The 57,671-nt window shown below is 44.1% G+C and carries 43 protein-coding genes (2 of these 43 only partly in view); 27 read left to right on the forward strand and 16 right to left on the reverse strand.

Going from position 1 to position 57,671, the window contains the following annotated elements; all coding sequences use genetic code 11:
• Nucleotides 1–157, reverse strand: partial view of a RagB/SusD family nutrient uptake outer membrane protein gene (locus BLU80_RS01910; protein WP_091392572.1) — the start only. It extends 1,697 nt beyond the left edge of the window; only the first 157 of its 1,854 coding nucleotides appear in the window; it begins with the start codon at nucleotides 155–157; the stop codon falls past the left edge of the window.
• Between the two features lie 36 nt (nucleotides 158–193).
• Entirely contained in the window at nucleotides 194–3,304 is a 3,111-nt protein-coding gene (locus BLU80_RS01915; protein WP_091392574.1) for a SusC/RagA family TonB-linked outer membrane protein, read from the reverse strand.
• Between the two features lie 417 nt (nucleotides 3,305–3,721).
• Between BLU80_RS01915 and BLU80_RS01920 the strand changes: the two genes are divergently transcribed.
• The 3 genes from BLU80_RS01920 (at nucleotide 3,722) to BLU80_RS01930 (ending at nucleotide 6,056) form a co-directional block, all read left to right on the forward strand.
• On the forward strand, nucleotides 3,722–4,471 hold the full coding sequence (locus tag BLU80_RS01920; protein ID WP_091392794.1) for a PPK2 family polyphosphate kinase: 750 nt from the start codon (nucleotides 3,722–3,724) through the stop codon (nucleotides 4,469–4,471).
• Between the two features lie 89 nt (nucleotides 4,472–4,560).
• Nucleotides 4,561–4,992: a large conductance mechanosensitive channel protein MscL gene (mscL, locus tag BLU80_RS01925; protein WP_091392576.1), complete on the forward strand. Its 432-nt coding sequence runs from the start codon at nucleotides 4,561–4,563 to the stop codon at nucleotides 4,990–4,992.
• A gap of 155 nt (nucleotides 4,993–5,147) precedes the next feature.
• A complete protein-coding gene (locus BLU80_RS01930; protein ID WP_091392579.1) occupies nucleotides 5,148–6,056 on the forward strand; it encodes a segregation and condensation protein A in 909 nt (302 codons plus the stop codon).
• A gap of 27 nt (nucleotides 6,057–6,083) precedes the next feature.
• Here the strand turns inward: BLU80_RS01930 and BLU80_RS01935 are convergent, their stop codons facing one another.
• Nucleotides 6,084–6,752 carry a peptidylprolyl isomerase gene (locus BLU80_RS01935; RefSeq protein ID WP_091392581.1) on the reverse strand — a complete coding sequence of 223 codons (669 nt, stop codon included), beginning with the start codon at nucleotides 6,750–6,752 and terminating at the stop codon, nucleotides 6,084–6,086.
• 182 nt (nucleotides 6,753–6,934) lie between these two features.
• On the opposite strand from BLU80_RS01935, the gene BLU80_RS01940 reads away from it, so the two are divergent.
• Nucleotides 6,935–7,777, forward strand: a complete 843-nt coding sequence (locus BLU80_RS01940) for a hypothetical protein (protein WP_091392583.1) — start codon at nucleotides 6,935–6,937, stop codon at nucleotides 7,775–7,777.
• 111 nt (nucleotides 7,778–7,888) lie between these two features.
• On the opposite strand, the gene BLU80_RS01945 is transcribed toward BLU80_RS01940, so the two are convergent.
• The 4 genes from BLU80_RS01945 to BLU80_RS01960 all read right to left on the reverse strand — a co-directional run bounded on the left by BLU80_RS01945 (nucleotide 7,889) and on the right by BLU80_RS01960 (nucleotide 15,730).
• Nucleotides 7,889–9,349, reverse strand: a complete 1,461-nt coding sequence (locus BLU80_RS01945; RefSeq protein WP_091392585.1) for an efflux transporter outer membrane subunit — start codon at nucleotides 9,347–9,349, stop codon at nucleotides 7,889–7,891.
• The gene (locus BLU80_RS01950; protein ID WP_091392587.1) at nucleotides 9,339–12,530 is read right to left on the reverse strand and encodes an efflux RND transporter permease subunit; all 3,192 of its coding nucleotides are present in this window, start codon (nucleotides 12,528–12,530) and stop codon (nucleotides 9,339–9,341) included. Before BLU80_RS01950 ends, BLU80_RS01945 begins: the two co-directional genes overlap by 11 nt.
• Nucleotides 12,531–12,624: 94 nt before the next feature.
• Nucleotides 12,625–13,914 carry an efflux RND transporter periplasmic adaptor subunit gene (locus tag BLU80_RS01955; RefSeq protein WP_211481714.1) on the reverse strand — a complete coding sequence of 430 codons (1,290 nt, stop codon included), beginning with the start codon at nucleotides 13,912–13,914 and terminating at the stop codon, nucleotides 12,625–12,627.
• Nucleotides 13,915–14,149: 235 nt separating this feature from the next.
• Nucleotides 14,150–15,730: a DUF4836 family protein gene (locus BLU80_RS01960; RefSeq protein ID WP_091392590.1), complete on the reverse strand. Its 1,581-nt coding sequence runs from the start codon at nucleotides 15,728–15,730 to the stop codon at nucleotides 14,150–14,152.
• A gap of 253 nt (nucleotides 15,731–15,983) precedes the next feature.
• Between BLU80_RS01960 and lpxA the strand changes: the two genes are divergently transcribed.
• On the forward strand, nucleotides 15,984–16,781 hold the full coding sequence (gene lpxA, locus BLU80_RS01965; RefSeq protein WP_091392593.1) for an acyl-ACP--UDP-N-acetylglucosamine O-acyltransferase: 798 nt from the start codon (nucleotides 15,984–15,986) through the stop codon (nucleotides 16,779–16,781).
• Nucleotides 16,782–16,786: 5 nt separating this feature from the next.
• Entirely contained in the window at nucleotides 16,787–17,458 is a 672-nt protein-coding gene (locus BLU80_RS01970; protein ID WP_091392596.1) for an ABC transporter ATP-binding protein, read from the forward strand.
• 65 nt (nucleotides 17,459–17,523) lie between these two features.
• Here the strand turns inward: BLU80_RS01970 and BLU80_RS01975 are convergent, their stop codons facing one another.
• The 5 genes from BLU80_RS01975 to BLU80_RS01995 form a co-directional block, all read right to left on the reverse strand.
• Complete coding sequence (locus tag BLU80_RS01975) at nucleotides 17,524–20,385, reverse strand: porin family protein (protein WP_091392598.1); 2,862 nt, start codon at nucleotides 20,383–20,385, stop codon at nucleotides 17,524–17,526.
• 8 nt (nucleotides 20,386–20,393) lie between these two features.
• Nucleotides 20,394–21,593 (reverse strand): 6-bladed beta-propeller, encoded by a 1,200-nt coding sequence (locus BLU80_RS01980; RefSeq protein ID WP_170831108.1) that lies wholly within the window; start codon nucleotides 21,591–21,593, stop codon nucleotides 20,394–20,396.
• 423 nt (nucleotides 21,594–22,016) lie between these two features.
• Entirely contained in the window at nucleotides 22,017–22,499 is a 483-nt protein-coding gene (locus tag BLU80_RS01985; protein ID WP_091392601.1) for a GAF domain-containing protein, read from the reverse strand.
• Between the two features lie 139 nt (nucleotides 22,500–22,638).
• Nucleotides 22,639–23,364 carry a LytR/AlgR family response regulator transcription factor gene (locus BLU80_RS01990; RefSeq protein WP_091392603.1) on the reverse strand — a complete coding sequence of 242 codons (726 nt, stop codon included), beginning with the start codon at nucleotides 23,362–23,364 and terminating at the stop codon, nucleotides 22,639–22,641.
• Nucleotides 23,365–23,382: 18 nt separating this feature from the next.
• Nucleotides 23,383–24,450, reverse strand: a complete 1,068-nt coding sequence (locus BLU80_RS01995) for a sensor histidine kinase (protein ID WP_170831109.1) — start codon at nucleotides 24,448–24,450, stop codon at nucleotides 23,383–23,385.
• A 312-nt stretch (nucleotides 24,451–24,762) separates the two neighbouring features.
• Here BLU80_RS01995 and dxs point away from each other — a divergent pair, with 312 nt between their 5' ends.
• The 3 genes from dxs to serS all read left to right on the forward strand — a co-directional run bounded on the left by dxs (nucleotide 24,763) and on the right by serS (nucleotide 29,965).
• Complete coding sequence (gene dxs, locus BLU80_RS02000) at nucleotides 24,763–26,760, forward strand: 1-deoxy-D-xylulose-5-phosphate synthase (protein WP_091392608.1); 1,998 nt, start codon at nucleotides 24,763–24,765, stop codon at nucleotides 26,758–26,760.
• Nucleotides 26,761–26,925: 165 nt separating this feature from the next.
• On the forward strand, nucleotides 26,926–28,452 hold the full coding sequence (locus BLU80_RS02005; RefSeq protein ID WP_244518669.1) for an ATP-binding protein: 1,527 nt from the start codon (nucleotides 26,926–26,928) through the stop codon (nucleotides 28,450–28,452).
• A gap of 238 nt (nucleotides 28,453–28,690) precedes the next feature.
• Nucleotides 28,691–29,965, forward strand: a complete 1,275-nt coding sequence (gene serS, locus BLU80_RS02015) for a serine--tRNA ligase (protein ID WP_091392612.1) — start codon at nucleotides 28,691–28,693, stop codon at nucleotides 29,963–29,965.
• A gap of 20 nt (nucleotides 29,966–29,985) precedes the next feature.
• On the opposite strand, the gene BLU80_RS02020 is transcribed toward serS, so the two are convergent.
• Nucleotides 29,986–31,257 (reverse strand): exo-beta-N-acetylmuramidase NamZ family protein, encoded by a 1,272-nt coding sequence (locus BLU80_RS02020; RefSeq protein ID WP_091392614.1) that lies wholly within the window; start codon nucleotides 31,255–31,257, stop codon nucleotides 29,986–29,988.
• A 183-nt stretch (nucleotides 31,258–31,440) separates the two neighbouring features.
• On the opposite strand from BLU80_RS02020, the gene BLU80_RS02025 reads away from it, so the two are divergent.
• The 4 genes from BLU80_RS02025 (at nucleotide 31,441) to typA (ending at nucleotide 37,021) form a co-directional block, all read left to right on the forward strand.
• Complete coding sequence (locus BLU80_RS02025; RefSeq protein WP_091392617.1) at nucleotides 31,441–31,788, forward strand: hypothetical protein; 348 nt, start codon at nucleotides 31,441–31,443, stop codon at nucleotides 31,786–31,788.
• A 163-nt stretch (nucleotides 31,789–31,951) separates the two neighbouring features.
• On the forward strand, nucleotides 31,952–33,217 hold the full coding sequence (locus BLU80_RS02030; protein ID WP_091392619.1) for an ABC transporter permease: 1,266 nt from the start codon (nucleotides 31,952–31,954) through the stop codon (nucleotides 33,215–33,217).
• 180 nt (nucleotides 33,218–33,397) lie between these two features.
• Entirely contained in the window at nucleotides 33,398–34,966 is a 1,569-nt protein-coding gene (rny, locus tag BLU80_RS02035) for a ribonuclease Y (RefSeq protein ID WP_091392621.1), read from the forward strand.
• 252 nt (nucleotides 34,967–35,218) lie between these two features.
• Nucleotides 35,219–37,021, forward strand: a complete 1,803-nt coding sequence (gene typA, locus BLU80_RS02040; RefSeq protein WP_091392623.1) for a translational GTPase TypA — start codon at nucleotides 35,219–35,221, stop codon at nucleotides 37,019–37,021.
• A gap of 214 nt (nucleotides 37,022–37,235) precedes the next feature.
• Here typA and BLU80_RS02045 read toward each other — a convergent pair whose 3' ends face one another.
• Nucleotides 37,236–37,781: a DUF4251 domain-containing protein gene (locus tag BLU80_RS02045; protein WP_091392625.1), complete on the reverse strand. Its 546-nt coding sequence runs from the start codon at nucleotides 37,779–37,781 to the stop codon at nucleotides 37,236–37,238.
• A 172-nt stretch (nucleotides 37,782–37,953) separates the two neighbouring features.
• Nucleotides 37,954–38,802: a transketolase gene (locus BLU80_RS02050; RefSeq protein WP_091392627.1), complete on the reverse strand. Its 849-nt coding sequence runs from the start codon at nucleotides 38,800–38,802 to the stop codon at nucleotides 37,954–37,956.
• 328 nt (nucleotides 38,803–39,130) lie between these two features.
• Here BLU80_RS02050 and frr point away from each other — a divergent pair, with 328 nt between their 5' ends.
• From frr to BLU80_RS02065, 3 genes are read left to right on the forward strand one after another with little or no spacing between them, the layout of a single operon-like run.
• Nucleotides 39,131–39,694, forward strand: a complete 564-nt coding sequence (gene frr / locus BLU80_RS02055; RefSeq protein ID WP_091392629.1) for a ribosome recycling factor — start codon at nucleotides 39,131–39,133, stop codon at nucleotides 39,692–39,694.
• Nucleotides 39,695–39,731: 37 nt separating this feature from the next.
• On the forward strand, nucleotides 39,732–40,760 hold the full coding sequence (gene pheS, locus BLU80_RS02060) for a phenylalanine--tRNA ligase subunit alpha (protein WP_091392631.1): 1,029 nt from the start codon (nucleotides 39,732–39,734) through the stop codon (nucleotides 40,758–40,760).
• Nucleotides 40,761–40,811: 51 nt separating this feature from the next.
• The gene (locus tag BLU80_RS02065; RefSeq protein WP_091392633.1) at nucleotides 40,812–42,008 is read left to right on the forward strand and encodes a phosphoglycerate kinase; all 1,197 of its coding nucleotides are present in this window, start codon (nucleotides 40,812–40,814) and stop codon (nucleotides 42,006–42,008) included.
• A 134-nt stretch (nucleotides 42,009–42,142) separates the two neighbouring features.
• Here the strand turns inward: BLU80_RS02065 and BLU80_RS02070 are convergent, their stop codons facing one another.
• Entirely contained in the window at nucleotides 42,143–42,991 is an 849-nt protein-coding gene (locus tag BLU80_RS02070; protein WP_091392637.1) for a HEPN domain-containing protein, read from the reverse strand.
• A gap of 595 nt (nucleotides 42,992–43,586) precedes the next feature.
• Here BLU80_RS02070 and BLU80_RS02080 point away from each other — a divergent pair.
• The 11 genes from BLU80_RS02080 to BLU80_RS02130 all read left to right on the forward strand — a co-directional run.
• The gene (locus BLU80_RS02080; protein ID WP_091392641.1) at nucleotides 43,587–44,150 is read left to right on the forward strand and encodes a YeeE/YedE family protein; all 564 of its coding nucleotides are present in this window, start codon (nucleotides 43,587–43,589) and stop codon (nucleotides 44,148–44,150) included.
• 11 nt (nucleotides 44,151–44,161) lie between these two features.
• The gene (locus tag BLU80_RS02085; protein ID WP_091392644.1) at nucleotides 44,162–44,656 is read left to right on the forward strand and encodes a YeeE/YedE family protein; all 495 of its coding nucleotides are present in this window, start codon (nucleotides 44,162–44,164) and stop codon (nucleotides 44,654–44,656) included.
• A gap of 586 nt (nucleotides 44,657–45,242) precedes the next feature.
• Complete coding sequence (locus BLU80_RS02090; protein ID WP_091392647.1) at nucleotides 45,243–45,800, forward strand: RNA polymerase sigma-70 factor; 558 nt, start codon at nucleotides 45,243–45,245, stop codon at nucleotides 45,798–45,800.
• 192 nt (nucleotides 45,801–45,992) lie between these two features.
• Nucleotides 45,993–47,066, forward strand: a complete 1,074-nt coding sequence (locus BLU80_RS02095; protein WP_170831110.1) for a FecR family protein — start codon at nucleotides 45,993–45,995, stop codon at nucleotides 47,064–47,066.
• A 295-nt stretch (nucleotides 47,067–47,361) separates the two neighbouring features.
• Nucleotides 47,362–50,757, forward strand: a complete 3,396-nt coding sequence (locus tag BLU80_RS02100; RefSeq protein WP_170831111.1) for a SusC/RagA family TonB-linked outer membrane protein — start codon at nucleotides 47,362–47,364, stop codon at nucleotides 50,755–50,757.
• 10 nt (nucleotides 50,758–50,767) lie between these two features.
• Nucleotides 50,768–52,225, forward strand: a complete 1,458-nt coding sequence (locus BLU80_RS02105) for a RagB/SusD family nutrient uptake outer membrane protein (protein WP_170831112.1) — start codon at nucleotides 50,768–50,770, stop codon at nucleotides 52,223–52,225.
• Between the two features lie 27 nt (nucleotides 52,226–52,252).
• The gene (locus BLU80_RS02110; RefSeq protein ID WP_091392656.1) at nucleotides 52,253–53,026 is read left to right on the forward strand and encodes a DUF4843 domain-containing protein; all 774 of its coding nucleotides are present in this window, start codon (nucleotides 52,253–52,255) and stop codon (nucleotides 53,024–53,026) included.
• A gap of 18 nt (nucleotides 53,027–53,044) precedes the next feature.
• Nucleotides 53,045–54,562 (forward strand): PKD-like family lipoprotein, encoded by a 1,518-nt coding sequence (locus tag BLU80_RS02115; protein WP_091392659.1) that lies wholly within the window; start codon nucleotides 53,045–53,047, stop codon nucleotides 54,560–54,562.
• 16 nt (nucleotides 54,563–54,578) lie between these two features.
• Complete coding sequence (locus tag BLU80_RS02120) at nucleotides 54,579–55,742, forward strand: thioredoxin family protein (RefSeq protein ID WP_091392662.1); 1,164 nt, start codon at nucleotides 54,579–54,581, stop codon at nucleotides 55,740–55,742.
• A gap of 33 nt (nucleotides 55,743–55,775) precedes the next feature.
• Nucleotides 55,776–57,167: a TlpA family protein disulfide reductase gene (locus BLU80_RS02125; RefSeq protein WP_211481715.1), complete on the forward strand. Its 1,392-nt coding sequence runs from the start codon at nucleotides 55,776–55,778 to the stop codon at nucleotides 57,165–57,167.
• Between the two features lie 214 nt (nucleotides 57,168–57,381).
• On the forward strand, nucleotides 57,382–57,671 hold the beginning of the coding sequence (locus BLU80_RS02130) for a retropepsin-like aspartic protease (protein WP_091392666.1). It continues 1,282 nt past the right edge of the window; 290 of the gene's 1,572 nt are visible here — the first part of the coding sequence; it begins with the start codon at nucleotides 57,382–57,384; its stop codon lies beyond the right edge, outside the window.

The raw sequence follows: 57,671 nt of genomic DNA on the forward strand, positions 1-57,671 counted from the left end.
CCTGCGCCAGGTATCTTTTGGTATTGGTCAGGTTGGCGAATATGGAATCATCAGATAAGGTGATATCCGGTACCTGATCTAAAAACTTATTGCAGGAGGACATTACTGATGCCCCGACTAATACAATAAAACTGATTAATAATATTTTAATTTTCATAATTCATTTTTTTAATAGATGTTCAAAAGGTTCCTCTTAATCGAAATTCACCTTAAATCCAATGGCCATATTTCTGGTATTTGGATATGTGTTACCGTTGCCGGTATTCATTTCCGGATCCCATAATTTGAATGGGCTCCAATAACATAAATTGACTGCGTCAAAATAAATGGTCGCATTTTTGAACCCGGTATTTTTGAAAATCTTATTAGGTAAGTTGTAACCGATATTCAGTGTTTTAAAACGGATAAAAGAGATATCCTTAATCCACCAGGTGCTCGTTACATTATTATTCGCGTTGGGAACCGTGCCATAGGCCAGTCTTGGATAAAAAGGATTCGTTGCATGATTATCCTCTGTCCATCTGTCAACGGCATTTGCAAAAATATTATTATCATCAGAACCGGAGAACGGACTTCTGGCATTACCCGTTAATTCCCGGTCTGCTCCCTGTACGCCTTCAAAAAATGCACTCACGTACCAATTTCCATATTGGATATTGGTTGCTAAACCAAAGGTAAGAGGAGCCACATCTCCATGGCCGATATAAGTTTTATCATAAACGTTGATAAGACCGTCACCATTTAAATCTTTATACATGATATCACCTACTCTGGGGATGCCGCCTACGCCGGACTGATCAGCGTGATTGGCGATGTCGGCCTCACTCTGAAATAATCCTTCAGCAATATAACCGTAGTTGGTAAGGATTTTCTGCCCACGTGGATCCATATAAGGTTCTTCGTAAGGCGCGGCGCTGTTTTCCAGGAGTTTATCCTTGTTGTAGGTGAAGGTGCCTCTGAAGGATATAGACAATTTATCCGTTAATGGGATGGGTAATAATTCTACAGTGGCATCAAATCCTCTGTTTATAGTCGTTCCATAGTTGCCATCAGGTTGGTATTGCAAACCCGCAAATGCTGGGAAATTGGCTCTGGTAAGGAATATGCCGGTTCTGTATTTTTGGAACCAGTCTACTATAAAAGTCAGTTTATTATTCAAAACATTAAATTCAAGTCCGACATCCTGGTCATGCGATTTGGCCCATTTAACATTGGCGCCATAGTGAAGAATGTTGATACCGGAATAATTTACACTTGAACCAACTCTTCCGAAATTGGTCCCTTTGGCGCCGTCGGTGATGGTTGTGATATAATCAAATCTTGAACCTCCGATGGCCCCGGAGAACCCGTTGGAGTATCTGATTTTGAAAAAGTTAAACACATTGGAGAGCGGTTTCCACCACTTTTCATTGGACAAAACCCAGCCAACACCTAAGGAAGGGAAGAACCCGTATCTGTTTTCAGGAGAGAAAACCTGTGAGCCGGTGTAACCTGCATCAAATTCTGCAAAATATTTGTCCAGATAAGAGTAGGTTGCCCTGGCAGCGTAGTTTTGTTGTCTGGTAGGAATAGCGTCCTGGTAGCTGTCCGCCGTAGGATTGGGCTGGCTAAGCTGACTATAAACAACCATTGCCTGTACATGGTGGTCACCAAAATTTCTTGCCCAATTGACCTGACCTTGCAGGGAAAACTGCCTGTCCTGAGAATAGTCTTTATCGTAGCTCAAAACGTCTACCCCTGAAATGACTTGTTCCAGATTTAAAGAGCCGTCATCATTATAAGGATCTGATTGGTTTAAATAATAAACGCTTCTTTGACGCTTTCTGTATTGGTTATTATTGCTGTATGTGTCAAATGAGTATAAAACATTTGCACTAAGTCCTTTCGTTATGAAGTCGAAATCTTGTTTTACCTGTGCCGTGGTCGCAATTTTTGACTGGAAGGCCTCTTTGTATCCGGTTTGGGTGATGTCTGCCCATGGGTTTGGAGAAGGCGTAGACCCTTCCGCAATGCCTGATACCAGGTTTCCGGGATACATAACAGGGTAGCGGACCGGGCTTACGCTCATCGCATTACTAAATGCAGAGGTGGCTCCGGAACCGGGCTCATTTAATTGAGATATGTAGCCGTTAATACCTAATGAAAATTTAGTTGTTTTTGTCCACTTCATATCAACGTTAGAAACAAAGTTGTACCGCTGATATTTTGTGCCGGCATCATAATTTTGAAGACCATCTGTTTTTAATAAAGAAGATTCTTCATAATAAGCCAAAGATGTATAAAATTGTACATTATCCGATCCTCCCCGTGCACTGAAATTAAAGCGACGGTTGTGCGATAAATTATTGAACAGGGTTTTCATCCAGTCAACATTCGGGTATACATAGTGATTGGCATTCGGATCAAGAGTGCTGTCTATATAGTCCTGTGAATAGGCCGGCGTAAATCCAGAAGCCACCATAGCCTCATTTCTCAGGTTCATATAGGTTTCAGCATCCGCCATTTCAGGGACTTTGGTAAATGCAGTTACACCTTCAAGATAATTGGCCATCAAATTAACCTTACTGGCACTACCTCTTTTTGTATTAATGATAATAACTCCATTGGCACCCAGGGCACCATATACAGCTGTTGCTGTAGCGTCCTTTAAGATGGTGAAATCTTCTACATCTTCAGGATCAAGATCATTGGTATTACGACCCTGAACGCCGTCAATGATAACCAGTGGACCGCTGCCGCTGGAACCAAAGGTGGAAATACCTCTGATCCAGATATCAGCCGAATTGCTTCCTGGCAGTCCTGAACGCTGCACGCCAACAAGTCCAGATATACGACCTGCCAGCATGGTGTTCAGGTTTGCAACAGGTTGTTTTAATTCCTCTACCTTTACTGTTGCCTGTGCACCAACCAGGCTTATTTTTTTCTGACGACCATAGCCGACGACAGCTACGTCATTTAAGCCGCCGCTGATAGGTTCCAAGACGATGTTGACAATAATCCTGTCACTAAATTGCCAGCGGTAATCCTGATAGCCAATGTAGGAGGCAATCAGGGAATCGCCTTTGCTGGCCTCGATTTTATAATTACCATCCGCGTCCGAAATAACGGTTTTTCCCGAGGTAATATCTCTCACGGTAACCCCTTCCAGGTTCGTACCCAGATTATCCTTAATGTTACCGGTAAGGTTGATTGTTTCCTGTTGTGTCGTTTCATTCTGCGCCTGGAGGCCGGTCGCAGTCAGGAAAAATCCAAAACTTAATAGCAGCGTTATTCTCCATCTGCATTTTAGCTTTTTTAATTCCATTTCATACAGTTTAAAAATTTGAGTTTAGTGTTTGTGAACGTTTATAATCCATACGCATAAGCAATTAGTCGGATGACAACTTTCACAATTGTTTAATAAAATTATCTGAATACACAACCGTTTGCGGTTAATGAATAACCAACATATTGTTAACATAAGTCAAATGATAAAAATGGCCATGTAATTTTATATTCCTATTGAATTGTAAATCAATTTTGCAATCGATTTAAATTAATGGGTGATTATAAATATTGATAATAAAAATTGTTTAATATTTTCTTAATAAAATCAACCACAATTGTCTCCTTTTTAAAATAAATGGCAGAATTTTTGAATTTATTTATTTAATTTTAGGACAGGCGGCCAGATAATCGGTCTTCCATGGCGCTGATTCTTTCACATTTTTATTTACCCACAATGGCAAAACTCAGACTGGACAAGATATCCGCAGATCCTCCAAAAGATGCTGACAAAGATTCTTTTAAGAAAAAGACAAAGGAATATCAAAAGGCAATTGATGAGTGGCAGAATAAGTTGTACGCGGCGCATAATGATGCTATTTTGATTGTTTTCCAAGGGATGGATGCCTCCGGCAAGGATGGCGCCGTGCGCAGTGTTTTTAGTGAAGTAAATCCGCAAGGCATCAGTGTCCATTCATTTAAAGTGCCTACCAAAGAAGAACTGGATCATGATTTTTTATGGCGTATTCATAAGCAGACCCCCGAAAAAGGAATGATTAAAATCTTTAACCGTTCTCATTATGAGGACATTCTGGTTACAAGAGTGCATAAGACCATTAATGACAAAACGGCTAAGGAGCGCATGAAATCCATTAATGAATTTGAGCAGCTACTCACTAAAAATCACACCCATATCTTAAAATTCTATTTACACATCACGCCGGAAGTGCAGTCAGAAAGGCTGGCCGAGAGAATGCAGATCAAAAGGAAAATGTGGAAATACAATCCGGGAGACGCCGTCGAGGCTAAAAGCTGGATAGAATACCAGAAATGTTATGAAGATTGTTTTGAGCATTGTAATGAAGTACCCTGGATTATTGTTCCGGCCAATAAAAACTGGTATAAAGAATACATAGTTGCCAAGGCGGTACATGATCTGATCCGGAAAATAAACCCTAAATATCCCGGGTTAGAACAGACTTCCTAAGTGTTTCGTATATGTAAGTTATTGAAAATTTTTGTTCTATATTTGACTGCCTTTAATAATCTATTTTAAAACGACTAAAATTTAAAATCATGGGATTTGTAAAAGACTTTAAAGAATTTGCTATAAAAGGTAATGCGGTTGATCTGGCTGTCGGTGTGATCATAGGTGGTGCTTTTGGCAAAATTGTCACCAGTATAATTGATGACCTGGTGATGCCTGTGGTCGCCAAAATAGTGGGTCAGCCCGATTTCAGCAATTTATGGATTGACCTCAATCATAAAGCGGCTTCCGGTCTGGCATTAGCAGACGCCAAAAAAGTTGAGGGTGCTGCTATTTTCGCCTACGGTAACTTTATTACCGTGGCTATCAACTTCTTACTGTTGGCCCTGGTCATCTTTATGATGGTTAAGGCGATGATGAGACTGAAAAGGAAAGAAGAAGAAGCTCCTGCTGCAGCACCGGAACCAACAAAAGAAGAGATATTGCTACAAGAAATCAGAGACGCTATCCGCGCCAAATAAGCTTCGGAGAATTTTTATGGATTCCCTCGGGGGATTTTCTTAATTTTACCTGCCTGCCTGGCGCATGATTTTAACTAGTTTGTTGAAAATCAGATGCCAGGCAGGAGGTTTTTTGTATTTCAATTGATTATTATCGTTATAAATTAGGGTGTATTTTGAAACCATCAATCTATCAGATTAAATTACCGCAATTCGAAGGGCCTTTTGACCTTTTGCTGTTCTTCATTGAAAGAGATGAGCTGGATATCTATAATATACCGATCACACAGATAACCAAGGACTTCTTGGATTATCTGCATCAGCAGCGCAGTTTAAATATAGAACTCAGCAGTGAGTTTATATTGTTTATCTCGACGCTGATGCGCATTAAAGCTAAAATGCTGCTCCCCAGAAAAGAGCTGGATGATAAGGGTAATGAGATTGATCCGCGTCAGGAACTGGTAGATAAAATCCTGGAATACAAACGTTTTAAAGAGGCTGCCATTGAACTGGCGGAAAAAGAAACACTTCGCCAGCTGATGCAAAAAAGAGGTAACCTGATGGCTGAACTCAGCAAAATCGGGGAAGATGCAGCAGAGGGCACTGAGATACAGACAATTAACCTCTTTAAAATTATGAAGACCTTTGAAAAGGTCATGCAGCGGGTGATGGATCGCAATAATAAGCCGGTGCATACGGTAGTACATTATAACTGGACCATGGAAGGCAGCAGGGAGTATATCCTGACGACTGTTAAAAAATCACATTCCATGTCCTTTGAGTCCATTTTCAATGTCTGCGAAGACAGAATCCACGCGCTGTTTCTTTTCCTTTCCCTGCTGGAGCTCTCCCAGATGCGCTTTATGACCTTGCAGGTGGGAGAGGGGAAAAACAATTTTATCGTGGAATGGAATGATAACAGAGATGAAGAACTTGCGGCGAATCCCATCCCTGAAAACACGCTTTCTGAAGATCCTGCCCCTGCAGCAGAAGGGCAGAGCGCAGAAGAAAAACTAATCGGAAATCAAGCGCTGGACCAGGCCGAGGGGTTATTTCCCGATCAGCCCAGTCCGTCTGCTAATTAATCATTCTTTCCATCGCATCTGGCTTTTTTACAGCCAGAATCCCAGTATTTTTTTCCGGATTCTGATCTTTTTGATACGCTCGTCTTTAAGCGGACGGTCATTTTTATCCCGTTTGGCATTGACTATTTTATCTGCGACCTCCATGCCCTTTAGAACCTGTCCGTAAACCGTATAGTTCTGGTCCAGGTGCGGTGCACCTCCGACAGATTTATAGATTTTCCTGTGATCTGCAGCGATAGTATGCCCCGATCTTTTTTCGGCTTTATCTAACTGCTCATCAGAGAATTTTTTTCCGGTTACAATATAAAACTGACAACCGGAGGATGCCTTGGCGGGATTATCCTCTCTGGCGGCCGCCAGCGCACCACGCCTGTGAAAATACTCAGGCCTGAACTCAGCGGGTACGGTATAGCCCACATCTCCGTCTCCCAGCATAACACCAGGCTTGGCGTTTTTAGAATCAGGATCACCGCCCTGAATCATAAAGCCAGGGATCACCCGGTGAAATAAAACGCCGTCATAAAAATGCTTACGAGCAAGCTTTATAAAATTATCACGGTGCTTAGGCGTCCCGTCAAAAAGTTCCAGGGTAATCTTGCCGGAGTCCGTCCGCATGACCGCCCGGTATTTCTGGCTTTTGACTGCACAAAGGATGAGCAGCAGGCTAAAGGAGGTAAGTAGTATTTTTCTTATCATATCGGGATCAGGAATGTTTAGTTATTGTTATTGTACGACCCTGCTGCTAAGATAACTAAAAACCCGGTCTCATAGTTATTTACGGTTGGCTCCGCCCAAATCCCTGAAATAAAAATATTGTTCGTAAATTGTATAAGATACGTGCGTAGTAGCCCTATTGAATGACCCTGAAAAATTGATCCATGAAATATCCTCCGCTTATAATCGTCTTATTGTTGCTGTTTGCCTGCAGGGGACTATCCGGCTGCGGGCAGGTAAAAGAGAATCAGGTTTTTGATCTGGCCGCTGCCGGTTTTCAGGAAAAAATCGACAGCTTGTATCATGATAAAACCCTGAACCGTACAGAGGTGGATTATACCCTGGATAGTCTGCCTTTTAAGAGGCTGCCTGACTCCGTTTTCCGCTATAAGATCAGCAGTCTGCTATCAGAAAGCATGGGCTTCAGATTACCACAAAATGACTTTGGTTATCTATATAAAAGCAAAGAGATCGACAGCCTGGTAAGGTTTGATCAGCTGTATTTTAATTCGCTCCGCACACTAACGGACAAAAATAAAAAACCGGTAGCCTATTATGCCACCTCAAGATATGATCAGGCGGCGACCAGAAAGGCAGCCCTTGAGGTCTTTCAGAAAAAATACGGGGCACCCGCCTATGCTTTTTTTATCGATCACGGCTTTGACGTATGTTCCTATGAATGGATCCTGAAAGACAGAACCATACAGGTGGAAACGGCCTACGGGGTAGAGGCGGTATTTGGCAGCGGCAACCATGGCGGCACTTCAAAATATTATACGCTTGACTTAGTCGTGATGGATAATGGACAAAAGGAGAATATATATAAGGCACATATAATGGAGCTGCCGGACAAAATAAAATACGATGGCAAACTGCACAGCTATACAGATCTGCAACCGGAAAAAATCTTTACAGTATCCGATGAGTTTCTTTTGAATTCAACGAAGGAGGCTTACCTCAAAGATGACACCGGACAATATGATATCAGCCGGGAAAAGCCGGAGTAGTAGGTGCTGCCGGTGGGATAAGGTCATCCATAAAAAAAGTCCGGAGCTGTAAAGCATCCGGGCTTTTTTAGTCGGAAAATATTTTGGTCACAAAAAAATTATGGCCGGCTTTTATTTCCAGCCACCGCCCAGTGCACGGTAGAGTTGTATGCGGGCACTCATTAACTCAGCTTTTAAGGAAGCCAGGTTAAGCTCGCTATCCAGTTCATTACTTTGTGCCGTAATGACTTCCAGATAAGTCGCTTCCCCTGCTGTAAATAAAAGCGCCGCACTATGAACCGCTTTTTGAGAAACGGCCACCTGCTCTTTGGCGATGGTCAGCTGTTCGGAGAGTTGCCTTACCGCCACCAGGGCATTTCTGACCTCGGTAATACCGCCATACACTGCTTTTTGAAAGGCAATCTCAGATTGATCCCTTTCCAGTTTGGAAACTTCGTATTCGGTTTTTAGTTTACGCTTATGAAAAACAGGCTGCGTGATGCCGCCAAAAAAGTCTCCCAGCAAGGAACCCGGAATATTAAACCAGTTTTTAGGCAGCATGGCATCCATACCGCCTTCAAAAGTGATGGACAAATTAGGGAGCCTGCTGGCCTGAGCCACCCCTACGGCAGCGTTGGCGGCCATCAGGTCGTATTCGGCCGCTAAGACATCCGGTCTATTCTGCACATAATATAAAGGGATTTCCTTATACAGAGAGTCAGCCGGGATCTCGGACAGTGCACTACGTTTACCTACATTTAAACTGATATTGCCCGTCAGCATTTTTAAGGCATTTTCCTGGACAGCGATTTCTTTTTTCAGGTCCGGGATCAGCGCCTGTGCCTTCAATACCTGATTTTTGGTTTGTTGGACCGCAAGAGCCGTTACCTCTGCTGCCTGATACTGCAATTCAACCATTTTTAAGGTATTACTGCGTAAATGATAGTTACGGGTCGCGACCTGCAGCTGCTCGTCCAGCATAATCAGGTTATAGTAAGCGTCGGCTACATCAGCCACCAGGGCGGTCTGAACCGCCTTTTTAGCCTCAAATGTTTCCAGATAATGGCTTTTAGCCTGTTCCTTTTCTCTTTTAATCTTACCCCAGATATCAATTTCCCAATCCACAGCTACCGTATTGGCAAAGTGAGACTGATACAGATATAAGTCCTTGGGCGCGGTTTTACCCCTTTTATCATACCATCCGGAAGAGGGGCTGGAATAATAATCATGACTTCGGTATTCACGGGTCACATTCAGTAAGTTCAGATCTATATCCGGTGCATATAAAGATTTAGACTGTTTATAGAGCTGATCGGTAATCTGAATATTTTTAATCGCATCCTTTAAATCCAGATTATAGGTAAGGGCGCTATCCAGTAGATTCAACAGGGTCGAGTCCTTAAAATAATCTTTCCAGGAAGGAATGGCATCCATAGAGCTGGTGACCAGAGAGTCCGGCAATTTATAGGCACTCGGCATGTTAAAGTCCGGTCGTTTATAATCCTCTGTGACTTTACAGGCCTGCAAAAAAAGCGCTGCAGCCATTAAAATCAAGGATGTTCCAATGATATTTTTTCTTGTATTAATCTTCACTTTTCTGAAATTTTAATTTTAGTTTCTCATCTAAAGTTCTGAAGATGATGAATAATACCGGAATAATAAAGATCCCAAGCAGTACCCCCATAATCATCCCGCCGGCGGCACCATAACTGATGGAATGGTTACCCTGGGCAGACGGCCCCTGGGTCCACATTAATGGAACAAGTCCCGCTACGAATGCCAAAGAGGTCATTAAGATAGGGCGAAGCCTCAAAGTAGCCCCCTGGATAGCGGCGTCAAAGATGCTGAGCCCGGCTTTTCTTCGCTGCATGGAGTACTCCACCATCAGGATGGCGTTTTTAGCGAGCAGGCCTATCAGCATGATCAGCCCTAACTGAACATATATATTATTTTGCAGGCCGACCAGTTTAACGGCCCCGTATACACCCACCAGTCCTACAGGGATGGATAACAGTATCGCAAAAGGCATGATATAGCTTTCATATTGACCGGAGAGCAGGAAGTAGACAAATAATACACTGAGTAGCAAAATAAAGGCCGTCTGTCCGGAGGACGATTTTTCATCCAGACTCATGCCGGTCCACTCCAACTGGTAATTGCCCGGGAGATTATTCTTAGCCACCTGTTCAACGGCCTTCATCGCATCCCCGGTACTGTATCCTTTGGCCGGGGTGGCATTAATAGAAATACTATTATAGAGATTATAGCGGTTGACGACCTCCGGACCTACATTTTTTTCCAGGGTAATCAGGGTGTTGGCCGGTACCATTTGTCCCTTATCATTTTTAATATAGATAGATTTAAAAGATTCCGGTGTTTTTCTATATTGATAATCCGATTGGACATATACGCGGTACTGTCTGCCGAAGCTGGTAAAGTCACTGGCCTGGGCCCTGCCAAAATAATCACGAATCGTGGTCATCATTTCCTGTACACTGACGCCCATGGCCTTGGCCTTCACGTAATTGATGTCCATTACATATTGCGGGAAATTTGCCTGGAAAGGTGTGCTGGCAGAAAGGATTTCCGGACGTTTTTCCAGAGCCGTAATAAAGGAATCGGACACATGACCAAATTGCTGGAAGCTGCCCCCTAGTTTATCTTCTAATACCAGCTGCAGACCAGCCACATCCCCGAATCCCTGTACGGTAGGTCTGGGGAATACAGAAAAGGACGCTTCATTGATGGTAGACAAATCCTTACGGATGGTATCCATAAATTCCTCAATACCTGTTATGCCCCTACGCTCCTTATGGGGATACATGTTCAGGTATCCGACAGCATAGGCACTACTGGTGGCCCCATCAATGGCATTATAGCCGGAGATGCTGGTCATGGTTTTAATCTCCTTGTGTCTTTTCAGTATTTTTTCTGCTTTATTCAGTACTTCCGTTGTACGGGCAAGCGTAGCGCCCGGCGGCATTTTGATGGTATAGGTAATAAAACCGTCATCCTCATTAGGGATAAAGGCGGTAGGCGTTGTACGCATCAGTAAGAAACCCAGTAGTACCACCAGAATCAGGGCTGCCATTGCAAAAGCTTTTTTGCTGATCAGCCATTTAACGGCCCCGATGTATTTCTGGGTCAGTTTCTGGAGTCCTTCATTAAAATAATCAAAGAACCTGAATACAAATGCCTTTGTCTTAGTCTTACGGTCTTTTTGCCCCACTTCATCTTTAGAGAGTCCGGCCAGTTGTTTGCGGTGCTCGTGATTGGGCTTTTTAAGAATCAGGGCAGAAAGCGCTGGACTCAAAGTAAGGGCACAGAGCGCCGAGAGTAAAATCGCCGTGGCCATGGTATAGGCAAATTGGCGATAAAATAATCCCGTAGGCCCTTCCATAAACCCAATGGGTAAAAACACCGCTGCCATCACCATGGTAATCGACAAGATCGCCGGTGTGATTTCCTTCATGGTGGCGAGTGTCGCATTTTTGGCGCTGAGATTCGTGAGTTCCATTTTCTGGTGGATGGCCTCCACCACCACAATGGCATCATCCACCACAATCCCAATGGCCAGTACCAGGGCGAACATGGTCAGGATATTAATGGAGAACCCATATACCGACAAGAAGAACATGGTGCCGATTAAGGATACCGGGATGGCAATGGCCGGGATAAGGGTGGAGCGCAGGTCCTGCAGGAAGATAAATACGATGATAAATACCAGGATAAAGGCTTCCAAAATAGTATGAAGTACCTGGTTTACGGATTCATCTACCTGATCGCGCACGCTATAGGTAATATCATAATGGATGCCTGAAGGAAAATCCTTGGATATTTTTTCCAGGATTTTACGCACCTGCATGTCGATTTCCCGGGCATTGGAGCCGCTGGTCTGGGTGATATTCAAGGTCAGCCCCGGATGTCCGTCTACGGAGTTATCCGCCCCTTCATTGGAGGCGCCCAGTTCCACTCTTGCAATATCTTTTAAGTACAGGATGGTGCCATCCTCATTGGTTCGGATAACCAGGTTTTTAAAATCCTTGGGGTTGCTAAAACGCCCCTTATGTTTTAATATCGTTTCAAAGGTCTCATTGGAGGTTTCCCCGAACTTACCGGAGGCGATCTCAAAGTTCTGATCCTTGATGGCCTTGATAACATCCTGGGGTACCAGGTTATAGGCCGCCAGCTTATCAGGAATCAGCCAGACGCGCATGGAATAGTCACGGGCGCCGACTCTGGAGACTTCTGCCACCCCGTCCACGCGCAATAATTCCCTGTTGATATTGATCTGAGAGAATGCCTGCAGGAAGGTCTCATCATAGGCTCCCTGCGGATCGGTACTGTAGAGGTTGATGGTCATAATGACCCCGCTTTGCCGGGGCATGACGGTGATACCGGATTCGTTTACTTCGGAAGGGATACGGCTGGCCGCCTTCGAAATACGTGTCTGGACATTTACGGAGGCCTGGTCCGGATTGGTACCGGCCTTAAAGAATACGTTGATACTCCCTGAGCCGGAGTTGCTGGCGGAGCTCTTGATATAAGTCATTCCTTCCACGCCATTGATCGCCTCTTCGATGGGCAGTATGGCACTCTCGGCGACGGTCTCTGCGTTGGCGCCGGGATAGGATAGAGAAACAACAACACTGGGAGGGGCAATTTCAGGGAACCGGGTCACTGGCAGCTGTTTAATGCCTACAAGTCCTAACAGGACTAGCAGCAATGAGACAACTGTCGCCAGTATGGGCCGGTGTATAAAGGTTTTCAGCATAACAGGTTAAAATATTTATATTAGCCTTTGTGTAGTAAGAAGCGGAACTTAGTCCTGCGGCCGGATCATGTTACATGTTCTGACCGCCAGCCCGCTAATCACTGTCACGGCTGCTTTGTGGAATGATTAAAGAAGAGCCGCCGGCCGGCTGATTTGTACCTGCAGCAGGCGTACCGTTTGTTGTACCGGCCTCAGGCGCCTGGGGGAATACCGGATTTATTTTCATCCCTTCGGAAATCTTGTCAAACCCTTCCGTAATAATGACGTCCCCTTTTTGGAGGCCGGAGGATATCATATACTGATTACCGGCAGAGCCGCTGATGGTAATCAGCTGGCGCACTGTTTTGCCGGAGGTGTCCAGCTTCATGACAAAAGTCTTATCCTGCAGGGTAAGGGTTGCTTCCTGCGGAATCAAGACTTCACTGCGTTTGGTTTCTGTCATGTTTAATGTTCCGGTATTACCGGCCCTTAAAATATTTTCCTCGTTGGGGAAAGTAGCTCTTAAAGATATAGCGCCCGTATTACGATTCACCTGACCGGCTACGGCGTCCACCACGCCTTCGTGGGGATAGGAAGTCCCGTCAGCCAGCGTCAGGGTAACGGTCGGTTTAAAGGAAGAAAGATGACTGGTATCCTTGCCGGTCAGCTGCTTTTGGGCCTCTTCCTTTTTGGCTTTGGAAAAATGCAGGAAGTCAGATTCACTCATGGAAAAATACACATATACTTCATGTACATCTGTCAGCACGGTGATGGGTTCCTTATCCTTACTGCTGACCAGGTTCCCGATTCTTTTAGGGATACGGCCGATATAGCCGCTGACGGGTGCTTTAATCGTTGTAAAGTTCATATTGATTTTGGCACTGGCTACTGCCGCCTGTGCCTGGGCTAAAGAAGCCTTGGCAATATCATAATCGGATTCCGTCTTTTTAAGACGGACCGGAGAAATTACTTCGTTTTTTACCAGCGGGCGAATCCGTTCCAGCTCGATGCGTGCATTTTCCAGTTTGGCTTTCTCTACGTTTTCATTCGCCTCTGCATTGTTCAGCAGTTCCTGATAGGACTGAGGGTTTACTTTAAAAAGATCCTGGCCTTTTTGTACAAAATCACCTTCGTCCACATAGATCTGATCCAGCAGGCCTTCAACCTGCGGACGAATCTCTACGTTTACCTTTCCTTCTATGGTTCCCAGAAATTCTTTGGTGATATAGGCCGTACCTGTATCCACCCGGTATACGGGCAGACTGATTTCCTGGACCGCATCCTTGTCAGATTTTGAATCAAAAATACCACAGCTGCTCATCAGTAGTCCTGCACATAAACAGGCGGTTAGTATTCCTTTACTCGCTCCCTTTTTCAGGGAAACATGTCTTTTCTTTTTTTGCATCAGGTTAATCTCGCTATTTTTTTTCAAGAAGTAGGAATGGCATAAAATCAAAAGCTAGGCCAAAAGGCTGAACAGGCCCCGTTTTCGTGTGTTTTTACTCAAAAAACAGCCATTTTATCGATTTTCTAGCCTCTGTTTAACGAAAAAGGGCCGATTTTTAATAAATCGGCCCTTTTGTTAACTTAAAGTTTGAATATAGAAAATCAACTTGTATTGTATTGTTTAAAATACGTATCTATTCTCCATCCTGCAAATCTTTGGGGATCGCAGGCAGCGCACTGACTGAATCTGTAACTACGACTGATTCCCTTGCCTTATTATATTTATCCAATTGCTGAAATATGCCAATTAGTACAGGCAGGCTGTTTTCTGATTTATTTTTTAAATTCAGCGTCAGGTTCGCGGTTGCATGATTGCCTTTCATATTAGAGGCCGTAAAACTGAAATCTTCCAGCGTTTGTGCAGCCAGCTGAATGCCTGTGGAGTCTCCGGTATGTTGAGTGGTGTCCATCTGGGCGAAAATGGTGCTCAGGTCGGCATACATCACACAGGTATTACCGGAAAAATCAAGGTCTTTCGGATAGACCATCTGACCACTGCCTGAAATATAAGCCTCACTGGTGGCTTTATCCGTGCTGATAACAAGGGCTTTATTATCTGAATGGAAAGACCAGGCCTGCTCCGGACTCGTTCCTTTGGGCAACCACTGACCGCCCTGATTATATACAATTTCCATTTTGGCCAGCGCGCCCATTACTTTATCAAAGCTGGCCTTATCGCCGATGGGTACGGAGAGAATCATTTTAGGGGCTGATTTATCTACCTCACTGCCATTTACGGATCCGACCGCTATAGCGACATCACCGGAAAAAGCCTTGGCAACATCATCCAGGGTAATACCCAGGTTTTTCATATATCCTTCGATCATAGAGGTAACCCCTGCGTAATCCAGGAAGCTGAAAATCTGCTTCAGGTTCAGCGATATCTGGAATAAGCCCAGTGGTTTGCCCGGGAAATGAGCCAGGACGGCTTTATTGAGGTCTTTGGTCGGATTCTTTTTAATGAGATCCGTAACGGTGCTGTTATAATACCCGTCGCCATTCATGACAATGCGACCTTTCTCAAAATTAATGGTAGCGCCACCGTAGTTGTCTTTCAGCAGGTCGGAAATTTTGGTCATGGACAGCATCGGAATGCCGGTAGCGCCGTCTTTGCTGCCGGTATAAATATTGATATCTCCTTTTTGGCTGAGTTGTTTAGAGGCGTTTTTATCCTCAGACAATGATTCGTCTTTTTTTAAGGCAAACAGGGCGGGAGCCTGCGTCGCGATATTCTTACCGCCGTATAAGACGACCATCTTATCATTCCAGATATAACAACTATTATCATTAAGGTTTAAAAGACTGAATCCCTCTTTTTTCTCAATGCTTTTACCGGGATAAAGGACCGGGATTTGTTTTTCAAAGCCGGATTTGTCGCTGAGCTCCGCAATAGCGGCGAAAACGATATCCTGACCGCTCATGACGGTGGATTTATACTGGATAAAACTTAAAACGGGATTTTTTAAATTGATATATTGCAGTAGCGAAAAAGCGCTGTCCTGCGTTTTAAGACTATTCATCAAAGAGTCAACATTAAAGTTGCCGTCTTTGAGTTTATCATGCATTTGCATGATATTGAAAGACATGACAATATTGGCGTCTTTAGGAACATATTTGAGTCCCGGGTTAGAGGTAGAACTACAGGCGCTGAATATCAATGAGATAAATAGGATGAGCAGCGTACCTTGTACTGGTTGGGCTATTTTTTTCATCATGAATTGGGAATTTTTAAAAAGACTTAACAGCTTTGGGTGAAGTTTTTGATTCTTTGAGCATTCTAATCCATACAAATGTAAAAAGATGTATTGAATAAAAGCCACTTAGGTGGCTTAAAATTGCAATTTCGTCAAAATTTATGGCATATTCGTATATTATATTATTATTTTATCAATAAGTATAATCTATTTCTCTATTTTTGTGCCGGCAAAAAATCAAACGTTTGATTATACCGGGTTTTAAATTTATTCAATGATCCAACCGCATACCTATATTCACTCAGGCGCAAAACTGGCCCCGAATGTAAAAGTTGACCCATTTTCCGTAATCCATCCTGATGTAGTGATTGGTGAAGGAACCTGGATTGGCAGTAATGTGACTATTATGGATGGCGCCCGTATCGGCAAGAACTGCCGTATCTTTCCGGGGGCTATCATCTCTGCTATTCCCCAGGATTTAAAATTCGAGGGAGAGGCCACGACGGTTGAGATTGGCGATAATACCACCATCAGAGAGTTCGTGAGCATCAACCGGGGTACGGTTGACCGCTATAAAACCGTTATCGGAAGTAATTGTCTGATAATGGCCTATAGTCATATCGCCCATGACTGCATTATTGGAGATCATTGCATTTTAAGTAACAATACCCAGATGGCCGGTCACGTCGTGATGGGCGACTGGGCGATTATAGCCGGTATGTCCGCCGTGCATCAGTTTTCAAAGATCGGCGCCCACGCCTATATCGGCGGCGGCAGCCTGGTCAGTAAAGACGTTCCGCCTTATATCAAGGCGATTCGTCAGCCATTATCCTATGGCGGCGTAAACAGCGTCGGCCTTAAAAGAAGAGGTTATAACCTGAACCAGATCAATGAGATTTTAGATATCTACCGGGTTATTTATAATCAGGGACTCAATACAACACAAGCACTTGAATATATTGAACAAGAGTTCAGAGCCAGTGATGAAAGGGACGAAATCATTTCCTTTATCCGTGAAAGTGAACGAGGAATCGTTAAACGTGGCAATAAAGGTGGTGCCATAGGGGAGTAAACCTTATGAGAATTACCCTTGATAATGCCGGTAAGCGTTTTAACCGTGACTGGATTTTCCGGGCACTTGATTACCAGTTTGTTTCAGGGAAAGCCTATGCGATTACGGGTAATAATGGCAGCGGCAAAAGCACTCTTTTACAGGCCATTGCCGGTGCCAGTGAACTTAGTGAAGGTCATATGCAGTGGCAGGCAGAGCGTCCGGATAAGAAAGCGTCTGTGGACAACGGCCCGTCTGGGGCCTTACCCCATGAAAAAATTCACCGGCAATTAAGTATCGTAGCACCCTATCTGGAACTCATTGAAGAGATGACCGCCCGTGAGTTCATGGATTTTCATAAAAGCTTCAAACCTTTAATTTCCGGTTATAGCACCCCTCAGGTGCTGGAAGCTGTACAATTAAAAACGGCCGCCTCCAAACAAATCCGATATTTTTCCAGCGGGATGAAGCAGCGCATGAAACTGGCGCAGGGCTTTTTTACCGATGTACCCGTTATTTTACTGGATGAGCCCTGCTCTAATATGGATCAGGTAGGTTTTGAACTCTATCAGGACCTCATCAGCCGCTTTAGCCGGGACCGCCTGGTCATTGTCAGCAGTAATGACAAGGAGGAATACGGTTTTTGTACCGGTATCATTGATATCAGAGATTATAAGCCGGCAACGGGGGTAAAATAACGCTGCCCGAAAAACAATTGCTTTTTTACGGTGTTCCGTGACCGTAGGCTATTATAATGACCTCCTTAAAGCCGGATATTATTTCTTCTGCCTTCTTTTCCGCCGAATTTTCTGGGATAATAAGAAAAGGTCAGCATAAAATACTGCTGCAGTCCATTGGTGACGGTCGTCCCGATGCTATTGTTATTCAGGAAATTGACAATGTTTTTGTTCTCGTGGAGGAGGTCAAAAGCGGTAAATTTAAGTTCCGCCATTTCATTCATAAACCGGAAGGTAGAGGTCGCATTCCAGATGGAGGCCGTGGAGCTGTTGGTCTGAGCCTGATTGGACTGATAGTCAAAATTCGAGGAAAGAGACCATTTTTTGGTAATGGAATAGGTCGCGTTAACAGAGGTCGTATAGTTTCTGATGGTGGGAGAAATGCCATAGGCACCCGCCTGACTGTTTTTATTGCTGCTGATGGTCTCGCCAAGGGTGGTATTGAATTTTTCAAGGATGATAAAAGACGCCGAAAACGCATTTTTCCAGTTGGTATTGCGGGAGGTGGACTGAATACCGTTAATAAAGCCCGGAAGGGTACTTATATTGTAGGAGGGCGAATATTTAAACTGCAACTGATATTTTTCACCCATTTTGCTGGAAAAGCGGGTATTTGCCCCAATGCCAAGATTACGGCGCCCGTCACCATTGAGTAAATACCGGATACTTTTGCCGGCGGCGTCATAGACAACGCTGTCAATAATGCCATTATGGCTACTGCTGTAGTCCAGGTTTACAGAGAGGCCATAGCTGCTTTTGCTGGAATTTTTGGACCGGTTGATATTCATCTGGTAATGACCGTCCAGGTTTCTGCCGACCTTTAAATAAGGGTTGCCGACAGTCACGTTATACCGGTTGGTCGTATCTACGATCGGTACCAGTTGATCAATATCCGGTGTACTGGGGTAATAACTGCCATAAAAATACCCCTGCACTTCATAATGATCTTGTTTGGACTTATAAAAATTCATGTTCAGGGAGGGTTGCCAGAAATGGTAATTTTTATCAATGTTCCGGTATAAAATAGAAGAACTGTTTTTCTGGCTGAGCCACTGATGATCCAGGGAGGCCATGACGATAAAATAAAAATATTGCCCCTGTTTGCTCTTATTGATGGTCTTGGACATATTAAGTCCCGGCGAATAGGAAAAAACGGACAGCGTATTATTATTGGTCAGGTAGTCATTGGTTATATATTTATGGCTGACGGTATCCAGGTCCTGAACCCTGCTGTTCATGGTATTTCTTGAAAAGCCGACGCCATTATTTAATCCAATCTGAATATTGTAAAAGTTATAGATACCCATCAAAAGCTGCCTTAAAGAGTTGTAGCGGAGATTGGCATTTACATTAAAATTGTCCGAGTTGGTATTATAATTTCTGATCAGCGTATTGGAGGAAATGGTATCTACAAAAGAGTTAAAGATATTTTCCGTATGATTAAAGGAATTGTTTGAACCATAATTGGAGTTTAAATATAAGTTATAACTGTTGAGTGAATTATCCTGATTAAGCCAGCCATTGCTGGTGGTCATCATATTTAAGGAGACATTATTGCCATTACTGCTGGAGTAATTTTTTACCTGATTGGCACTTATCGCGCTGTCATTTCTAAAGACATTATTGCTGGACGTACTATTATTTTCCTGCGAAGTATGATTGAATTTAGAGCTGATATTTATAAAATTCTGATACTTGTTACGCCTGTCGTACAGGATGTTCGCATCATGTGAGTTCATGGAATTATGGCTGGTGGAGTTCGCATTGCTGGTCTGGCTGTAACTAAGCAGATTATCTGTTTGCTGCGTGGAGCTGGTATTATCCAGGTCGGTATGCTTAAAGGTGTAATCGCCGGTTAGTCTGCTATAAAACTGCCCGTTATTGGCTTCATTGAAGCTATGCTGCCATTTGGCGCTGCCCCAGATATTTTTCTTTATGCCGTTTAGATTAGGATCTCCGTAACCGAAGTACATAAAGCTCTGCTTAAAGGTGTTTTGTAAAAAAGCGTCGTTGCCGATCCCGCTGGTTTTATTGGTGTTATCCAGGCCAAAAGCGATGCCTGCCTGGTTCTTGGGGTTATACACCTGCAGGACTCCGGATCCGTCATAGCGCTGGTCCGTGCCATAGCCTGCATTTACTTTACCGAACATGCCTTTTTTCTTATCTTCTTTTAACTGGACATTCATGCTGTATAAAGAATCCTTTTTGTCATTATCTACACCTTCTATTTTGGTAAGATCCTTTTGCTGGTACAACTGGATTTTCTTAATCGCGTTTTTAGGCAGATTCTGCGTGGCAATCTTTGTGTCTCCGCCAAAAAATGGCTTTCCGTCCACCAGTAGCTTTTCGATTTTTTTACCATTCATCGTGATGGTTCCGTCAGACCACACCACCATACCCGGGACCCGGAGCAGCATATCTTCCACAACCGCATTGGAGTCCAGTTTAAACGCATCCGGATTGATTTCCAGTGTATCGTTATTCATCTTGATCGGCACCACAGACTTTACCACTACATCCTCCAGGCTGCCTGCGGCAAGCTGATGGATATTTATCTTACCCAGGTCCAGCTGGCTGCCCATGGAGTCCAGTCGGATGGAATCAGAAAGCGGGTTGTAACCGGTATAGGTAACCACGTAATACATGGGCAGTTTTATGGGAAGATCCCCGGATGCAAAAGCACCGGCATAGTCGGTAATGGCAAATCCCTTGATGGTAGAATCCGCTTTATTATAAAAAACAATGGAAGCGCCGTTTAACGGGACATCATTGATGGAATCATAAATAATCCCTTTTACGGTGGCGCCTTTTGCTTTGTCCTGTTTAGATTGAGCGAAGGTGCTGAAGGCGACTAGCGTGAAAAATAGACCGAGTAGAATTGCCCGCATGAGTAGGATTATTTTAACTGGATTTTTAAGATGATATCATTGTCGTCTTTGGTCATAACGGATAAATAGTCTTTAAAGTCCTTGGAAATCGTTTTATCCTTCAGCAGCGACTCTTTTAATTTGATGATGGTCGGAATGTCGATGATAGAATATACATAGCGCTGATCCTGACCAAAAATTCTGGGCAGAATACGGGGCGGTAAGTTATAGATACTACTGTCCGTCGTTACTTTGTTGATGTCATATAAAATATTTTTTGTCAACATAAAATGTCGGTTCCGGTTAGCGAGGGTATTGGCATTAAAAAAGAGATAATTGCCATGCTCGATCAGGCCGTAATAATCTGAAAAGGCCTGCTCGTTTTTATCTTTGTATTTTTGATAATCAATATTGTTTCTAAAGCTGAGCTGGTTAAAATCCTGCGGCATAACACTGGACATCGGGAACACAAACTGATATTTTTCTGTAATCGTATCCGGCGTCAGTTCATAAATGGCGGGACTGAAATCCAGCTGGAATAACAGATTCTTGTTATCCAGGGAGGCATTATCCGATAGTTGCAACCTGTATCTGTAATAATCAGACCACAGACCCGGAAGATTGAAAAACGGGAAGTATTGGTGCTTTATCCGGTTATGGCTGTCATACTGTACCAGGCGGTACAGGACGCTGTCTTTTGAGTGTTTGTCATTGCCGTAATTGCGGTAAATAAATCCGTCGTCATAGTAAAAGAGGTCATTGTTTAAGGCAATGGATGGGACAGGGGCAGACTGGCGGCGATAATGATCTCCCAGAAAGAGCCACTGCAGGCTGACGAATCTGGAGATATCGCGTCCCTGCCATTTATGGACCAGCTCTGTATTTTTCTTATCCGTAATGGTATAATGCTTATTAAGGCTCTTTATTAAAAGCGCGTTTTTAGAAGGCACATATTGAATATTATCAATGACGTATCTTTTTTTGTCATTTTTAAAGGCATACAGGAATTTACCGGAGCTTTTATCAAACAGATAAAGGATATGATTCTGATTGTCCCTTATCACAATAGCGTCACCGGCCATCATAAACTGGGATGCCGTGAGGTATTTACTCTGCTTTGTGGTCTGCAGGGGCAAAAAATCTATTTTTTCAATAAACCTGGAAGCTTTAAAACCGGTTATGCTTTCCGGGTCAGCGTATACTTTGATGCTGTCTTGTGCTAAACTCATCTTTGCCGCTCCAAGACAAAGTGAGAAAATAAAAGTAAGTAAAGCGTATCTGCGTTTTAGTTTTACCATTTTGAATAGCGGTCAGTGTTTTATTTGACGATACTCCAGGGGTCGTCAAAAGATAATTATTTCCCTTGTCAGATTTTCTTTTGAGCTGTTTAGTATGATGTAAATAAACCCTTGATTATTACGACAATGATAACAAATATAGGGTATTGTCATTAATTATTGAAAAAAGCAGGGAGACTATTTTTATTGCCGGCCGCTGGGGCTACCCTTGAAAACAAATCAAAGACTGTACAGCAGGGGTAGACTTTTGCTTTAGGTTAAGTTGTTTTTGGATAAGCAGAAGTATTGAAAACAGCAGACGGCTGATCCGTCGTCTGCACCAAAGTATGCAGCAAGACGTGTTTTGCAAAAAAACTAAGCGAGCGTCTTTTCCAGCTCATGAATCATTTGCTCCAGATATTTCTGATCCAGCTCGTCAAAATGACCCAGGAGTTCACTGTCTATGTCCAGTACAGCGATTACAGCTCCATTACGGCGAACCGGTAGTACGATTTCTGACTGACTGCGGCTGCTACAGGCAATATGTCCCGGGAACTGATTGACATCCTGGACGATCAGCGTTTTATCCTCAGCCCAGCTGCCCCCGCATACGCCGCGTCCTTTTTTGATACGAGTGCAGGCAATCGGCCCCTGAAAAGGCCCCAGCACCAGCTCATCATTTTTTACCAGATAAAAGCCAACCCACCACCAGTTAAACTGTTCTTTCAGGGCGCTGGAGATATTGGCCATATTGGCGATAAGATCCGTCTCTCCCGTAATGATGGCTGATATCTGTGGCAGCAGGCTTTCGTATTGTTGCTGTCGGGTGCCTTCTATAATGACGATACTCTCTGACATGTATTTATTGTTATAAAATCTCAAGGTCGTTGGATAAACAGATTGCCCGTTTTTTTAATGGGTTAATCTGTTTAGCGTGCTTAGCGTAAAAGGACAACACGAACCGTCCCTAACGGCAAAATTAACCATTCCGGCGGCACTACAGGCTCATCATTTCCTTAAATTTTGCCGACTGCCGGCGGCTGACCTCTATTTTCTCCCCGTTTTTAAGTTCCAGCAGCAGACCGCCGTTAAAATAAGGCTCTATTTTGGAGATCCATTTAAGGTTGACGATATGCTTGCGGTTGACCCGGAAAAAATGATGTTCATCCAGTCTTTCCTCCAGGGCGTTCAGCGATTTTAATATAAGGGGTTTATAGTTGTCAAAATAGACTTTTGCATAGTTGCCGGCGCTCTCAAAGAGCCGGACATCGGAGAGTTTGACAAACCAACATTTATCCCCGTCCTTGACAAAGAACTGTTCGTTCTCTGTGAGCACCGTTTTGTTTTCTTTTTGTTGTACCTGTGACTGGAACTGTGCGGAAAGTTTCTGGATGGCTTCCGCCAGTCTTTTGCTGTCAACGGGTTTTAGCAGGTAGTCCAGCGCATTGACTTCAAAAGCTTTTAAGGCATATTCATCAAAAGCGGTAGTGAAGATGACCTTGGGGGCACTGACCAGTTCAGAAAGCAGTTCAAAGCCATTTTGCCCCGGCATCTGGATATCCAAAAAGATCAGATCCGGGTTGTGCTCATGAATTTTCTCGATGGCTTCTTTACTGTTCTGCGCCTCATCCAGTATCTCTATTTCAGGATAAGCCTGGAGCAGTTTTTTAAGTTCCGCCCTGGCCGGTCTTTCGTCGTCAATGATAATAGCTTTAATCAACATTACTGTGCATTTATAGGGTTAGAGTTGTAGCTGAGCGGTCAGTGGAATTTCTTGTTCGATGGCCGGGATTTTTACATCTACAATGACACTGTCATGACCTGACTCTTGGATAGAAAAACTGGCCTGTTCCCCAAATAACAGCTGTAACCTGTTACGGGTGCTTTTTAGGCCAAAGCTGTCATGTTTAATCTCTTTTAAAAGATGGCCGGTGTTTTCAATACGCAGATGCAGCATATGATCCTCCAGAAAAGCGGTAATCTTTATCAGGCCCCCTTCAATCTGATGGCTGATGCCATGTTTGATGGAATTCTCTACCAGTGTCTGCAGCATCATGGGAGGCACCTGGAATCTGTAGGCTTCCGGGCTGACCGACCACTGCACTTCCAGTCTTTCCTCAAAGCGGATCTTTTCCAGCTCCAGATAAGACTGTACGATTTCTATTTCTGAATCCAGCCGGGTGGTGCTGATATTCTCCGCATGCATGCTGCTGCGCAGCAGCTTGCTGAGCTCCGTAATGGCATACCTGGCCTGCCCCGGGTTTTCATCCACCAGATACCGGATGCTGTTTAAGGCATTAAAGATAAAGTGGGGGTTGATATGTGCTTTAATGGTTTTCAGTTCCAGTTCTTTGACCACGGATTCCAGCCGGGCCTTATCCAAAATCTCCTTATTGCTTTTAACAACATAGTGATAGGCAAAATACAGCAGGTTCCAGATAAAAATAATGGCAAAATTACCCACCCAGGCGACAAAGAGTAAGGCCTCTTTATGCACCTCTTTAGTCGGAGACTTTAAAAGGACCTCAATGGCCTGATTGCAGATAGAGACGACCAGAGACACGACAATAGCCGAGAGAAAAATAAAAAGGATCTGCCCGGTGAGCTTTTTTTGGAGTACGCCCGTTTTGATAATACCAAAACGCAGCATAGAGGTAATGATAATGACACAGATTACCTCCAGGCCACCCACCAACAAAAAGTTGGGGATGATCTTAGGGGAGATCGTCAGGTAGATAAAGCTGATAATAACATAATAACACAGCCATCCCAGGATCTGCACCGGCCAAAAAATAGGGACTCTTTTCATTAGGCTCAAAGTTACATAAGTTACCAAAGGCATGCTTTGTTATTACACCAATGGTCAATAGGCTGTATAGGATGCCTTGGCTGTCCTGATCAGATGGGGGCGCCAAGGCGGGTTCTCAGCCCGTGATATACAATTAAATTATTGGTAATCAATATATATAAAACCCTTATACTGGCATTATTTTCGCTGTTTAGGGAGCAAGTCCATGGCTGCTAACACCAGCCAAAGGCATAAAAAAAGCAGATATTGGCTGAAAATTGTACTTTTGAAGCTTGAAAACTACTATTGGATAAGCAAGTTAAGGCGACGCACATGCAAATAGAACCCGGCATTTTATTAAAGACCATCGACAGCCCAGAGGATCTGAAAAAATTAGATCCTGCTCAGTTACATCAGGTATGTGAAGAGCTCAGACAATATATTATTGACGTGGTCAGTGTACACGGGGGGCATTTTGCGGCCAGCCTGGGCGTGGTGGAGCTCACCGTTGCCCTGCATTATATCTATAATACGCCTTATGACCAGCTGGTCTGGGACGTAGGCCATCAGGCCTACGGTCATAAGATTCTGACAGGCAGAAGAGATAATTTTTATACCAATAGGAAATACAAAGGCATCAGCGGCTTCCCAAAACGCAGCGAAAGCCCCTACGATACCTTTGGAGTAGGACATTCATCTACTTCCATCTCTGCCGCCCTGGGCATGGCTATTGCAGCTAAATACAAGCAGGAAGACCGTAAATCAGTGGCTATTATCGGGGACGGGGCCTTAACGGCCGGTATGGCCTTTGAGGCCATGAACCATGCCGGCGTCAGCGACGCCGATATGCTGATTATCCTAAACGATAACAATATGAGTATCGACCCCAATGTAGGGGCGCTCAAAGAATATTTAACCGATATCTCCGTTTCCAGAACCTATAATAAGTTCAAGGAAGACGTCTGGAATGCGTTGGGTAAACTGCCGATCGGCAAGACCTTTACCCGTGCCATGGCCAGCAAACTGGCAGATAGTTTAAAAGGCATGGTCAATAAGAGCTCAAATCTTTTTGAGTCCTTTAAAATCAGGTATTTTGGTCCGATTGACGGCCATAATATTACCAATCTGGTGCAGACCTTAAAAGAACTGAAAAAGATCCCGGGGCCGAAGATCTTGCATATCATCACGGTAAAAGGCAAGGGCTATGCGCCTGCGGAAAAAGAGCAGACCAAGTGGCATGCGCCCGGGCTGTTTGACAAAATCACGGGAGAGATCTATAAAAAGAAATTTGACGTGGCCCAACCGCCTAAATATCAGGATGTCTTCGGGCATACGCTGGTAGAACTGGCCGGTCAGAACCCGCTGATCATGGGGGTCACACCCGCCATGCCGAGCGGCTGTTCCATGAAATTTATGATGGACAGCATGCCGGACAGAGCCTTTGACGTGGGTATCTGTGAGCAGCATGCAGTGACCGTATCCGCCGGTATGGCCACTCAAGGCTTAAAGGTCTTCTGTAATATATACTCATCCTTTATGCAAAGGGCCTTTGATCAGGTGGTGCATGATGTAGCCATTCAGAATCTGCCGGTAATCTTCTGTCTGGACAGGGCAGGGTTGGTGGGAGAAGACGGGCCTACCCATCACGGGGCTTACGATATTGCTTATTTCCGGTGTATTCCCAATATGGTGCTGGCAGCGCCTATGAATGAACAGGAACTGCGTAATCTGATGTATACCGCTCAGCTAGATAAAACGGATTTTCCGATGGTCATCCGCTATCCCCGAGGCAATGGTGTGATGGCCGACTGGCAAAAACCCATGCAGGAGATTCAGATAGGCCGCGGTCGCCGTATGAAGACGGGTAAAGAGCTGGCCATTTTAACCTATGGCCATCCCGGCAATTTTGCTGCGGCAGCCATTAGAGAAGTGCAGCGTGATGGCCTGGATCCGGCGCACTACGATATGCGTTTTTGTAAACCACTCGACGAAGCCTTGCTTCATGAAGTCTTCCAGAATTATAGTCAGGTGATCACCGTAGAAGACGGAACCGTCAAAGGTGGTTTTGGCGGTGCGGTGCTAGAGTTCATGGCCGCCCATCACTATCAGGCAACGGTAGAAATCATGGGTATCCCTGACAGGATTGTAGAACATGGAACCCCTAAAGACTTATTTATAGAAGCAGGCTATGACAGCTCCTCTATTGCCGGTAAAATCAGGCAGATGCTCGGGGAGACAAATGGGGATGGCGCAACAGCCATAAGCGTTGAGTCGTCCTTAAAAGCCACTTCAACCTCCGGACGTACACCCGGTGCGACATCCGAATCATAACCATAGTCATAACTCGGATCAAGAATACTTTTCGGACTTTTTGGGTGTAATAGGGAGGGACTCACCAGAAGTGTGTCCCTCCCTATTTATTCGGGGTTATACCCCCCCCTATATCAACCACCTATTTTCTGTAGGAATCACTAGGGCTTTTTGTATCTTCGCTATATGATTCGCAAATATCCGATTGGCTTGCAGAGTTTCCGGAATATCCGGGAAGGGGGTTATGTCTATATTGATAAGACGAAGGTCATCCACAGGCTCGTGGAAACAGGCGTATATTATTTTCTTGCTCGCCCCAGACGTTTTGGCAAAAGTCTGCTAATCAATACCATTAAAGAGTTATTTGAAGGCAGTAAAGAGCTGTTTGAAGGTCTCTGGATTCAGGATAAATGGGACTGGACAACCACCAACCCGGTTATCCATTTTAGCTTTGCAAATATTGGCGTTAGAACGCAAGGACTTGAAGCTGCTATTAATATAGGGTTAGAAGAAAATATGAAAAGGCTGGGATTGAGTCTAAGCTCAAATAGCTATGACCAGCGTTTCAAGGAGCTAATTACTAAGGCTGCCGCAAGGGGCAAAGTAGTGATCTTAATTGATGAGCACGATAAACCAATTATCGATTTTCTGGATGACCCGGATATGATGGAAACCATCCGTTCCATTTTAAAAAGCTTTTATTCCATATTAAAAGGCAGTGATGCCTTTATCAAATTTTTGCTGATAACAGGCGTCAGTCAGTTCAGCCCTGCAAGTATTTTCTCGGATCTGAATAATCTGGACAATATAACCCTTTCCAGTCATTATGGAGGGTTAGTAGGAATCTCCCAAACTGAGCTGGAAGAGAACTTCGCTCCCGAGATTGCTGAACTGCAAAAAAGCAGACCTGACATAATAAACCAGATTAAAGACTGGTATAATGGATATACCTGGAATATGAAGGAATGGGTGTATAATCCTTTTGCCTTATTAAATTTCATGGCAGATTCAAAGTTTAGAAATTATTGGTTCGCTACCGGAACACCCACTTTTTTAATGAAAGCACTGAGTCGCAAAAAGATCTGTGATGTGGAAAACATCCAGATGGGAGAACTGGGCCTCTCAACCTTTGAACCAAGTAGTCCGGATTCAAGTTCCCTGCTTTTTCAGACGGGGTATTTAACGATTAAGGATATTTCACCCAGCGGTCAGGTTTTTACACTTGGCTTCCCGAACCGGGAAGTGAAAAACAGTTTTTTGGACGGCCTGCTCAGCGCTTATAGACAAACCTATCCGGCAGGTTCTACACCCCTGCTTGAAGCTGTTCAAAACGCCTTAAGTAATGGCGATATTCCGGGAGTGGTCAGTCGTTTAAATGCGCTGATCTCCTCTATTCCTTATGATTACTGGAATGCTGATACAGAGTCTATTTTTACCATTATTACCTTTTTAACCTTCCGCTTTGTGGTGGACGGGGTCTATCCTGAACAGCACAGCTCCAAAGGCAGGTGTGATTTACTGGTACTTACGGATAAATATATCTATGCAATAGAACTCAAGCTGGACGGGACAGCTGCGGAAGCCCTTTCACAAATTAAGCAGAAAGGTTATCTTGAGCCTTATCTTTCCGATACCCGCAAGAAACTTGCGGTCGCCGTCAGCTTTTCGTCAAAACAAAGAGCGGTGTCGGAGTATCTGGTGGAGGAGTTGTAAAAAAATATCATATTAAGCGTGATTAAAGCCGTCGTTCTTGTGGGGTACTTTGATCACACCGCCGGTTATGCCCCTTACTACAAACAACTGGCTGGGGCAATTCAGCGCTTCTCAAAAATGGTTATTTTGTTAGCAAGCCTCCTTTTCTTTTACCTTACCGGTTTTGATTTCCTCTTTAAACTTTACCTTTGCTTCCCGGATTGAACTACATTCAATTATTTTTTGATTTAATATTATTATGTTACAAGTAGCAGTACTCAGACAGGACCCAGAAGCGGTCAAACAAAAATTAGCCGTAAAGAACTTTCAGCCCCTCGAACTGGTTGATGAAATCATCCAGCTCGATGACCAGAGAAAGGCGTCGCAGGCCAAGTTTGACGAAGTCCAGTCAAAAATAAATGCTGCATCCAAAAACATCGGTGCTTTCATGGCCCAAGGGAAAAAAGACGAGGCAGAAGCGCTTAAAAAAGAAATTGCTGAGCTGAAACCCAGTCTGGAACCCATTAAGGCTCAATATACAGCAGTAGAGCAGGAGCTGCAAAATAAACTGGTATTACTGCCCAACTTACCTCAGGATGAGGTTCCGCAGGGTAAATCCGCCGAGGATAATGAAGTGGTACGACAGCTGGGTGATATCCAGCCGCCGGCAGGCGGTGGAAAGCCCCACTGGGAGTTGATTGTAGATTATGATCTGGTAGATTTTGAGACCGGTGCCAAGATTACCGGACGAGGCTTTCCGCTTTATACCGGACAGGGCGCTAAATACCAAAGAGCACTGATTCAGTATTTTCTGGATTTTAATACCGAGGCCGGTTATAAAGAGTTTATACCCCCATTTATGGTCAATGAAGCCTCAGCCTTCGCTACCGGCCAGCTGCCGGATAAAGAAGGGCAGATGTATCACGTAACAGAAGATGGTTTCTATCTGATACCTACAGCAGAAGTGCCCGTGACCAATATTTACAGAGACAGTATTGTCCAGGAGGCAGAACTGCCTTTAAAACTTACCGCCTATTCACCTTGTTTCAGAAGAGAGGCGGGCAGTTTTGGTAAAGACGTCAGGGGGCTGAACCGCGTTCACCAGTTTGAAAAAGTGGAAATTATCCAGCTGACCCATCCGGAAAAATCAAACGAAGCTTTCCAGCAGATGGTGTCTCATGTAGAAAAGCTGTTGCAGTCTTTAGAGCTGCCCTATAGAATCCTTCGTTTATGCGGGGGAGATATGAGCTTTACCAGTGCCATAACCTATGATTTTGAGGTCTTTAGTGCTGCCCAGCAGCGCTGGCTGGAAGTAAGCAGTGTCAGCAACTTTGAAACCTATCAGGCCAACCGGTTAAAATGCCGCTTTAAAAACGAGAGCGGTAAAACGCAGCTGGTGCATACCCTGAACGGCAGCTCCCTGGCCTTACCTAGGATTCTGGCCGCATTATTAGAAAATAACCAGACCCCCGAAGGCATCAAGGTGCCGGCAGCCGTCCAACGTTATTTTGGTAAAGCGTTGATTACTAAATAGAACAGTAAACAATATCTTCTTTAAGGATAGAGCAGGTATTTGCTGCGAATTTTCTTAAAGGCATTGAGTCCGGGCTCCCAGGAGGCCCGGATTTTTTCTATCGGGGTATGACGGATGATTTGTTGTTTAAGGTCGTAATTGCCGGCCAGGTAATCAAAATTACCCATCTGGCTGCTTTGACTGCGGTCAAAAAAACGGGCCTTATCCGGATAGGCCTCGTATAGGTCTATCAGCCACTGCAGGTGCAGCTGCCCGGAGGCCTCCAGGCTGTCCACCGGATAATCCCTTAAATCCAGTCCGTAACAGGTGTTGTTCTCATGCAAAGGATGTTCACTCATGCCTTGGATGCCTTTGGGGGTAAAAGAAAAATCATATTTCCCTTTTAACAGGGGGGCGCCTAAAACCGTAAAAGGAAAATGGGTGCCGCGCCCCTGACTGATGATGGTACCTTCAAATAAACAGAGCGTCGGGTATAGCAGGATGCTCTGCTGTGTATTCAGGTTAGGAGAAGGCGCCACTGGCAGCGTATAGCGCGTCTGATGTGTATAATTTTTAAGGGTAATCACCTTTAAGTCACAGTGCAGGCCCTTACCCATCCAGCCCTCACCGTTAATCATCCGGGCAAATTCACCGATGGTCATGCCATAGCTGATCGGAACCGGGAACTGGCCAATACCGGATTTTAAGCGCATATCTAATATAGGGCCGTCCACCAGGTAGCCGTTTGGATTGGGGCGGTCCAGTACAATAAAAGGTTTATGATTGGTAGCGCAGGACTGCATGGCGTTTCTGAGCACATTTATATAGGTATAAAACCTGCAGCCTACATCCTGGATATCAAATATAAACACATCTACATCCGCCAGATCCTGGGCGGAAGGGCTTTTTTTCTTACCATATAAAGAGATAATGGGAATACCCGTTTTAGCGTCCACTTCATTACCCACCTGGGCGCCGTTGCTGGCATTCCCCCTGAAGCCATGCTCAGGGCCAAAGACTTTTACTACCTGTACCCCTAAAGCAAGCAGACTGTCCACCAGTGACTCCTGACCAATGATGGAAGAGGGGTTGGCCAGGATGGCCACCCGCTTTCCCTGTAAAAGCGGCAGATACTCGCTGGTCTGATCAGCCCCGGTAATAATAGAATCCGTATCACTTACTAAGGAGGCGTTCAGGGTACCGGCGCCGGCCCTGCTAGTCTGAACCGAGCATAACAGCAATACCGGTAGTAGTAATAAAAGCCGTTTAGGCATTTGCATTAAAAGAGACTTAGGATAGGTTAGTTGTTTCATCGTCTTTGTTTCTTTGTTAAGATTATTACAGGTCCGCTTTCTAGGGTTCACCACCCGTGAACCTCTAAAAACTCCTTAAAAATAAGCAATTACCTGGATACTAACTTGCCGGAAAGCGCCTTTTAGGGCTTAGGCCACCAGAAAGCTATCTCAAAAGCTGTTAAAAAACCTACATTTGCTTCTATGAATGCACAAGATGACTTAATACAAAGATGGTGGCAGCTCGAGCAAACGCTCATGGACAAGTTTGGCAAGAAACCTGATTTAGAATCAATACTTTTTTTAATAGGATTACAGGAAACCGGATTTATACAGGACAATATCTCAAAGGAACAAAAACAGGATCTGATGCATGTGGCACTATGTACGGTGCTGATGCCCAGCGGTTATTATGAGCTGGACCATGTGGATGAAGACGGCTGGCCGCATTTTAACCAGCTGAAAGAACATAAGGCCCAGAGTCTTTTTGAACAGGAGAACCTGCTCAAGGACCATGTACTGTTTTATTTTCAAAACCAGGGCGTTATTTAAAGAGCGTTCAGCGTCTTTACCACCCCGTAAAAATCAAGAAAGTCAGCCTGGTTTTATAGCCGGCAAGGCCGGGCTCGCAGGGTCGTAAGCGCCATTTAAATAACTGTTTGTCCTTTCTTCTAAAAAATAAGGTCAAATACTTCCCGGCGCTTATCTTTATCCTATGGTGCTTACGGATTCTATAAGACTGGCCTTTCAGACGGTAAAAAGCAATAAGCTCAGAACCGGTATCACAGTAACCATTATCGCCCTGGGAATCATGGCTTTAATCGGTATTGTAACGGCGACGACTGCCATCAAGGATAAAATGCGTTCCAGCTTTTCTTCCATGGGGGCCAACGGGTTTACCATTACCTATAAAGACCGGGCCCGTTTTGGCAATCAGGTCAAAGAAAAATCAGATGACGGCAAGCTGCATAAAAAATCCAACCTGGATAAACCGATCAGCCTGCAGGAAGCCGAGCTGTTTAAATCCATTTATAAGTTCCCCGCGACCGTCAGTATTGCGCTGGACGCCCAGGGAAGTGCGGAACTCCATTACCTGAATGTCAAGACCAATCCTAATGTAGGGGTCAGTGGCGGAGATGAAAACTACCTGACGGTCAATGGCTTCACCATGGCCTATGGCAGAAATCTAAATGCAGCCGATGTGCAGTCCGGCAGAAATGTCTGCGTGCTGGGAAACGATGTGGCAGGTAAGCTTTTTGGGGGCCGGCCCCAGTCCGCCCTGGATAAAACCATCCTGGTAGGGGCACTGCCTTACCGGGTTATCGGCGTACTGGCAGCCAAGGGCTCCGGTGCCGGCGGCAGCCAGGATAATTTCATACTCACCTCTTATAATAATATCAGACGCGCTAAATTAAGCTCAGCCAGCTCCTTTTCCATGGGGATCGCCTCCACAAACGTGGCCCTGGTCAACCAGGCAGCCGAGGCTGCTGTGGCTGATTTCAGAAGGGTCAGAAAGCTGCAGCCCACGGAAGCGGATAATTTTGTCATTAACAAAAGCGATGAGCTGGCAGAAAAGCTCATCGGTTCTTTGGGCTCTATTGAAGGGGGCGCCGTAGCCATTGGCTTTATTACCCTGATCGGCGCCGCCATCGGCCTGACCAATATCATGCTGGTGGCTGTCAGTGAAAGAACCAAGGAGATAGGCCTGGTCAAAGCCATCGGAGGTAAAAGAAAAGATATCCGCAGACAGTTTCTTTTTGAATCTACGATGATCAGCCTCCTGGGGGCACTTATCGGGATACTGCTGGGTATCTTGGTGGGCAATCTTTTTGCCATTGTAATGGGTACCGGCTTTATCATACCCTGGGGCTGGGTGATTGCCGGTGTGCTAGTCTGTTCAGCCGTAGGGCTGCTGGCCGGACTCTATCCGGCTATTAAAGCCGCCCGCCTGAACCCGATTCAGGCCCTGCGCTATGAATAAAACACCCCGGAAATATTAAAAAAATCGCATCTTATTTTTTGATTCAGAGGATATAATGGAAATTTCCTCTTATTTTCATGCATATTTTCTAATTTCCTTTCGTTACATTTGTGGGTTATTAGCCTAAGCTAATGAGCATTAGGCAACCATTTACATAACGAAAAACTTAATCAAAATAAAATGACGTCGGAATTGATATTTGAAGCTATCGTGGCCATTGTTGGCGTGGTAGCGGGTATTATAGCGGGCAAGTTCATCTTCGCAAAAGATAACCGCAAGCAACTAGAGGAGGCCGAGCTAAAGGCGAAAGGCATTGTAAAAGAAGCACATCTGCGCGCTGAAACCATCAAAAAAGAGAAACAGTTAGAAGCAAAAGAAAAATTTGTACAATTAAAGGCAGAACACGACAAAGAGATCCTGGAGAGAAATAAAAAGATCGGAGACATTGAAAATAAAATCAAGCAAAAGGAGAATACCATCAACCAAAAGGAAAATTCCCTGGATAAGCAGATTAAGGAAAACAATGTTATTAAAGACAATCTGAATAAACAGATTGAAGTCGTGAACTTAAAACGTACAGAACTGGAAAAGCACCAGGAAGAGCATATCCGCCGCCTGGAAAAAATCTCCAATCTATCTTCTGAAGAAGCCAAGGCGCAACTCATTGAAAATCTGAAAAGTGAAGCCCGTACACAGGCCCTCAGCCTGCAACAGGAAATCATTGAAGATGCCAAGCAGAAAGCCAATAAAGAGGCCAGAAAAATCATTATCCAGTCCATTCAGCGTACGGCAGCGGAGCAGACCATTGAAAATACCGTCACGGTATTCAACCTGGAAACCGATGAAGTCAAAGGACAGATTATCGGTAGGGAAGGACGTAATATCCGGGCCATTGAAGCAGCCACCGGTGTGGATCTGATTGTAGATGATACCCCGGAAGCGGTCATCTTATCCAGTTTTGATCCCCTGCGTCGTGAGATCGCCCGCCTGTCCTTACAGCGCCTGGTCTCTGACGGACGTATCCACCCGGCAAGAATCGAGGAAGTGGTGGAAAAAACCCGCCGTCAGCTCGAAGAGCAGGTCATGGAGATCGGGGAGCGTACGATTATTGAGCTCGGTATTCACGGGCTGCATAAAGAACTGGTGCGCATCGTCGGAAAAATGCGCTTCAGGTCCTCTTACGGACAGAACCTGCTGATGCACAGTAGGGAAACCGCCAATCTTTGTGGTATTATGGCCTCTGAGTTAGGGCTGAACCCTAAACTGGCCAAAAGAGCTGGCTTACTGCATGACATCGGTAAAGTGCCGGATGAAGAAACAGAATTAAGCCATGCGTTATATGGCGCCAAACTGGCTGAAAAATACGGGGAAAATCCGGCGGTCGTGAACGCCATCGGTGCCCACCACGATGAAATGGAAATGCTCTATGTCATTTCTCCTATCGTACAGGCCTGTGACGCCATCAGCGGTGCCCGCCCGGGCGCCCGTAGAGAGATCATGCAGCAGTATATCCAGCGTATCAAAGACCTGGAATCGCTGGCACAGGCATACAGCGGTGTGGAAAAGGCCTATGCCATCCAGGCGGGTCGTGAGCTGCGCGTGATTGTGGAGGCAGACAAGGTAACCGATGAGGATTCCAATAAACTCAGTTTTGAGATCGCACAGAAAATCCAGACAGAAATGACCTATCCCGGTCAGATCAAGGTGACCGTTATCCGCGAGAAAAGAGCCGTCAATGTAGCCAGGTAAAAGACAACCGGCTTAAAAATAACAAGACAGAAGCCCCTTTTTTATAAGTAACTGCTTATAAAAAAGGGGCTTGTTGGTGCTGGAAGGTGGCTTAATCATCTAAACGAACCAGGGGGATATTTTCCGGTAAATGCAGGTTATCTGCCTCCCTTTTCAGGTTATTTTATGATTAAACATTATAAAACCCGGCTGATTGCCACGAATTGCGTTGAATATTTAGTACCTTTGCGCCCTTAATATAAAATTATTTTAATGGACATCAGAAACATTGCCATAATTGCGCACGTTGACCACGGTAAAACCACACTGGTAGACAAGATCTTACACACAACCAAGGTCTTCCGTGAAAACCAGGACTCCGGTGAACTGATCATGGATAATAATGATCTGGAAAGAGAAAGAGGGATTACCATTTTCAGTAAAAATGCGGCGGTTAATTATAAAGGCATAAAAATTAACGTTATCGATACGCCCGGTCACTCCGACTTTGGCGGAGAGGTAGAGCGCGTCCTGAAAATGGCCGATGGCGTTATATTATTGGTGGATGCTTTTGAAGGTCCGATGCCACAGACAAGATTTGTACTGCAAAAAGCTTTACAACTGAATTTAAAGCCGATTGTCGTTATCAATAAAGTCGATAAACCGAACTGCCGTCCCGACGAGGTACATGACGCAGTATTCGAACTGTTCTTTAACCTGGATGCTACCGAAGAGCAGCTGGATTTCCCTACCTTCTATGGTAGTGGTAAAAACGGCTGGTTCAATGACTCTTTAACCGAGATTGAAGGCATTGAGCCACTAATGGATGGTATCCTGAAATATGTTCCGGAACCTGTCGTCAATGAAGGTCCTTTGCAGATGCAGATTACTTCTTTGGATTACTCTTCCTTCCTGGGCCGTATCGCCGTAGGTAAGGTAACCCGCGGATCCATCAAGGAAGCACAGCAGATCGCCCTGGTACAGGCGGACGGTTCCATCAAAAAATCTAAAGTAAAAGAACTCTATGTTTTTGAAGGCATGGGTAAACGCCGGGCTACGGAAGTGATGGCCGGTGACCTTTGTGCTGTAGTAGGACTGGAGGATTTTAATATCGGAGACACCATCTGCGACTCAGAAGTTCCCGAAGCATTGCCCGTCATTGCGGTAGATGAACCGACCATGAGCATGATGTTTTCCATCAACACCTCTCCGTTCTTTGGTAAGGAAGGTAAATTTGTTACTTCCAGACACTTAAGAGACCGTCTGTTTAAAGAGACAGAGAAAAATCTGGCTTTAAAAGTAGAAGATACAGACAGCGCTGACAGCTTCCTGGTTTATGGCCGTGGTATCCTGCACTTAGGAGTACTGATTGAAACCATGCGCAGGGAAGGATATGAGCTGACTGTCGGACAGCCACAGGTACTGGTGAAGCAAATCGATGGTAAAAAGAATGAACCTTATGAAAACCTGGTTGTAGACGTACCGGCTGATTTCTCCGGCAAAGTCATTGACCTGGTTACACAACGTAAAGGTGAGATGCTGATCATGGAAAGCAAGGGTGAAATGCAGCACCTGGAATTTGAGATTCCTTCCAGAGGACTGATCGGTCTGCGTTCTCAGATGCTGACCAATACTGCCGGTGAGGCGGTAATGGCTCATCGTTTCATTGATTACAAACCCTGGAAAGGTGTGATCCCCGGCAGAAACAACGGTGTGTTGATTTCTAAGAACCAGGCGAGCACCACCGCTTACTCTATTGATAAATTACAAGACAGAGGCTCCTTCTTTGTAGATCCGGGAGAAGACGTTTATATCGGCCAGATTATTGCTGAGCATATCAAACCAGGTGATCTGGTCGTGAATGCAACGGAAGGTAAAAAACTGACCAACATGCGGGCGAGCGGTAGTGATGATTCTGTGAGAATCGTTCCTAAAATCCAGATGACGCTGGAAGAGTGCATGGAATATATTCAGGATGATGAGTGTATTGAAGTGACACCCAAAAGCATTCGTCTGCGTAAGACGCTGTTAAATGAAGAAGACAGAAGAAAACAATCCAAAAGCATGAAAGCCTAAAGCGGATAGCGCAGGCCTTGAATAGTGTGGACAGGCTAAAAACAGCCTACAGGTTTTTTAGCAGATAGATGAAGATTCGAGAAGAATAGAAGTTTAGTTTAAGAAGAAAGAAAGAGAAAGAAGAAAAGAACACCCTGTCAGGTAAACCGGCAGGGTGTTTTTTTTGCTATTAATACGGTAAAAAAGCCGGTTCTAAGTGGGGAGGTACACCAGGCTAATTGCCATTGAGGATATCTGATTTTTGAGCCTCTATTTTTCCATAAAAGCCCATCTGATCCCGGTTGATGCTCTGCACCTGTAAGGTGGTATAGCCATTGGAAGAGATATTTAAAATCAGCTTATCGGCTGATTTTTGATTGTTCACCTTGATGGTGGCAATATAATAACCTCTTTTGGAGGTCTCATAGCTGTATTTAAAATCCGTACTCTCGAAGTCAATGCCGCCTTTGGTGGGATCCATTTCTGCCTGATAAGACCTGCCGTAAAAGGGCAGGTGCACTTTTAAGGAATCCCTCGTCACGGACAGATAATAACCCGCTCCTAATTGCCGCAGCTGCTGACCGCCGCCATTTGGCAGGATGCTCAGCACATTGGTCCTTAAAGGGTTGGCGCTGGTCGCATTATAAACAAAGCTACCGGACTGTACCAGGGTGCCGACTTTCTCCTGTTCGGCGGTTTTATCTATATTACTCTTAGTGGCACTGCAGGCGGCAAGGCTGAGTATAGCCATGGAGAACAGGGCGATAAATGCTGTTTTCATGGGGATGGATTTAATATGCTACTAAAGTTACCACAATTTAAAAGAACCCGCAAAGTAAATCGGCGAGTAAACGGATGGAGGCGGTAAGGAGCCCAAAAAAAAACGGGGCAGCAGAGCTACCCCGTTTGAAAATCATAAAATTATACTGGTAAAATCAGCAGGCTATTTAAGGTTAATAGTCACCGATTGAAGTTTCCGGTAATTGTTTTAAGGCGCTGGCCAGTTGCTCATCATTAGGAGCGATGCCATGCCATTCGTGGTGACCTTCCATGAAGTCGACCCCTTTACCCATAACGGTCTTCATCAGGATAACCACGGGGCTGCCTGGTTTAGCCTGCTCTTTGGCCTGTTTTAAGGCGGCAGAGATAGCAGCAATGTCATTACCCTGTTCCAGGACAATCACCTGCCATTTAAAGGCCTTGAATTTAGCCGGTAAGTCGCCAAGATCCATTACTTCTTTAGTGGGTCCGTCGATTTGCTGGCCATTCCAGTCAACGGTTACAATCAGTCTTTCCACATCCAGGTTCGGGATGGCCATGATAGCTTCCCAGTTCTGACCTTCTTCCAGTTCACCGTCTCCGCATAATGCATAAACGTAGTTATCGTCTCCGTTTTGTTTTTTAGCCAGTGCTGCTCCAAGTGCAACACTTAAGCCCTGACCCAGCGAACCGCTGGCAATCCGGATACCTGGTAAATGTTCATGAGTGGTCGGATGACCCTGCAGACGAGAGTTGATCTGACGGAAAGTCGCTAATTCTTTAGGATCAAAATAGCCTGCACGCGCAAGTGTTGCGTAAAATACAGGAGAAATATGGCCATTTGACAGGAAGAACAGGTCTTCTCCGATCCCATCCATATCAAAACCTTCTTTACGTTTCATTACATCAAAGTAAAGGGCGGTAAAGTAGTCAGCACAACCCAGAGAGCCTCCGGGGTGACCACTTTGACAACCATGTACCATTCTGACGATATCGCGGCGGATCTGCGTTGCAGTCTGCTCCAGTTGTTTACTATCTGCCATGTAGTGTAGTCTTTTTTGTTTAAATGCTTTTTTGTTCAATGATTTTTTCAGCTTCGAAGATAAAGCATTTTAGTCTAATGTGTTCAAGTCAGCTCCAATGATTTTGGGGAATTTGCCTGCAGCAGACAAGGCGCTTCGAAAACAGGGGGGCCGTAGCCGGTTCACCTGTTTTAAGCGAACGATTGTTTTTGTAAAACAGGCTTTTAGTAAGGGTTTACAAGGAGCGCTGCGGGCATGTACAGGTTATAGAATAACTAAATATTTGGGAAAAAATCATGGCACAAACGATCTTTTAAGTTAATTTCGCCACACTTAAAATGGAATTTTTATGTCAGATACAATAGAGTCGATATTAAGTGAAGCCCAGTCGGGAATGAAAAAGCGCATGGCGCACCTGGATGTTGAACTATCCAGGATCCGGGCGGGTAAGGCCTCTGTCTCCATCTTAGACGGGGTAGTGGCCGAATATTATGGCAATCCGACCCCGATCAGCCAGGTGGCTAATATAAGCGTGATGGATGCCAGAACCATAACTATCCAGCCCTGGGAAAAAAACATGCTCAGCGTTATAGAAAGAGCCATTATGGCCGCTAATATCGGGCTGACACCGCAAAATGACGGGGTACAGATCCGCCTGTTTTTACCACCGCTCACAGAAGAGCGCAGAAGAGAGCTCTTTAAAAGAGCTACTGCGGAAGGAGAAAACGGCAAAGTCGGCATCCGGACCATCCGCAGAGACAGCATCGAACAGATTAAAAAGCTGCAAAAAGACGGGCTGAGTGAGGATTTAGCCAAAGGGGGCGAGAAAAGCGTACAGGAACTCACCGATAAGTTTATCCTGGAAGTGGATAATGTGCTGGCCGCCAAAGAAAAAGAAATCATGGAGATCTAAGGAATAAAGGGGGTGTTTTCCTTCACCCCAACAGATTATGGACGAATTACTTAAACAGATTCAGCAATATACAGCGGCCATAGAGGCCGCTTCTCCTTCCGGTAGGGAGCAGGTCGAAGCCTTCCGTATCCAGTACCTGGGCACCAAGGGGATTGTAAAAAGCCTCATGGGTTCCATGAAGGATATTCAGCCCGACCAGCGCAAGGCAGCCGGCCAGGCGCTTAATGAATTTAAAAAACTGGCAGAAGCCAAACTGGAAAGCCTCCAGGATGCCAACGAGTCGGCTGGTGAAGATGATCAGAAATTTGATCTGTCCCTGCCGGGCGATTTTGTCGGGGTCGGCACCAGGCATCCGTTAAGCATCGTGCGTGGCAGAATTGTCTCCATCTTTAAAAAGCTCGGTTTTGCAATCGCAGAAGGGCCGGATATTGAGGACGACTGGCACAATTTCGGGGCCATGAACCTGCCCGAAGACCATCCTGCCAGAGATATGCAGGATACCTTTTATATTTCCCAGAACCCGTCCTGGCTGCTCAGAACCCACACGAGCAGTGTACAGGCCAGGGTGATGGAATCCCAAAAACCGCCTATCCGGGTCATCTGCCCCGGCAGGGTTTACCGCAATGAAACCATCAGTGCCCGTGCGCACTGTTTTTTCCATCAGGTAGAAGGGTTATATATCGCTGAGAATGTAAGCTTTGCAGATCTCAAACAGACTTTATACTTCTTCGTACAGGAAATGTTCGGCAAAGAGGTGAAGGTAAGATTCAGACCCAGTTATTTCCCCTTTACAGAGCCCAGTGCAGAAATGGATATCAGCTGCCTTATCTGTGAAGGAAAAGGCTGTAACGTATGTAAACATACCGGTTGGGTAGAGATACTCGGTAGTGGTATGGTCCACCCCAACGTGCTGGAGAATTTTGGCATAGATTCCAATAAATATACCGGCTTTGCCTTTGGTATGGGCGTAGAGCGTATCACACAGCTGAAGTACCGGGTCAACGACCTCCGGTTATACTCTCAAAATGATATTCGTTTCCTACAGCAATTTACCGGCGCTGTGTAGCAGCTAGTAAGCAAGACCTCCTCCACTCACATCAAACAAAAACAAAAAAGCATGAGCAAGTTTAACGATTACGATTTTAAAGGGCAAAAAGCGCTGATCCGCGTGGATTTTAATGTGCCTTTAGATAAACAGACACTGGCCGTTACCGATGATACCCGCATCCGGGCAGCGGTACCTACCATTAAAAAAATTCTGGCGGATGGCGGCAGTGTGATACTGATGAGCCATTTAGGCCGACCTAAAAGCGGTCCGGAAGATAAATTCTCTTTAAAACATATCATGGGCCGCGTCAGTGAACTCTTAGGTGTGGATGTTCAGTTTGCAGATGACTGTATTGGTGCAGAGGCCACTGAGAAAGCGGCAGCCTTGCTTCCGGGTCAGGTGTTACTGCTGGAAAACCTGCGTTTTTATCCTGAGGAAGAAAAAGGAGACAAAGCCTTCGCTGAAAAACTCAGCAAATTAGGCGATGTGTACGTTAATGATGCCTTTGGAACAGCACACAGAGCCCACGCTTCTACCGCCGTCATTGCACAATTCTTTGCAGCAGATAAAAAAATGTTCGGTCTTTTAATGCAGGCAGAAGTTGCCAGTGCTGAAAAAGTACTGCACAAAGCAGAGAATCCATTTTGCGCCATTATCGGAGGTGCCAAAGTATCCGATAAAATCTTAATTATTGAAAACCTGCTGGAAAGAGCCACCGATATCATTATCGGAGGCGGTATGGCCTATACCTTCTTCAAGGCGCAGGGCGGTCAGATCGGGAGCTCACTTTGCGAAGAAGACAGGCTCGATACGGCCCTGGAGCTGCTGAAAAAAGCAGCAGACAAAGGGGTTAATATCCACCTGCCAAGTGACTCTATCATTGCCGATAAATTTGCTGCCGATGCGGAAGTCTCTGCAGCGCCCAGCACGAATATCCCTGCCGGCTGGCTGGGACTGGATATTGCGGAAGAAGCGCGTAAGAGTTTCTCCAATGTCATCAAAAATTCCAAAACCATTTTATGGAACGGACCAATGGGTGTTTTTGAAATGGAAAACTTCCAGGGCGGTACCAAATGCATTGCGGAAGCGGTGGCAGAGGCAACAGCTAACGGTGCCTTTTCTTTAGTGGGTGGCGGAGATAGCGTTGCTGCTGTCAATAAATTTAATCTGGGAGATAAAATCAGTTATGTCTCCACCGGTGGTGGTGCTTTACTGGAATATTTTGAAGGTAAAATTTTACCAGGTATTGCAGCGATCAGTGAATAGTAAATAGCAACTGGAAATAATCTTTGTATGCAAAATGGTTATTCCCGGCTTAAATGATAACAGATACGGGGATGCTTAATTCAATTAGGCATCCCCGTATTATTTGTGGCAAGCAACCGTTTAAAAGACGGGTACTAAATTTTTAAATAGCTGTCTGCTGTCTGCCGTGTCCTCTCCAGCAGCAAGTTGACTTTATGGATAATGATATCCAGATCTGCTGCCGCTATTTTATAAGCATCGCAATAGCGCGCGTGTGTATAGGCCAGGTCGAACTCTTCCAAAAGAAACCGCTCCTCCAGCGTTTCTTCCGGAAAAATATCAGAGAGCGGTGGTGCGTACCTGTGGACCTGTTTTTGGATGCGTCTGATTTCATGGGTTTTAGTTTCCTGACCGCTCAGACTAAGTAGCAATGCGCGCAGACTAAGCTCCGCTGCCTGGTGCAATAAGAAAATGGCAACCGTTGTCGTATCGTTTTCTAACAGGGAAGTAGCGGCCGATCTGAAAGCCAGTGCTTTTGCATAATTCTTTTCAAAATCGATCATCGCATCTTCTTTCGTTGTTTTTATAAGTTCAGGCGCGGGGACCGGATAATCCAAGGCCTGATCGTCATATACCAAATTTTCGGGAGTGCAATGTAAAGCGTAGAATATCTGGCCTTCTTGTAACCGTTTCAACAGTTCCTCTTCATTCTGAATGGAGCATGCCACTTTATTGTCTTTTATATAAGACAATTCTAAACCGGACTGCAGTTCAAAAAAAGATGGATTGCTTTTAGAGGGCAACACCACCATAAGATCAATATATGGATCCGGATCCATATGACTTTGTTCGGGTCGTTTTATTTTATATATTTTTGATGGAGCCAGCGCGGCTACAATGAACTGGACCAAAGGACTTATGACATTCGTCTTGTGAGGGGCAATCCCCTGCATAGGATGATTGAGCGTCTGATTGTTTTGATGTTGGCCTGAGTTAATATCCATGTTTTATAATTTGATTGAATAAATTTTCTTCAAAAGTTCACCTAAATTGGTTACATGATTTTCAATGCAGATAAACTGGACTGATTTTTATGGATTGCTGACTGGGCGATTAGGAGAATGAAACATGCGTTCAGAAACCCAAAATCATGCAACCAATAAAGGTGATTTTTTCATATGCAATGCAATCCTAGATTCCATATTTATACCAAAAATACATCTCTTATCCATTGATTTCCAAATTAAATTTTTCAACTTCCCCGTTTTTCATCTGCCAAAATGGGGTATAAAACCCCTGCCAAATTTGTGCAGTTTTATCAGCCGAATTTTTGAATTGTTTTTTAAATTTAAATAGCGGTTTATAATTATGAATTATGTTTAATGTTATTAAAATTGCTTAAAAAATAATAGCGTATTTTATTCCATTAATTTTTATGAAGCCCGGAGAAATCACTTTTTAGCCCGGGTTGATGACTATTTATCTGGAAAATACGCCTCTTTGTGTGTGTCAGAGCGGAAACTATAGATAGCTGTATTTTCTCACTGTTATGGAGAGAAAAGCGCTTAAATTTGATCTGTAAACTTAAATTGAAAGGATATGCTTGAATTTTTAAAACAGCCCTGGCCCTGGTATATAGCAGGTCCACTCATCGGCTTAACGGTTCCTGCCTTATTGATATTAGGAAATAAGCCATTAGGTGTCAGCTCCTCGCTGAGGCATATTTGTGCTTCCTGTATTCCTTCCGGGATTCAGTTTTTTAAATATGACTGGAGAAAAGAGAAGTGGAATTTATTTTTTGTCCTTGGCATTTTCCTGGGCGGGGTTATCTCGGTTCAGTTTCTTTCAGCGCCGGGGCCGGTCAGTGTAAATCCGAAATTGGTTAAAGAGCTGGCCGGTTACGGCATTACGGATTACAGCAATATGGTTCCTCAGGATATTATCAATTGGCATTCCCTATGGACGCTAAAAGGATTTTTTCTCATGGTAGTCGGCGGCTTTTTAGTGGGATTTGGTACCCGGTATGCCGGTGGGTGCACCAGTGGACATGCCATCATGGGATTATCTAATCTGCAGTTTCCTTCTTTAATTGCCACTACCTGTTTTATGATTGGTGGATTTATCATGGCCAATCTGATTCTGCCCTATATTTTGTTACTTTAAATTTTATTTACATGTTACCGGATCATCATAAAAGCGTTCAGGGGCAATTGGAGCAACCTGAATCTATCCAGGAAAAATTGTATGCGGACACCTGGTACAGCTATGTAAAATACCTGTTGGTCGGGATCCTGTTTGGAATAATACTGGTTAAATCCGAAGTCATCAGCTGGTTTAGGATTCAGGAGATGTTTCGTTTACAGGCATTTCATATGTATGGGGTAATCGGCAGCGCTGTAGTCGTAGGCATTGTTTCTGTATGGCTGATAAAGAAGTTCAATATTAAAACCATGGACGGACAGCCCATTAAAATTGCGCCCAAAACCTTCAATAAGGGGCAGATATTTGGCGGACTTATTTTTGGATTTGGCTGGGCGATTACAGGGGCCTGTCCGGGACCGCTTTTTGCGCAGATCGGCACAGGGGCCACGGTTGTTATCGTAACGCTTTTAAGTGCTATACTGGGAACCTGGGTATATGGTTATTTTAAAGGAAAACTTCCGCATTAGAATATAGGGAAGGGACATATGTAGGAAGTGACCGGGTATAAAATAAATCAATTGCTGAACAAAAGATTTTCCGCTTAATCTAAAAAATTCGCCCAAAAACCGGTTTTAATCTAAAAAATTCCACAAGCAGGTCTCTTTTTCACTCCCTTAGTCTAAAAAATTCGCCATTTATCTTTTTTTAATTGCAGGGACGTATGGGGCCTTTTTAGAAAACGCCTTATGGGCTGAGTGCAGATATAGCGGTAATTGTCCCGATATTTTCTTTGAAGGAAGGAGCACAGGTTGCAACACCTGTTTTTATAAGAGGTGCAATAGGATTTATAAAGACCTATTTTGCTGCAGGCTTTAAAAGTCCGAACAAGTGTTCATTATGGCCGGATAATAACAGAAGGGTTAGCTAGACAAGAAAAATTTTCGTAATTTTTTGCAGGACTAGTCTTTTGATACTGAAAATTTTACATCAGATTTTTTATTAAGTAATGCAAAATATGTCTTCAAATTGAAAAATAATTACCACCAATTTAGATTGTTTTAACTATTTTGCATCTGAAGTAATGTTAATAACATCCTGAGAATTCTTCCGTTGATGAGTCAGGAGCCGGCAATATTTGAACAATTTAATGATAAAGAAGAGGAACTGTTCTCTGAAATTTTCAGAGAATATGAACGTCGTCTGTTTATATTTGTCGTTCGGACATTACGCTCTGAACAACTGGCTCAGGATATCGTTCAGGAAGTCTTTTTAAAACTCTGGTCCATCAGAGAAAAAGTTGCCGGCATTCAGAACCTGAACGCATATCTTTATAAGTTAGCTGAAAATCAGGTGTATGATTACCTGCGCCACGCTGCTGTTGAGAAAAGAGCCAGACAGGAACTCTGGCAAAGAATGCAGGAAACCACGCGCGATCACAGTCATACCATGATTGACAGAGAGTACAATGCCATTATAGAAAAAGCAATCCTGCGTTTACCGGAGCAGCGAAGAAGGGTCTATCAGCTCAGCAAAAGGGAAGGGAAAAAGCAGGCCCAGATTGCCGAGGAACTGCAGATCTCTCCGCATACGGTACGCAATCATCTCTCTGAAGCCTTTAAGCAAATCGGCCTGTATGTTCGTCAGAATATGACGAGCTGGATCTTCTTTTAAAATCCTCCTTTTATATCCCCCAAACAACAAGAACAATTATTCTTTTTTGTTATGCATATAATACTTTATCTGTATCTGACAGATAAATAGATAGTTATTGTATATATTCGTCCTTTGTTATTTATTTTTTAATTTTTTTTATTTTGACTAGTAGTTTTTAACACCTTACTCGTCATATGAACAATGGAACAAATGGAACAAACAGCTAAGATATTATTTCAAAAGTTCTTGAATGGTACCTGTAGTCAACAGGAACTGGATCAGTTAATGGAGATATTGCAGCGAAATGAACATGAAACTGCTTTCAGATCCATGTTGAAAAAAGTGTATCAGGATATTGATCGTTCTTTTACAGATTCGGAAGCGGGAGAGCAGATGGACGGCTTGGATATTCACCAGGATTTACCCGTGAATGACCAGCTCCTGGGTGAAACAAGGGAGGGGACAGAGATGGCATTTCCAAATGCCAGAAAAGGTCGTCGTTACCGCCTTTACGCAGCCGTGGCTGCTGCCTGCCTGCTTATTGCTGCCGGCGGCGCTTATGTATGGCAGCATACGAGTAGGCGCCTGGTGCAAGGGGCAGACTTAACAGCCAAGGTCCAGGCGGATAAGCTGCCTAAGGGGCCTTACAAGAATCAACAGACCACGAGGGCGGAACAAAAACATCTGATTTTGCCCGATGGTACCGAGGTCTGGCTGAACGCAGAAAGCTCACTGATTATTCCAGATCAGTTTGACAGCGACAAAAGAGTTGTTTTTCTGAAAGGGGAGGCGTTCTTTGACGTGAAGCATGCGGATAAAGTGCCTTTTATTATTCATATGCCTAATAATTTCACGACCACCGTTTTGGGTACTGCCTTTGACATTAAGGCTTATGGAAGTAAAGCATTTTCGGTTTCGGTTAAAAGGGGCAAGGTTAGAGTCAGTAAGGATGAAAAATCGCTCGCCACACTTACCGTAGGTCAGCAGATTAAAATGGAGGAAAACCATGACATCCAACCGGTTGTCCAGGCGGTAAAAAAAGAAAATATTGCCTCATGGACCGAAGGTAAATTGTCGTATGATGCCTCCGAGCTTTTAGATGTGCTCCATGATCTGGAAAGAGTATATAATATTCAGATTGATCTTAAAAATAAACAGCTGTCCGGAGAAGTGATCACCACTACTTTCAACAGGGCAGACGGTATCGAAAAAATCCTGAAAACCTTATGTATGTTGACAGGCAGCCGGCTGCAAATAGTGGATCAGAAATATATTATTGAATAAGAAAATTTTATAAAACCACGAATTATTGAAAACATCGAGGTGCCCAAGCTGGCAAAACAATTATGAACTAAAAAACGAATAAAATTGATAAGAATGAAAGGTCTAAGGTAATGAAGTAAATGGAGCCTCAAAAAAAAACCGTTACAGGCGGCTACCTGCAACGGCGTTAAGCTTATTTAATCCGATTCTTGAACTAAAAAAACTGTATAAAGTTATGCAATTCTCAGCGATTCGCAAAATTTGCGAAGCACTTTTTGCTGTGCGATTCTTTCCCCCTTCCAAAAGAAAATGGCTCATGCGTTTTACCATTATGTCCGTTATGATGCTGCTGTTTTTTGTGACCTATGCAAATAACAGCAAGGGTCAGCGTGTGGACGAAAAAAATATTACCGTTCGATTTAACCATGCACCTTTAAAGCAGGTTTTTAAACAATTAGGGACGATTTCAGGTTTTAATTTTGCCTACAAGGATGCCGATATTTCTCAGGTACCTCCCGTGACCTATATGGCCTTAAAGGAGTCCCTGGCCAGGGTACTAAATGATATACTTGCCACCCGGCATCTGAATTACATGCAGAATGCAGACAATATCGTCATCGTAAAAAGAACAGATACTGTTGCGCCGGTTTATGCGGTCCTGGTGCGTCGCGATACTGGAATGCTCAGCGTTAACCTGAACGCGACTGTCCTAAATGAGCAGGGACAGCCTATTGTAGGCGCTACGGTGATTGCTGAGCGCTTCTCTCGCGGGAATTTTTCCAGCAGGTCTCAAAAGACACATGCATTTACAGATAATACCGGCAGTTTTACCATGAAACTGGCCAAAGGAAGATACAATTTCACCATTGTGTATGTGGGTTATGTACAAAAGACGGTGGAACAGGATTTAAAGGAGGATGAAGCGCATTTTACCGTTGTCATTACACCTACTGAATCTTCCCTGGAAGATGTCAAGATCTCTACCGGTATCTTTGCCAAGGCAGATAAGAGTTTTACCGGCGCTTCTACCACCGTCACCAGAGAGGAACTGCAACGTTTTGGTAACCGCAACCTGATCACCTCATTACGTAACATCGATCCGGCCTTCAATATTGTCGACAATAACAGCTTTGGTTCAGATCCGAACCATTTGCCGGAAATACAAATCCGCGGTAATTCCAGTCTGCCGAACGTAGATCAGCTGCAGGATCAGACACGCGTGGCGCTTAATACGCCCCTGATTATCCTGGATGGCTTTGAGTCTACGCTTGAAAAATTACTGGATATCAACAGCAATGATGTAGAAACCATCACCATATTAAAAGATGCTTCTGCCACCGCGATCTATGGTTCCAGAGGCTCTAACGGCGTTGTGGTGATCACGACCCGCGCTCCTAAGCCTGGCAAGTTGCGGGTGAGCTACCGGGCTGATCTGACTGCAGAACTGCCGGATCTCTCCAGCTATCACCTGCTTAACGCCCGGGACAAGCTTGATTTGGAATATAAAGCCGGTTATTATAATAATGCACGTGCAGAAAGTGACCTGCCATTAAAACGCTATTATAACTATCTGCTGAATCAGGTCAACCGTGGGGTGAATACCGACTGGATGGCCATCCCGCTGAGAAACGGTATCGGTCAGCGGCATAACATCCGTATGGAGGGTGGTGATAATTCCTTCCGTTATTCGGCCACCGTGGGATATAATGATATTGAAGGCGTCATGAAAGGGTCTTACAGAAGGACTTTCAATGGGACGATTTCTCTGGCCTATACCTATAAGAATGTACGTATCAAAAATAACTTGATGATCACGCAGGGGAGTACGAGAAATTCTCCCTATGGCTCCTTTGGGGACTATGTACAGCTCAATCCCTATTGGGCACCGTACGACTCCTTAGGCAATGTCAACAAGTTTTTGGGAGATCCCGGTAATTATGATTATACCGGCAGGTGGAGTTCACTTCCGACCAATCCACTATATAACGCGACGCTTAACGGATTTGATAAAACATCCACTTCAGAGATTATTAACCAGACTAGGCTGGAATGGATTTTATTTAAGAATCTGACCGCAGCTGCTCAGTTTGGCATTACCAAAGATGTGAATCAGAGCGATGTTTTCCGCTCTGCAGAAAATACAGCATTTGCAAATTATTCGGATGTTGACATTTTCCGCAAGGGAGATTATAGTTATGGCATTACAAACGCGCTGCGTTATGATGGTTCCATAAACCTAAGTTATACCAAAGTTTTTGCCAGCAAACATACCTTGTTTGCAGGTATGGATTATAATGTCCGTCAGGCACAGAATTCATATTATGGTTTTAAAGCCGAGGGTTTCTCTAATCCTAATTTTGATTTTATTTCCATGGCACTGCAATATGCCAAAGGGGGTAAACCTTCCGGATCAGAGAGCCTGACCAGAAGCGTCGGATTGACTGGCAATATCAATTATATTTATGATAACCGGTATTTTGTAGACGGGTCATTCCGCATGGACGGTTCCTCGCAGTTCGGTTCAGACCGCAAATTTGCTCCGTTCTGGTCCACCGGTATTGGCTGGAATATGCACAATGAGAATTTTCTTAAAAGCAGCTCCGTTGTCAATCGCTTGAAACTCAGAGGCTCCGTAGGGATTACAGGTTCGCAGAATTTCTCTTCCTATCAGTCCTTGTCCACCTACCAGTATTATACGGATGACCGGTATTTTAACTGGAATGGTGCTTACCTGTTAGGGCTGGGCAATCCTGACCTTCAGTGGCAGCAGGCGACTAAATTCGATGTAGGAACGGATGCAGAATTTTTCAACAGAAGGCTAAGTATCCGGGCAGATTATTATATTGAAACAACGAATAACCTGGTATCCTCGGTCAATTTACCGGCATCTAACGGATTTACCAGCTATATTGATAATATTGGTAAGCTGCGCAATAAAGGTTTTGAAATCCAGGCAACCTATTATATCCTGAATAATACGGAAAAAGGGCTGACCTGGAGCATTACAGGTGCTGCGGTTCAAAATTTAAATAAAGTACTGGAAACATCTCAGGCACTTAAGGATGCGCAAAAATCCATCCAGAATGCCACCGGTAATCCCGGACAGTTGTATATGGAAGGATATTCCACCACGGCCATCTGGGTAGTCAAATCCCTGGGTATTGATCCGAGTACGGGTAAAGAACTTTATCTGACTAAAGATGGCGCCTCTACTTATACCTGGAGCGGAGATGATGTAGTTGCGGTTGGCAACACAGAGGCCAAGGTTTTTGGTAATTTCAGCACTTTCGTCCGATATAAAAACCTTTCTGTTAATGTATCCTTCGGATACCGATTGGGTGGGCAGCAGTACAATCAGACGTTGATTGATCGTGTGGAGACCGGCAGCTATAAATACAATGTCGATCAACGGGTTTATGATGACCGTTGGCAGAAACCGGGTGATATCGCCGCCTTTAAGGGCTTGCTTGTCACGACCCCCACCTATAAGACATCCCGTTTTGTCCAGGACGAGAACACGCTGAACTGTCAGAATATCAATGTTCAGTATGATATCCGTTCCAAATCTCTGTACAGGAAGCTGGGGCTTGAAGTGTTATCCATTACCGCTAACATGGCTGATCCTTTCTATCTGTCTACCGTCAGAAGGGAGAGAGGTTTGGATTATCCTTTCTCCAGAATGTTCTCTCTAACTCTTAATGCGACCTTTTAAATTGAAAACAATGAAGAAGTTTGGTTATATAATAATCCTGGCACTGGTTATGACATCAGGGGTTTCCTGTAAGAAATTTCTAACGGTCAACCCTAAAACAGAAATGCCTCAGGATGTGCTTTTCAGTACGGAAAGCGGCTTTAAAGATGCTTTAACCGGCGTGTATATTCAGCTGAAAGGCAGTTCCGTCTATGGCCGGGCACTCAGCTACTCCACGATTGAATACCTGGTTTCCAGCTGGGACACTGACGCCGGTTCCTGGCAGAAAAAAATAGGTGAGTTCGATTATAATGATGAAACCGTACAAAATAATCTTTCATCTATATTCGGCGCCGAGTACAAGGTTATTGCAAGCCTTAATGCGATTTTAGATAAGATTGATCAGCAAAAATCTGTTTTTACTACACCGGGTATGTATGAAATGATTAAATCCGAATGTCTGGCGCTGAGAGCATATTGCCATCTGGATTTAATCAGACTCTTTGGTCCCATACCTACTGATCCTTCAAACGGAAATGAGCTGGCCTATGTGAAACAACTGAGTAATCAACCCAATGATCATATCAGCTACGAGGCGTATAAAGCAGCTCTGATGCAGGATTTAAAAGATGCAGCAGCTTTGTCTGAAAATGTAGATCCCATTTTAACCTATTCCCTTTCTGAACTCAGAAACCTGGGCGTCGGTAAGGCTTTTAATCCAACTGATGACTATGTCGGATATCGGTATCTCAGAATGAACTATTATGCGATTAAAGCGTTGGAAGCCCGCGCTAATCTTTGGTATGGCGATAAAGATCAGGCCTACGGGGCAGCTAAAGAAGTTATTGATGCAACAAATGAAGATGGAACACCGAAGTTCAGACTTGGTCAGTCTTCCGATTTTGCAGACAAAGATTACAGCCTGATTCCGGAACAAATCTTCGGTCTCTACGATTTTGATATGTTTGATACGTATACCAATAATTTTGCGAGCGGTTCTTTTAAAAAAAGTACCTCGGCCACAGTAATTAACACCCAATTATATGGTAATACGGGTACGGATATCAGAGAGACCAGCCTCTGGAATGTGATTACGCTATCTAATCAGGCAAAATGTTATGTTATCAGGAAATATGAGGTAGTAGAAAGTCCAACTTCATTAAATGCTGATTTTAAACAAATTCCCATGCTGCGCATCAGTGAGATGTATCTGATTGCGGCTGAAACGGCGCCCGTCGGCGCAGCTCAGCAGTACTGGGATAGCTTCCGGTTATCCAGAAACCTTGATCAAACCGCATTGCCGGATGATCAGACGCTGAAAACACAGGCGATTTTAAAAGAATACCGTAAGGAATTCTACGCGGAAGGTCAGGCGTTTTTTGCCTATAAGCGGGTAAATGCTCCTAAATCAGATGTGATTTTTGCTCCCACTACGGTTCAGGAAATGAATTATCTGATTCCTATGCCTAAAAATGAAAGTGTCAACTAAAAACAGCATTTAAAAAACTGTATTACAATGAAAAAACTGATCTATATATTTCTGGCAGCAGGACTGGCTGCAACGGCTGGCTGCCAGAAAGACAAATATTTTCTGTATAATGATACCGGCAGGATCCAGTTCGGCCCCGATCCCAGCTTCCAATACCGCTCCGGTTATGAACTAGCTGATACGGTCAAGTCCTTCACCTTTGTGTATGAAGATGAAGCCATCCATCAGGATACTGTATTTTTTGATATCTATACAGTAGGTGGTACCAGTAAAAAAGACCGGCAGTTTAAGTTAGCTCAGGTTCAGGTTGATGGCCTCATGAATGCCCAACCGGATAAGCATTATGTCGGCTTTGATAATCCGGATGCCATCAGGAATTTTGTAATCCCTGCTGATTCCGTTCATAAAAGAGTACCGATTATTCTGCTTAGAGATGCATCCTTAAAAGATACAAGTGTGGTACTGAAATTTGAAGTGGTGGATGGTGGTGATTTTGCCGTTGGCCAGCAGGACAATCTATGGCGTCAGATTGGATTTACGGACCGTCTAAGTCAGCCCGGACGCTGGGACGCTACTTTCGCAAAATATTATTTCGGGGATTACAGCGTGACCAAACATAAGTTCATGATTGACAGCACCGGCAAAAAATGGGATGATGATTTTATTACAGAAATTTATGCAGATTACGCCTTATTGTCCTATTGGAAAGGTGTATGTAAGAATGCCCTGATTAAGTATAATAACATACACAAAAGTGACCCTCTGAAAGATGAATATGGTCAGCTGGTAATCTTCCCTTAATCCAAAATTTTTTATACAATGAAAAAGTCAGTCTTTTATATATTATGCTTATCTCTATTGCTTGCGGGCTGCCTGAAAGACGAAAGCAATTACAATTTCTCCCAGCCGGAAGTGATTACGGTATCGGGCCTGGAGCCAAGCATTACAGCCGTATCCGGCATGGATAACCTTCGGATCGATCCGGTTGCTTCTTCCAATAAAGAAGGCGAGCTGGAATACATGTGGGGAATCTATGAGACCAATGTGCAGGGTTATGCTCCTGTTTTGGATACGCTGGCGAGTACAAAGGAGTTGAATTATAATGTTCAGTTGCCAGCTAAAGGCTGGGTGCTGGTGCTTAGAGTGACCAATACCCAAACCGGATATGCTCAATTTTTTACTTCCAGCCTGAATGTCGTCACACCTTATACCAGAGGCTGGTATGTGGCCAAGGATGACGGCTCCAATACGGATCTGGATTTATTCCTTACACCCGAGACCATTGTGCCGGATTCTAAAGTAGAAAATGTGTTCAGCACCGTAAACGGGCATAAGATACCTGGTAAAGCCATGTTGTTGAATTACTACAATGACTATAAATCGGATGTCCTGGTAGCAGGGACCTTTGTCAATACCAAATCCATGTTCATTATTGCAGATAAAGGCATGTCAGTAGTAGATATAAATTCCCTGGACCAGATCCATGATCTGGATGGTATATTCTATCAGGCACCTTCTGTTAAGCAACCTGACTTTGTTTCCGCTGCTAGTGCCGCGCTGTATTTTAGCAATAACGGTCAGTTGACCAGTATTTATTCTATGAGCGCCAATACCGGACAGTTCGGAACCGAAAAAATTATGGATGATGAGGCGACTCCTTATAGACTTTCAAAGTATCATATTGGTAGTGGGCTGGCAGATGGTCCCGTACTATTTGATGAATTGTCCGGTTCCTTTGTCACAGCCACTGGGAGTGGTACAACGATGACAAGTTATAAAAATTCCTCCTCTACGACCATGGAAGCCCAAAATACCAACAAAACCTGTCTGTATATGGGGACCCGGTCTAATTATCCCTTGGAAGGCATTGCGGTACTTAGAGACAAGACCAATCCGACGTTGTTGATCGTCTCCTCTGTTGCTACCAATGGCAGCAATTTCACTGCCATCAATGATACCGTGAGTGCCTCTGCTGTCATGCAGACTGCAACACGGTTCGCCGTGAATACGGAAGAAAATATAGTGTATTTCGTTGTAGGTAACCAGGTTTGGTCACATAATATGGCCAATGATTTTGAAAAAATGCAATGGGAGGCTCCTTCCGGTGAAGACATTACTTTTTTAAGACATCGTGCTTATAAAGAAACCGGATATGCTTATAACTATATTATGATTGGAACCAAACAGGCTGGCAACTATAAAGTTCGCATGTTTACTAAGTCATCCGGGAACCTTGCGACTACCCCTGAGGTCACGCTGGAAGGAACAGGTGAAGTAGGCGATGTTTTATATGTGTCCCCAAGTACAGGTTCAAATACCTATTTAAATAACTATTAATCTATTATCAGAGATAATGAAAAAGTTGTTATTAGTACTGAGCTGTTTAATGACACTGTCATTGACGGCGCAAAACAGATTTACAACGGCTACTAACTGGAAGGACCTCTTTTCTTTAGCTACCACAGCGCATAAAATGGTGATTATAGATTGCTATTTTGAAGGGTGTCACCCCTGTAAGCAAATGGATGATGAGGTGTTCCCACATCCGGCTATCAGTCAATTAATGGACAGCGCCTTTGTTGGTGTCAAAACAGATATTTTAAAAGAAGATTTTGGAAAGCAGTTACAGATTAAATATGGTATAACAGGATTTCCTACTTATCTGATCTTTACCAGTGACGGACACCTGGTTGATTATTTCTCCGGGTACAAAGAGGCAGACCTTTTTGAATCGCTGCTTCGAAAGGCGGCCGGAAAAGCCAGGGCCGGAATTGTTTTGAATGGCTTTTCCAACGTACCGGATGTTCCATATCCTGAATTCTACAGTGCATATTTTAAAGAGCGTAAATCCTATAGTCCGCAGCAGCTGGAAAGCTATTTAACGGACAACAAAAAAGGGCTGGAATTTCCTTTTAAAGAAGAGGCTGTCATGCCGCTGCTCATGACAAGGGGTCTGACAAGTGATCTGATGGATTTTGTCCTGAAAAATTACAACCAGCTTGAAAAAAGTTTCGGCAAAGGACTTGTCGAAGTGCAGCTGATGCGTTCGCTGCAAAATAAATTTGCCAATGGCACCGGTGAGGACAAAGAGTTGTGGTTAAATACGTTTCTTGGACATATCAAGCAGTATATCAACGATGCTGACTGGCCTTATGTAACATTGAATATCGCAGAATCCTATTATGTGAATTATTTAAAGGATCTGGATGCCTTTTTTAAATTTGCAGCTACTCATTTTAATGACGACGATAATAAAGTCCGGTATATGGGCATGCGTTTAACTGGAGCAAATGCAACTGCAACGCAAAAAGACCTGTATCTGAGCTGGGCCACAAAAGTACTCAATCAACACTCCGCTCAGGATGCGTTGGAGGTAGCCGCCAGTGTTCTGCTCACCGAAAACAGAAAGGAAGAGGCAGGCCGCCTGGCAGGCTGGGCTCTCACAAAAGCTAAACAAAATAACAGGGATCCATCCGGATCTCAAAAGATACTCGATCAGATCCATAGGGAGAATTAAGACAATTGAAAAATTTAAAAAAACCTTAGAAAAATGATGAAAAAGATTTTAGGGGTGGCAGCACTATGCTTTGCAGCACTCTCAGTAATGGCGCAAAAGCCCGCCACAGTGACGGGGACGATGAATTTTGACCGGTTTAAACCAGCCGAGGTCAAACTCTTTAAAGTAGTAAATGGAAAATGCTTTGAGATTGCGCAGACAACGCCGACTCCGGAAGGTAAATTTGGTTTTATGTTTTTTCCTTCCTATGAAGGACTCTATGTATTAGGTCGTGGCAATGAGTTGTCCCCCAACTATAACTTTGCCTTCTATTTTAAAGAAGGGGATAACCTCTCGGTAGAGCTGACAGACTGGGATTATAAATTAACGGGAGAGAATACGAAGGAGAACAAGACGCTATACAGCTGGCATCAGGTAATAGATACGATTTATCAGAAATCCATCAATTTTATGGGAACGATGAGTACTTACGTTGATTTCTTTCCACAGCTGGAAGCAACTGCCGCCAAAGCAGGAAACTGGTGGAATGGTAAAAAGACCGGCAATGCAAAATTTGATCAGGCAATGCCAGGATATATGAAGATGTATATGACGATGATCGCCACCAATTTTTTAAATACACCGCGCTCTGCTCATCCGTCCGTTGAGGAGTTCAGCTCTTATTATTCCACGATTCAGCCAACGGATATCACTACACATACCGAGCCTGTTTATTCCTTCCCCTGGGGCGTACGTACCATGGAAGGTATGGCACAGATAAAATACCGCATGAACGGAGGCACTTTTGGGCAGGGAACCGATATGATCAAGGCTTTTGAACCCTATATCCTCAATGATACTTTAAGAGGAGAAATGGTCCTTGGCAGAGCAGCCTCACTTAGAGATTATGGCCAGTATAAAGACCTGATGGATAGCTATGGCAGTTATATTTTAACGGATAGTCAGAAGCTGAAACAGATAGCCATTCTTACACCCCTACTGAAATATAAAAAAGGGGATGATGCATTTAATTTCTCTTATGTGGATAATCATGGCGACACCACCAGTCTTGCCGATATGAAAGGCAAAGTGGTCATGGTAGACGTATGGGCCACCTGGTGCGGACCTTGTAAAGCAGAAATCCCTTATCTGAAGCAACTGGAAGAAGAGATGAAAGGCCAGGATGTACAGTTTGTCAGCATCTCTGTTGACGTGGAGAAAGACAAACAAAAATGGCTGCATTTTATTGATACTGCTAAGTTAGGGGGTACGCAGCTCTTTGCCGGTGGCTGGGATCAGCAGTCAGGACTGGCTAAATATTATCAGATAAAAGGTATTCCACGTTTTATGGTATTTGATAAAAAAGGAAAAATAGTAAGTGTGGATGCACCCAGACCTTCTACTCCTGAATTAAAAAAGATGCTGGAGGCCTCTTTGCAAGAGTAAACAAGGGATCGCGGTTATAATTACACTTACACCCTATAACTAGCGTTATTAAAAGGCTCATGTACCTGCCGTCACTACTGTAAATCCTTTGTAACGGCGTTCGCTGTTTACCTGGGAATAAAGTTTGACGGCTTTTTTATTTAAAATAATAAGGGTGGGGGGTAGCCTAGTCATTTTTTCGGGATACGAATCAGAATACAATATAGTAATACACATGTTTACACGTAAAACAGGGAATTATAAAAGAGTCAATGATTTTTCGGGACGCTTTCCGGTAAAATGGTTTTTAATACCATGTATGTTATTGACTTTTCATTTTGGGGCTATGGGGCAGCCTAGCCCACTCAAGACAGTAGAGCAGGCCTTGCAAAATATGCTGAACGCACATAATGCGGACACCTTAAAAAGTGTGCTATCGCCGGGTTTTTCCGTGGGGCCTTATAGTATGCCATCGGCTTTTGGATGTCTGAAAAATATAGCAGATAAATTTGAATATGAACAGGT

The organism is Arachidicoccus rhizosphaerae (assembly GCF_900107765.1).
GTDB classification, from domain to species: domain Bacteria; phylum Bacteroidota; class Bacteroidia; order Chitinophagales; family Chitinophagaceae; genus Arachidicoccus; species Arachidicoccus rhizosphaerae.

Coding starts and splice junctions, on each gene's coding strand:
- BLU80_RS01915 (WP_091392574.1), bottom strand. CDS start 3,304: ATGGAATTAAAAAAGCTAAAATGCAGATGGAGAATAACGCTGCTATTA.
- BLU80_RS02105 (WP_170831112.1), top strand. CDS start 50,768: ATGAAGAAGTTTGGTTATATAATAATCCTGGCACTGGTTATGACATCA.
- BLU80_RS01985 (WP_091392601.1), bottom strand. CDS start 22,499: ATGTCAGAGAGTATCGTCATTATAGAAGGCACCCGACAGCAACAATAC.
- BLU80_RS02080 (WP_091392641.1), top strand. CDS start 43,587: ATGCTTGAATTTTTAAAACAGCCCTGGCCCTGGTATATAGCAGGTCCA.
- BLU80_RS02125 (WP_211481715.1), top strand. CDS start 55,776: ATGATGAAAAAGATTTTAGGGGTGGCAGCACTATGCTTTGCAGCACTC.
- BLU80_RS02095 (WP_170831110.1), top strand. CDS start 45,993: ATGGAACAAACAGCTAAGATATTATTTCAAAAGTTCTTGAATGGTACC.
- typA (WP_091392623.1), top strand. CDS start 35,219: ATGGACATCAGAAACATTGCCATAATTGCGCACGTTGACCACGGTAAA.
- BLU80_RS02115 (WP_091392659.1), top strand. CDS start 53,045: ATGAAAAAGTCAGTCTTTTATATATTATGCTTATCTCTATTGCTTGCG.
- serS (WP_091392612.1), top strand. CDS start 28,691: ATGTTACAAGTAGCAGTACTCAGACAGGACCCAGAAGCGGTCAAACAA.
- mscL (WP_091392576.1), top strand. CDS start 4,561: ATGGGATTTGTAAAAGACTTTAAAGAATTTGCTATAAAAGGTAATGCG.
- BLU80_RS01940 (WP_091392583.1), top strand. CDS start 6,935: ATGAAATATCCTCCGCTTATAATCGTCTTATTGTTGCTGTTTGCCTGC.
- BLU80_RS01950 (WP_091392587.1), bottom strand. CDS start 12,530: ATGCTGAAAACCTTTATACACCGGCCCATACTGGCGACAGTTGTCTCA.
- BLU80_RS02065 (WP_091392633.1), top strand. CDS start 40,812: ATGAGCAAGTTTAACGATTACGATTTTAAAGGGCAAAAAGCGCTGATC.
- dxs (WP_091392608.1), top strand. CDS start 24,763: ATGCAAATAGAACCCGGCATTTTATTAAAGACCATCGACAGCCCAGAG.
- lpxA (WP_091392593.1), top strand. CDS start 15,984: ATGATCCAACCGCATACCTATATTCACTCAGGCGCAAAACTGGCCCCG.
- BLU80_RS01980 (WP_170831108.1), bottom strand. CDS start 21,593: ATGAGTTTAGCACAAGACAGCATCAAAGTATACGCTGACCCGGAAAGC.
- BLU80_RS02030 (WP_091392619.1), top strand. CDS start 31,952: ATGGTGCTTACGGATTCTATAAGACTGGCCTTTCAGACGGTAAAAAGC.
- frr (WP_091392629.1), top strand. CDS start 39,131: ATGTCAGATACAATAGAGTCGATATTAAGTGAAGCCCAGTCGGGAATG.
- BLU80_RS01955 (WP_211481714.1), bottom strand. CDS start 13,914: ATGCAAAAAAAGAAAAGACATGTTTCCCTGAAAAAGGGAGCGAGTAAA.
- BLU80_RS02020 (WP_091392614.1), bottom strand. CDS start 31,257: ATGAAACAACTAACCTATCCTAAGTCTCTTTTAATGCAAATGCCTAAA.
- BLU80_RS01970 (WP_091392596.1), top strand. CDS start 16,787: ATGAGAATTACCCTTGATAATGCCGGTAAGCGTTTTAACCGTGACTGG.
- BLU80_RS02005 (WP_244518669.1), top strand. CDS start 26,926: ATGATTCGCAAATATCCGATTGGCTTGCAGAGTTTCCGGAATATCCGG.
- BLU80_RS02090 (WP_091392647.1), top strand. CDS start 45,243: ATGAGTCAGGAGCCGGCAATATTTGAACAATTTAATGATAAAGAAGAG.
- BLU80_RS02025 (WP_091392617.1), top strand. CDS start 31,441: ATGAATGCACAAGATGACTTAATACAAAGATGGTGGCAGCTCGAGCAA.
- BLU80_RS02120 (WP_091392662.1), top strand. CDS start 54,579: ATGAAAAAGTTGTTATTAGTACTGAGCTGTTTAATGACACTGTCATTG.
- BLU80_RS01995 (WP_170831109.1), bottom strand. CDS start 24,450: ATGAAAAGAGTCCCTATTTTTTGGCCGGTGCAGATCCTGGGATGGCTG.
- BLU80_RS02050 (WP_091392627.1), bottom strand. CDS start 38,802: ATGGCAGATAGTAAACAACTGGAGCAGACTGCAACGCAGATCCGCCGC.
- BLU80_RS02070 (WP_091392637.1), bottom strand. CDS start 42,991: ATGGATATTAACTCAGGCCAACATCAAAACAATCAGACGCTCAATCAT.
- BLU80_RS02045 (WP_091392625.1), bottom strand. CDS start 37,781: ATGAAAACAGCATTTATCGCCCTGTTCTCCATGGCTATACTCAGCCTT.
- BLU80_RS01960 (WP_091392590.1), bottom strand. CDS start 15,730: ATGATGAAAAAAATAGCCCAACCAGTACAAGGTACGCTGCTCATCCTA.
- BLU80_RS01935 (WP_091392581.1), bottom strand. CDS start 6,752: ATGATAAGAAAAATACTACTTACCTCCTTTAGCCTGCTGCTCATCCTT.
- BLU80_RS02110 (WP_091392656.1), top strand. CDS start 52,253: ATGAAAAAACTGATCTATATATTTCTGGCAGCAGGACTGGCTGCAACG.
- BLU80_RS02085 (WP_091392644.1), top strand. CDS start 44,162: ATGTTACCGGATCATCATAAAAGCGTTCAGGGGCAATTGGAGCAACCT.
- BLU80_RS01975 (WP_091392598.1), bottom strand. CDS start 20,385: ATGCGGGCAATTCTACTCGGTCTATTTTTCACGCTAGTCGCCTTCAGC.
- rny (WP_091392621.1), top strand. CDS start 33,398: ATGACGTCGGAATTGATATTTGAAGCTATCGTGGCCATTGTTGGCGTG.
- BLU80_RS02100 (WP_170831111.1), top strand. CDS start 47,362: ATGCGTTTTACCATTATGTCCGTTATGATGCTGCTGTTTTTTGTGACC.
- pheS (WP_091392631.1), top strand. CDS start 39,732: ATGGACGAATTACTTAAACAGATTCAGCAATATACAGCGGCCATAGAG.
- BLU80_RS01920 (WP_091392794.1), top strand. CDS start 3,722: ATGGCAAAACTCAGACTGGACAAGATATCCGCAGATCCTCCAAAAGAT.
- BLU80_RS01990 (WP_091392603.1), bottom strand. CDS start 23,364: ATGTTGATTAAAGCTATTATCATTGACGACGAAAGACCGGCCAGGGCG.